This is a genomic window from Pseudomonas sp. EA_105y_Pfl2_R69 (assembly GCF_963970915.1).
Lineage (GTDB): Bacteria > Pseudomonadota > Gammaproteobacteria > Pseudomonadales > Pseudomonadaceae > Aquipseudomonas.
Genome location: NZ_CAXAOO010000006.1, coordinates 1 through 55,881, shown reverse-complemented (window position 1 = coordinate 55,881; position 55,881 = coordinate 1). Strand labels below are relative to the sequence as shown.

The window sequence follows — 55,881 nt, the reverse complement described above, 5'->3', positions numbered from 1 at the left end:
GAGCGTCAGTCCGATCAGCAGCATCAGGCCCCAGGGCATAGGCGTTACTCCATGCCGACCTGGCGCAGATAGGCCGCAGGCTCTGCGCCCAGGTTGTTCAGCACGCGCTCGCTGTACCAGTCGATAAAGTTGACCACGCCGAACTCGTAGGTCTTCGAGTAGGGGCCGGGTTGATAGGCGGTGGAGTTGATGCCGCGCTGGTTCTCTTCGGCCAGGCGACGGTCCTGGTCATTGGTGGCGTCCCATACCTGACGCAGGCGCGCTACGTCGTAGTCGACGCCTTCCACGGCGTCCTTGTGCACTATCCACTTGGTGGTGACCATGGTTTCCTGGGCGCTGATCGGCCACACGGTGAAGACGATCAGGTGATCGCCCATGCAGTGGTTCCACGAATGCGGCAGATGGAGGATGCGCATGGAGCCGAGGTCGGGGTTCTGGATGCGGCCCATGAGTTTCTTGCTGCCTTGCTTGCCATCCATGGTCATGGACACTGTGCCCTTGAGCAGCGGCATGCGCACGATGCGGTTGCGCAGGCCGAAGCTGGCGTGGGCGTAAGGGATCTTCTCGGCGTCCCACTTGGCGGCGGACACGGCGACGTGATCCTTGAACGCCTGGCTGGCGCGCGGGTCGGTGACGTCGTCCCACTCCAGCAGGGTGTTGAGCAGTTCCGGGTGCGCGCCATTGCAGTGGTAGCACTCGCGGTTGTTCTCGAGCACCAGCTTCCAGTTGGCCTTTTCCACCAGGGTGGACTGCACCGCCACCTTGGTGTTTTCCATGTCGTAGGGCTCCATATAGTGAGCCAGGGTGCTGAGGAAATCGTCGATGGCCGGCGGGTTTTCCGCCAGGGAGATAAAGATATAGCCGCCGGCGACCTTGCAGTTGACTGGCTTGAGGCTGTAGTCCTTGAGGTCGAAATCCGCACCCATTTCGGTGCCGGCGAACAGCAGGCGTCCATCCAGTTCGTAGGTCCACTGGTGGTAGGGGCAAACCAGCTTGGCCACCTTGCCCTTGTCGCTGGTGCACAGGCGCGAGCCGCGATGGCGGCAGACGTTATGGAAGGCATGCACCACGCCATCGGCACCGCGGATCACCATGATCGGGTTGTCGCCGAGCTGCAGGGTGAGGAAGTTGCCCTTGGCCGGGATCTCGCAGGTCATGCCGGCGATCAGCCATTCCTTGTGGAAGATCTCCTGCATATCGATCTGGAACAGCCGCTCGTCATTGTAGAACGGCTGCGGCAGGGAGAAGGTGCGCTCGCGGTTCTGCAGCATCTCGGCGGTGGCCTTGCGTGCGGGGTCCAGCGGGTCGCCCAGGCTCAGGGTAGAAGTAGCGTCCATCGGTGACTCCTCAATGGCGACTCGCGGTGCGAGTGGCCGCAAAAAGTGGCTAATCGGTTATCTGGTCTGACGACGCATTGCGACTCTCATCGCTGCGCCAGCAGCCCCTCACGCAAGGTGGCGTCATTGCCTCGTTCGGCACCTGCCGCTGGTGCGTCGGGTGAACGGAGAATACGCTCATGACCTTTCTTGTTCGGCTGATGGCGAGTGTGGCGCTGGGCGTGGGGAAAACCTTGCCCATGGGCGACATGCTTACATCCGTTTCCGACGCGGCAAACCACCGGTTGCGCGGCCGGTCGCGATAAGCATGTAAATGTCGCTGGCAGATAAATGAGCGCCTGCGCCAGTACGCACAATCGCTCCATACAAGGCCGATGTCCGGCCGCGCGGAGAGACGTCCATGACGACGAACGACTTCCTCAACCCGGTTACCACCCAGACCTGGAGCAACGGTCGGCATATGGTGCGTTGCGTCAAAGTCATCCAGGAGACCTGGGACGTACGCAGCTTCTGCTTTATGGCCGATCAGCCGGTGTTGTATTTCTTCAAGCCAGGGCAGTTCGTGACCCTGGAGCTGGAGATCGACGGCCAGCCGGTGATGCGTTCCTACACCATTTCCAGTTCGCCATCGGTACCTTATAGCTTTTCCATCACCATCAAGCGGGTGCCGGGCGGCAAGGTTTCCAACTGGCTGCACGACAACCTGCAGGAAGGGCAGGAGCTGCCGGCGCACGGCCCGGTCGGGCTGTTCAACGCCATCGACTTTCCCGCCGAGAAGGTGCTCTACCTCAGCGGAGGGGTCGGCATTACCCCGGTGATGTCGATGGCGCGCTGGTTCTACGACACCAACGCCAATGTCGACATGGTCTTCGTGCACAGCGCGCGCTCGCCCAAGGACATCATCTACCACCGCGAGCTGGAACATATGGCCGCGCGGATCAACAACTTCAGCCTCCATGTGATCTGCGAGAAGCACGGGCTGGGTGAGGCCTGGGCCGGCTATCGCGGCTACCTCAACCAGAAGATGTTGGAGTTGATTGCTCCTGATTTCCTGGAGCGGGAAATCTTCTGCTGCGGCCCGACGCCTTATATGAACGCGATCAAACGCCTGCTCGAAAGCAATGGCTTTGATATGCAGCACTATCACGAGGAGTCCTTCGGGGCGACGCCGCCGGAGGTCCGTGCCGAGGTCAAGGAGCTGGCTGCCGAAGCCGCTGATGCCGATCCAGTGCCTGTGGCCGATCAGCATCAGGTGGCATTCACCAGTACCGGCAAGAGCATTCGCGTCGATCCGGGCGAGACCGTGCATTCGGCCGCCGCCAAGCTTGGCCTGCATATCCCCAAGGCCTGCGGCATGGGCATCTGTGGCACCTGCAAGGTGATGAAGACCGAGGGCGAGGTGGACATGGTGCACAACGGCGGGATCACCGACGAGGATGTCGCCGAGGGCTATATCCTGTCCTGCTGCAGCGTGCCCAGAGGCGATGTGGCGATCGAGTACTAACAGTCGCCCAATCAAGGGTTGACGCTCTGTCGCGACCACTGGCCGTCACTGCTTTTGCTGTAGCGCACCCGCTCACGCATGCGCTGCCAGCCTGACGGCCAGAACTCGATGCGTTCTGGCTGGATGCGGAAGGCATGCCACAGCGCGTTGCGAAGCCCAGGGTCTGTTCGAGTTGGCGCGCCTGCTGGTGCAACGCATCCTTCTTGGTCGGTGCTGGCGAACCCTGGCGGGACACCCAGGCACTCAGCTGCGCCTCCCGCGCCCGGCGTTGCCAGTAACTGTCCGAGGTGGCAGCGGACTGCAACAGCACCGTGCCCTCGACTATCACCTGCTCCTGAAGCTCCGGCCAGAAGAAGCACAGCCCTGCGCGTGGATTCTCCAGCAGTTGCTGGCCTTTGCCGCTCTGCAGGCTGGCGAAGAACAGCAGCCCGTCTTCCTCCACCGCGACGATATGCACGGTGCGCACCGATGGCCGAGCCCGGGTATCCGCGGTGGCCAGCGCCGCCGCATGCGGCTCCGCCATGCCACGCTCGGCGGCTGCGTCGATCAAGTGCTGCAACTGCAGCAGTGCCTCTTGGTAAAGCGCCTGGTTGTTTGGCATCGTCTGCGGCCCTCTGTTGGCGGCAAGTGCGTCAGCTGCCGAGCCCTTCGACTCCATCTTCGGTATCTGGCTCGAGACCCTATTGATCTGGGTCAGGCTTTTCGCCTGTTTGTCATGCCATTGGGGCATTGCCAGGGAGTCCCGCGCACGCCTCGTATCACCGGGTCGGCAAGAATGCAGGCCTGCGCCAGCGAGGCGAGGGGTGGCGAGCGCTATCGGCGCAAGCGGCTAGCGGCTAGTGACCGACGAGGTAGTCGAGGAGGCGTTGACGCGGGCCCGCTAAACCGGCCTGCTTGATACAGGGCTAGATCTCCGTGCCGGGTGCCCAGGGTTTGGGCCCGGCGCGGCGATCCTCGGTCTTTCTTCGATCCGCCTCGAAGCGGATCTCCTTGCGTCTGTCGCTATGGGTGCGGCGTTCGCTCTTGCCGCGGGTATCGATCTTGAATTGGGCCTGGGTCTTGCTCGGTGCCGGCTGTTCGCTGGCTTCCTCAAGGGGGGCGAGGCTCAGCTCTTCGAGGCTGAGGTCGGCCAGGCTGAATTCAAGTTTGTCTTTAGTGTCCATCGGCGTGCTCCCATTGCTCGATTGCGCCAAGGTTGTGCGGCTCTACCCAACAGCGTAGCCGCAGTCACCTGGTCTGGGCGCGCGGCCGGACGAGCAGCAGGGCAGGGCGACTGCCTGCGACCTCAGCCCGCCTGCATCGCCGTGCGGATATCCGCGGCCAGCTGGCGCACCCGCGCCTCGTCGGTATCCCAGGAGCACATAAAGCGTGCGCCGCCGGCCCCGATAAAGGTGTAGAAGCGCCAGCCCTGGCCGCGCAGGGTTTCCAGGGCCGTTTCTGACATCTGCAGGAACACGCCGTTGGCCTGCACCGGGAACATCAGGCTGACCCCGGGGATATCCTCGACCAGCTCGGCCAACAGGCGCGCGCAGCGGTTGGCGTGGTGGGCATACTTCAGCCAGGCGTCGCCCTGCAGGATGCCGACCCAGGGCGCGGACAGGTAGCGCATCTTCGAGGCCAGCTGACCGGCCTGTTTGCAACGGTAGTCGAAGTCCTCGGCCAGGGCCTTGTTGAAGAACAGGATGGCTTCGCCCACCGCCATGCCGTTCTTGGTGCCGCCGAAACACAGCACGTCGACCCCGGCCTTCCAGGTCAGTTCGGCCGGGCTGCAGCCGAGAAAGGCGCAGGCGTTGGAGAAGCGTGCACCATCCATATGCAGGTTGAGCCCCAGCTCGCGGCAGGTCGCGCTGATGGCGCGGACTTCCTCGGGGCGGTAGACGGTGCCGACCTCGGTGGCCTGGGTCAGGGTCACCACCCGCGGCTTGGGGTAGTGGATGTCCTGGCGCTTTAGGGCGACTTCGCGGATCGCCGCGGGGGTCAGCTTGCCGTGCTCGGTCTCGGCCAGCAGCAGCTTGGAACCGTTGGAAAAGAACTCCGGCGCGCCGCATTCGTCGGTTTCGACGTGGGCGGTGTCCGAGCAGATCACGCTGTGGTAGCTCTGGCACAGGGCGGCCAGGGCCAGGGAGTTGGCCGCGGTGCCGTTGAAGGCGAAGAACACTTCGCAGTCGGTCTCGAACAGGCGGCGGAAGTGATCGGCGGCGCGTGCCGTCCACTGATCGTCGCCGTAGGCGCGATCGTGGCCCTGGTTGGCCTCGGCCATGGCGGCCCAGGCTTCCGGGCAGATGCCGGAGTAGTTGTCGCTGGCAAACTGTTGGGCGGTATCGGGCATTGCTAGTTCCTTCTATATCGGCGCGGGGAGGGCGCGTATGGCCATACTCTAGTCGCGAGTGCAGGGGGCTTGCCGCCGCTGCTGCGACATCTTGTTAAGCCCAGGCGCTATTGGACCTGGAGACTGGACGGCGAACTCCGCCGCGTGGGCACAGTCCGCCAAATAAACGGAACTGATCGGCATGCCCGGCCTCACAGTTAGTGCTCGGCCCGTACGGGCCGATGCCATAGACCCGAACAGGAGTTCCCCATGAATTATCGTTACCTCGTTGCAGTGTTCGCCCCCCTGGCCTTCGCCTTGCCGGCCACCGCCGCAGAAGAGTGGCCCGCGGGTGCCAAGGCCGAGTTCGCCCGGGAATGCGTCGCCAGCGCCCAGACGGACCACAGCAAGGCGCAGCTGCAAGCCTATTGCGAATGCGCGGCCGACAAGGTCAGCAGCCAGTTCAGCGAGGCCGAACTGCAGGCCATGGGGCGTCAGTCGCCGCCTGATCCGGCCATGCAGCAGCGTTTGCTGCAGGCCTCCAGTAGCTGTAGCGGCAAGCTGCAGGAGTGATGGATAACGGCATGAGGGCTCCTTGAGTTAAGGTCGAACTCCTTCGGAGCCAGAACTGCCGTCATGCCGAATACCTTGGCCACTCCAGGCCGTCCGCCCCGCGATGCCGCGCTGGACCTGCTCAAGTGGCTGGCGCTGCTGAGCATGCTGATCGACCACCTGCGCCATGTCTGGCCGCAGCTGTACGTCGTCTATATTCCCGGGCGGCTGGCCTTTCCGCTGTTCTGTCTGGCCATCGCCGCCAACCTGGCGCGTCCCGTGCCCGGCGAGCGCCGGCCCATAGCGCTGCGCTATCTTGGCCTGCTGCTGGGTTTTGCCCTGCTGTCGGAGTGGCCCTATCGCCTGCTGGTGCAAACGCCGCAGTCGCTCAATGTGTTGCCGACCCTGGCCCTGGGCCTGCTGATTGCCAGTGCTGCGCAGCATCCCCATGGCCAGCGCCGCTGGTTGGGTCTGGGCGCGCTGTTGCTGGCGCTGTTCGCTCATCCCTGGCTGATGTTCGGTTTGCCCGGCGCGCTGCTGCCGGCGGCGTTTCTCTATGCCCTGCAACGTCCCAACCCCGGCTGGGTGTGGCCGCCCCTGCTGTGCCTGCTGGGCAATTACTGGCCGCCGTTCTATATCGATGCGGCCCGTGGCGACCCCTTCGCCTGGACGGTGATCGCCAGTTGCGCCCTGGCTCCGCTGTTCGGACTTTGGTTGTTGCGTCAGCCACTGGCGCTGCCTGTGCCGCCTGTACGGCGCTGGGCCTACCTGTTCTATCCGGGGCACTTCCTGGTGCTGGTGGCCATCCGCGAGTGGCTGCGTTAGCTGCCGTTGCATCGCCTCGTCGCCTGAATACGCATTGGCGCAATCCGCGAGCGTGGGAGCGTCTGCGCCAATTTCCCCCGGATTTCATCCGGCTACCGATCCGTGCCGGCTTAGGGCGGGTTGTCGCCTGTCCGCATGGCGCAAACATGCATGTCGCAAACGCAATCTCCCGTGGCGTGTATAGGCATCTGACCGATCAGGGCGAGTCATACCATCGATTGCAACTGGGGCCCGTCCCCATGACCGCCATACAGACACCGCACACGGGTGCCGCAGGAGATCCGCGATGTTCAGCAAAGACGACCAGATTAAAGGCTACGACGACGAACTGCTTAGCGCCATAAACGCCGAGGAGAGCCGTCAGGAACATCATATCGAGCTGATCGCCTCGGAAAACTACACCAGCAAGCGCGTGATGGAAGCCCAGGGCAGCGGCCTGACCAACAAGTACGCCGAAGGCTATCCGGGCAAGCGCTACTACGGTGGCTGCGAGCACGTCGACGTGGTCGAGCAGCTGGCCATCGACCGCGCCAAGCAACTGTTCGGCGCTGACTTCGCCAACGTTCAGCCGCACTCCGGTTCCTCGGCCAACAGCGCCGTCTACCTGGCGCTGATCAATGCCGGCGACACCATTCTGGGCATGAGCCTGGCCCACGGCGGCCACCTGACCCACGGTTCCAAGGTCAGCTCCTCGGGCAAACTGTACAACGCCGTGCAGTACGGTATCGACACCACCACCGGCCTGATCGACTACGACGAAGTCGAGCGTCTGGCTGTCGAGTGCCAGCCGAAGATGATCGTCGCCGGCTTCTCTGCTTATTCGAAAACCCTGGATTTCCCGCGCTTCCGCGCCATCGCCGACAAGGTCGGTGCGCTGCTGTTCGTCGACATGGCTCACGTCGCTGGCCTGGTCGCCGCCGGTCTGTACCCGAACCCGCTGCCTTACGCTGACGTGGTCACCACCACCACCCACAAGACCCTGCGCGGTCCGCGTGGCGGCCTGATCCTGGCCAAGGCCAACCCTGAAATCGAGAAGAAACTCAATGCCGCGGTGTTCCCCGGTGCCCAGGGCGGCCCGCTGATGCACGTGATCGCCGCCAAGGCCGTGTGCTTCAAGGAAGCGCTGGAGCCAGGCTTCAAGGAATACCAGGCCCAGGTAATCAAGAATGCCCAGGCCATGGCCAAGGTGTTTATCGATCGCGGTTTTGACGTGGTCTCCGGCGGCACCGATAACCACCTGTTCCTGGTCAGCCTGATCCGTCAGGGCCTGACCGGTAAAGACGCCGACGCCGCTCTCGGTCGCGCCGGTATCACCGTGAACAAGAACTCGGTACCTAACGACCCGCAGTCGCCGTTCGTCACCTCGGGCCTGCGCATCGGCACCCCGGCGATTACCTCCCGCGGCTTCCTGGAGCAGCAGAGCATCGAGCTGGCCGGCTGGATCTGCGACATCCTCGATCACCTCGGCGATGCCGACGTCGAGGCGCAGGTCGCCACCTTGGCCGCCGGTCTGTGCGCCGATTATCCGGTCTATCGTTAAGTTTCGCAGTACCCGTACGGTGGGTTCGCCGCAGGCGTAATCCACCAGAGCCAAGGCGCGTGGGGTCTCATAGCAGCGGTGGGTTACGCCGCTTCGCGGCTAACCCACCCTACGCTCTGACTCGTTTTGATCGGTGGCCAAGCAGTACCCAGATTTAGGAGCATCCCATGCAACGTTATTCCGGCTTCGGCCTGTTCAAGCACTCCTTCAGCCACCATGAGAACTGGCAGCGCATGTGGCGCAATCCCACGCCCAAGCCGGTATACGACGTGATCATCGTCGGCGGTGGCGGCCACGGCCTGGCGACCGCCTATTACCTGGCCAAGGAGTTCGGCGTGAAGAACGTCGCGGTGATCGAGAAAGGCTGGCTGGGCGGCGGTAACACCGCGCGCAACACCACCATCGTGCGTTCCAACTACCTGTGGGATGAGTCGGCGCAGCTCTACGAGCACGCCATGAAGTTGTGGGAAGGCCTGTCCCAGGACATCAACTACAACGTCATGTTCTCCCAGCGCGGCGTGTTTAACCTCGGCCACACCCTGCAGGACATGCGCGACATCGAGCGCCGGGTCAGCGCCAACCGCCTCAACGGCGTCGACGGCGAAGTACTCAACACCCAGCAGGTGGCGGATATGATTCCCTACCTGGATTGCTCGAAGAATACCCGTTATCCGATCCTCGGTGCCTCCCTGCAGCGTCGCGGCGGCGTTGCCCGTCACGATGCGGTGGCCTGGGGTTATGCCCGCGCCGCCGACGCCCTGGGCGTCGACCTGATCCAGCAGACCGAAGTGATCGGCTTCCGCAAGGAAAACGGTGTGTGCATCGGCGTGGAAACCAATAAGGGCTTTATCGGTGGCAAGCGCGTCGGTGTGGTCACCGCCGGTAACTCCGGGCACATGGCCAAGCAGGCCGGCTTCCGCTTGCCGCTCGAATCCCACCCGCTGCAGGCGCTGGTGTCCGAGCCGATCAAGCCGATCATCGACACCGTGATCATGTCCAACGCCGTGCATGGCTATATCAGCCAGTCGGACAAGGGCGACCTGGTTATCGGTGCCGGCATCGACGGCTACAACGGCTACGGCCAGCGCGGTTCCTACCCGACCATCGAGCACACCCTGCAGGCCATCGTCGAGATGTTCCCGGTGCTCTCGCGGGTCCGCATGAACCGTCAGTGGGGCGGCATCGTCGACACCTGCCCAGATGCCTGCCCGATCATCAGCAAGACCCCGGTGAAGAACCTGTTCTTCAACTGTGGTTGGGGTACCGGCGGCTTCAAGGCGACTCCGGGCTCAGGCCACGTGTTCGCTGCGAGCCTGGCCAAGGGTGAGATGCACCCGCTGGCCAAGCCGTTCTCCATGGACCGTTTCTACAACGGTGCACTGATCGACGAACACGGCGCGGCTGGGGTCGCACACTGATTTTGGCCCCCTCCGCCGACGGCGGAGGGAGGAAGGTTTTCTGGAGGTACCGATCATGTTGCATATCTTCTGCCCTCACTGCGGCGAGCTGCGCTCCGAAGAGGAATATCACGCCGGCGGCCAGGCGCACATCGCGCGCCCCCTCGATCCGAACGCCTGCACCGACGAGGAATGGGGCGATTACCTGTTCTTCCGCGACAATCCACGCGGCGTCCACCACGAGCTGTGGATCCACGCGGCGGGCTGCCGTCAGTACTTCAACGTCACCCGTCACACGGTGAGCTACGAAATCCTCGAAACCTACAAGATCGGCGAGCGGCCCAGCGTGACTGAGGCTTCGCTCGCTGCGAAGAAGGCTGTCGACCAAGGAGTAACGGCATGAGCCAGGTCAATCGTCTTTCCCAGGGTGGCCGCATCGACCGCAGCCAGCCTCTGAGCTTCAGCTTCAATGGCGAGACCTATCAGGGCTTCGCCGGCGACACCCTGGCCGCCGCATTGCTGGCCAACGGCGTCGAGGTGGTCGGCCGTAGCTTCAAGTACTCGCGTCCACGTGGCATCGTCGCCGCCGGTGCCGAAGAGCCGAACGCCGTACTGCAGATCGGTTCCACTGAAGCCGCGCAGATCCCCAACGTACGCGCCACTCAACAAGCGCTGTACGCCGGTCTGACCGCCAACAGCGTGAACGGCTGGCCGAACGTCAACACCGACCTGATGGGCATTCTCGGCAAGGTTGGCGGCGGCATGATGCCGCCCGGCTTCTACTACAAGACCTTTATGTACCCGCAGAACCTCTGGCTGACCTACGAGAAGTACATTCGTAAGGCCGCAGGTCTCGGCCGTGCGCCCAAGGAAAACGATCCGGACAGCTACGACTACCTCAACCAGCACTGCGACGTGCTGGTGGTCGGTGCCGGCCCCGCCGGCCTGGCCGCGGCCCTGGCCGCCGGCCGTAGCGGTGCGCGGGTGATCCTCGCCGACGAACAGGAAGAGTTCGGCGGCAGCCTGCTCGGTACCCGCGAGACCCTCGACGGCAAGCCAGCGTCGGATTGGGCCGCCAAGGCCATCGCCGAGCTGGAAAAAATGCCGGAAGTGACTCTGTTGCCGCGCGCCACCGTGAACGGCTACCACGACCACAACTTCCTGACCATCCACCAGCGCCTGACCGATCACCTCGGTGAAGTCGCGCCCATGGGCATGGTCCGTCAACGCATGCACCGCGTGCGTGCCAAGCGTGTAGTGCTGGCCACCGGCGCCCACGAGCGGCCGCTGGTGTACGCCAACAACGACGTGCCGGGCAATATGCTCGCCGATGCGGTGTCCACCTACGTACGCCGTTACGGCGTGGCACCGGGCAAGCAACTGGTGCTGTCGACCAACAACGATTATTCCTACCGCGTGGTGCTCGACTGGCTCGACGCCGGCCTGCCGGTGGTCGCCGTAGCCGATGCACGCACTAATCCACGCGGCAGCTGGGTCGAGGAAGCGCGCCGGCGCGGCGTACGCGTCCTCACCGGCAGTGCGGTGGTCGAAGCGCGTGGCAGCAAGCGCGTAACTGGCGCGCGGATCTGCGCCATCGATATCACCAGCCATAAAGTCACCAGCCCCGGCGAAGTGCTCGACTGCGACCTGATCGTCAGCTCCGGCGGCTACAGCCCGGTGGTGCACCTGGCGTCGCACCTCGGCGGCCGTCCGACCTGGCGCGAAGACATCCTCGCCTTCGTTCCCGGTGAAGGTTTCCAGAAGCGCCTGTGCGCTGGTGCGGTGAATGGCGTGTTCAACCTCGGCGACGCCCTCGCCGATGGCTTCGAGTCCGGCACCATGGCTGCCGCCGAGGCCGGCTTCAAGACCGTCACTGGCAGCCTGCCGAAGGTCGAGAAACGCGTCGAGGAACCGTCCATCGCGTTGTTCCAGATCCCCCACGACAAGCCCACGGCGCGTGCGCCCAAGCAGTTCGTCGACCTGCAGAACGACGTCACCGCGGCCGGTATCGAACTGGCCACCCGCGAGGGCTTCGAGTCGGTCGAGCACGTCAAGCGCTACACCGCGCTGGGCTTCGGCACCGACCAGGGCAAGCTGGGCAATATCAACGGTCTGGCCATCGCCGCCCGTTCGATGAACATCAGCATCGCGCAGATGGGCACCACCATGTTCCGCCCGAACTACACCCCGGTGACCTTCGGCGCACTCGCCGGCCGTCATTGCGGCGAGTTGTTCGAGGCCAAGCGCTACACCGCGATGCAAAAGTGGCACCTGCAGAACGGTGCCGAGTTCGAGGACGTCGGCCAGTGGAAGCGTCCCTGGTACTTCCCCAAGCAGGGCGAAGACCTGCACGCCGCGGTGGCCCGTGAGTGCCTGGCCGTGCGCAACGCGGTGGGCATCCTCGATGCCTCGACCCTGGGCAAGATCGACATCCAGGGCCCGGATGCGCGCGAGTTCCTCAACCGCGTGTACACCAACGCCTGGACCAAGCTGGACGTGGGCAAGGCCCGCTACGGCCTGATGTGCAAGGAAGATGGCATGGTCTTCGACGACGGTGTAACCGCCTGTCTGGCCGACAACCACTTCCTCATGACCACCACCACCGGCGGTGCCGCACGGGTGATGGAGTGGCTGGAGATCTACCACCAGACCGAATGGCCGGAGCTCAAGGTGTACTTCACCTCGGTCACCGACCACTGGGCGACCATGACCCTGTCCGGCCCCAACAGCCGCAAGCTGCTGAGCGAAGTCACCGACATCGACCTGGACAAGGACGCTTTCCCGTTCATGACCTGGCAGGAAGGCAAGGTCGGCGGCGTACCGGCGCGGGTGTTCCGCATCTCCTTCACCGGCGAGCTGAGCTATGAGGTCAACATCCAGGCCGATTACGCCCTGGCCGTGTGGGAAAAGATCATCGAGGCAGGCAAGAAACACGGCCTGACCCCCTATGGCACCGAGACCATGCACGTGTTGCGGGCCGAGAAGGGTTTCATCATCGTCGGCCAGGACACCGATGGCTCGGTCACCCCGGACGACCTGGGCATGGGCTGGTGCGTCGGTCGCACCAAGCCATTCTCCTGGATCGGCTGGCGCGGCATGAACCGCGAGGACTGCGTGCGCGAGAACCGCAAGCAGCTTGTGGGCCTTAAACCGGTCGATCCGGACAAGGTGCTGCCCGAAGGCGCGCAACTGGTATTCGATCCCAAGCAGTCCATCCCGATGACCATGGTCGGCCACGTCACCTCCAGCTACATGAGCGCGGCGATGAACTATTCCTTCGCCATGGCCCTGGTCAAGGGCGGTCTCAAGCGTATCGGCGAGCGCGTGTTCGCGCCGCTGGTGGATGGCAGCGTGATCGAAGCCGAAATCGTCAGCCCCGTGTTCTTTGACCCGAAAGGGGATCGCCAGAATGTCTAACGTCAATGTCTACAAGCAACGCCCCGACACTGGCCGCGCCGAGTCGCCGCTGTTCCACGCGGGCCTCGACGAGATGGCCCGCAAGGGCAAGAGCAGCGCCGGGGTGACCCTGCGCGAGAAGAAGCTGCAGGGTCACCTGACCCTGCGCGGCGACGCCGACGACGCCGATTTTGCCGGCGGCGTGCACAAGGCCCTCGGCCTGGAGCTGCCGGTGGCCCTGACCCTGGTGGCCAAGGGCGAGACCTCGCTGCAGTGGATGGGCCCGGACGAGTGGCTGCTGATCGTGCCGAGTGGCGAGGAGTTCGCCACCGAGCAGAAGCTGCGCGAAGCCCTGGCTGGCCAGCACATCTCGGTGGTCAACGTCAGCGGTGGTCAGACCATTCTTGAACTGAGCGGTGCCAAGGTGCGCGAAGTGCTGATGAAGTCGACCCCCTACGACGTGCATCCGAGCAACTTCCCGGTGGGCAAGGCGGTCGGTACCGCGTTCGCCAAGTCGCAACTGGTGATCCGCCATACCGGCGAGGAAACCTGGGAGCTGCTGGTGCGCCGCAGCTTCTCCGACTACATCTGGCTGTGGCTGCAGGATGCTTGCGCCGAGTTTGGGTTGGCGATCAAGGCCTGACGACAAACACCCTGTGGAAGGGGCTTTAGCCGCGAACTACTGTCGCGACTAAAGCCCGTCCCACGAGCGCCACAAGGCGCAGACTACCGAGGCCATGACCATGAGCCACACCCCCGATACCTGGATTCTCACCGCCCATTGCCCGAGCGTGCTCGGCACCGTGGATGCGGTGACGCGCTTTCTCTTCGAGCAGCGCTGCTACGTCACCGAACACCATTCGTTCGATGATCGTCTGTCCGCGCGCTTCTTTATCCGCGTGGAGTTCCGCCAGCCGGATGGTTTCGACGAGGCCGAGTTCCGTGCAGGTGTACAGGAGCGTCTGGCACCCTTCGACATGCAGGTCGAGCTGACCCCACCGGGCTACCGGGCCAAGGTGGTGCTGATGGTGTCGAAGGCCGACCACTGTCTTAACGACCTGCTGTATCGCCAGCGTATTGGCCAGTTGCCGATGGACGTGGTCGCGGTGATTTCCAATCACCCGGACCTGGAACCGCTGGCGCGTTGGCACGAGATTCCCTACTACCACTTTGCCCTCGACCCCAACGACAAGCCGGCGCAGGAGCGCAAGGTGTTGCAGGTGATCGAAGAAACCGGTGCGGAACTGGTGGTGCTTGCCCGCTATATGCAGGTGCTCTCACCCGAGCTGTGCCGCAAGCTCGATGGCTGGGCGATCAATATCCACCACTCGCTGCTGCCCGGATTCAAGGGGGCCAAGCCCTACCACCAGGCCTATCAGAAGGGCGTCAAGCTGGTCGGTGCCACCGCCCACTACATCAACAACGACCTCGACGAAGGCCCGATCATCGCCCAGGGCGTGGAGTCGGTGGATCACGCTCACTACCCCGAGGACCTGATCGCCAAGGGCCGCGACATCGAATGCCAGACCCTGGCCAAAGCTATCGCTTACCACCTCGAACGGCGGGTGTTCCTCAACGCCAACCGTACCGTGGTGCTGCACGCATAACCCGTAGGGTGCGCGGGGCCGCCTAGGCCGTGCGCACCAATGGTGAAACGCACTTCTGGTGCGCCCAGCGCATGTAATCCGGATGCAGGTTCGGTGCGAACAGCGACCACTATCTGGCCGCAGCGTCATTCGCACCAAGGGTCGGCCGTTAGGATAAGGCGGGCGCAGGTTCACATTTTGCTACACGAATTTTCCCCGGATTGCATCCGGGCTACGGGTGGATCACCGACTGCCAATCTCTCGGCCCCACCAGCAACAGACACATAACGCTCCACTGCAAGGCCGCGTGGCCGTTGGCCGCGCCTTTGTATCCACAACAACAACGGAGAACATCCAATGTCCGGTAATCGTGGCGTCGTCTATCTCGGCGCAGGCAAGGTCGAAGTACAGAAAATCGACTATCCGAAAATGCAGGACCCGCGCGGTCGCAAGATCGAACACGGGGTGATTCTGCGCGTGGTATCCACCAATATCTGCGGCTCCGACCAGCACATGGTGCGTGGCCGGACCACGGCGCAAACCGGCCTGGTGCTGGGTCACGAGATCACCGGTGAGGTGATCGAGAAGGGCAGCGACGTCGAGAATCTGCAGATCGGCGATCTGGTTTCGGTGCCGTTCAACGTCGCCTGCGGTCGCTGCCGCAGCTGCAAGGAACAACACACCGGCGTCTGCCTGTCTGTCAACCCGGCCCGCCCCGGCGGTGCCTACGGTTACGTCGACATGGGCGACTGGACCGGCGGCCAGGCCGAATACGCCATGGTGCCGTACGCCGACTTCAACCTGCTGAAACTGCCGGACCGCGACAGGGCGATGGAGAAGATCCGCGACCTGACCTGCCTCTCCGACATCCTGCCGACCGGCTACCACGGTGCGGTCACCGCCGGCGTCGGCCCGGGCAGCACCGTGTATATCGCCGGTGCCGGCCCAGTCGGTCTGGCCGCTGCCGCCTCCGCGCGTCTGCTCGGCGCGGCGGTGGTGATCGTCGGCGACGTCAACCCGGTGCGTCTGGTGCATGCCAAGGCTCAGGGCTTCGAAATCGCCGATCTGTCCCTGGATATTCCGCTGCACGAACAGATCGCCGCCCTGCTTGGTGAGCCGGAAGTCGATTGCGCCATCGACGCGGTGGGCTTCGAAGCCCGCGGTCATGGCCATGCCGGGGTGCAGCATGAGGCTCCGGCCACCGTGCTCAACTCGCTGATGGGCGTGGTCCGGGTCGCCGGCAAGATCGGTATCCCCGGTCTGTACGTTACCGATGATCCAGGTGCGGTCGATGCCGCGGCGAAGAAGGGTGCGCTGAGCATCCGCTTCGGCCTGGGCTGGGCCAAGTCGCACAGCTTCCACACCGGCCAGACTCCGGTGATGAAGTACAACCGTGCGCTGATGCAGGCGATCATGTGGGACCGCATCAACATCGCCGAAGTGGTGGGCGTGCAGGTCATCAGCCTGGACGATGCGCCGCGCGGTTACGGCGAGTTCGATGCCGGCGTGCCGAAGAAATTCGTTATCGACCCGCACAAGATGTTCAGCGCAGCCTGATCGGCGGCGGTTAAACCATCGCGGCTAAAGCCCCTCCCGCAGGACCCACTGTCCATGTGGGAGGGGCTGGGCGGCATTCAGCTTTAGCCGCGAGCTATTTCAGCCTTCCGCACGAATCTGCGCGATCCGCGCATCCTTCTCTTCCCACAAGCGCGTGACCCAGTTCTGCACGCACTGGCGAAACGCCGCGTCGTTCTGATAATCGCCCTGCCACAGCGCCGGGTCGAGTTCGCGAGTCTGGATATCCACTATGACCTTGTCCACCTGGCCGCTGATCAGCTGCCAGAAGCCCGGGATGCGGCCGTGCGGGTAAACCAGGGTGACATCCAGCACCTTGTCCAGTTCTTCGCCCAGGGTGGCGAGGACAAAGGCCACGCCGCCGGCCTTGGGCTTGAGCAGGTGGCGGTAGGGCGAGCCTTGGGCGGAGTGCTTGGCCGGGGTGAAACGGGTGCCTTCCAGGTAGTTGACCACGGTTACCGGCAGGTCCTTGAACTTGGCACAGGCACGCTTGGTGATCTCCAGGTCCTGGCCCTTGAGTTCGGGATGTCTGGCCAGAAAAGCCTTGGAATAGCGGCGCATAAAGGGGTAATCCAGGGCCCAGAAGGCAAGGCCGAGCAGGGGTACCCAGAGCAGCTGCTGCTTGAGGAAGAACTTGAAATAGGGCGTCTTGCGGTTGAACGCCTGGATCAGGGCGGGAATGTCCACCCAGCTCTGGTGGTTGCTGATCACCAGATAGGAGGTGCTCTGGCGCAGCTCGGCGTTGCCGCGGATATCCCAGCGGGTCGGCAGCAGCGTGGCGAAGATCAGCTTGTTCAGCTCGGCCCAGCTTTCCGCCACCCACATCACCCCGCGCGAGCTGGCGGTCTTCAGCGCCTTGCCGGGCAGCACGAACTTGCCCAGGGCGATCAGCAGCAAGGGGCCGATCAGCAGCAGGGTATTGAGCAGCAACAGCAGGGTAACGCTGGCGGCGGTCAGCAGGCGGCGCATGGCAATTCCTTGTGGGGCGCAGAGGGGGCGATGATAAGCAGTCGCGCCATGGCTTCCAAGCCGCCCCTGCGGCTGATGTCTTATTGCCACTAATCGCCCGCTGCATGTCAATGGCCCAGCTTGATCGTCTACGCTGTCTTGGCGCGTTGGTGTTTCCTTCTTCGGGGGCGATCCATGTTGAAGTGCATCGCTGTGGCCGACCTCTGCGTTGGTATGTATATCCATGAGTTCTGTGGCGCATGGATGGATCATCCCTTCTGGAAATCCAGGTTTCTCCTCAAATCGGAAAAAGACCTGCAGCGGATCCGCGCCAGCAGCATTGGCGAGCTGTGGATCGATGTCAGCAAGGGGCTCGACGTCGCCGAGGGTACCCCCAGTGTCAGCCCCGAAGATGTCGCGGCTGCAGCCGAAGCCAGTCTGCTGGCGGCGGTGCAGAGCCGGCCCGTTAGCCAGGGCGTGGCGATGGAGGATGAGCTGCAGCGCGCGGTCAAGCTGTGCGCCAATGCCAAGGCGGCGGTGGTCAGCATGTTTGGCGATGCGCGCATGGGCCAGGCGCTGCAGTTCGAGCAGGCGGGTGAGCTGGTCGAGGAGATCTCCGATTCGGTGCTGCGCCATCCCAATGCCTTGATCAGCCTGGCGCGGCTGAAAAATGCCGATGAGTACACCTACATGCATTCGGTGGCCGTCTGCGCGCTGATGATTGCCCTGGCGCGCCAACTGGGCCTCAACGAAGCCCTGGTGCGCGAGGCCGGGCTGGCCGGTTTGCTGCATGACATCGGCAAGATGGTCATACCCGATGCCGTGCTGAACAAGCCGGGCAAGCTGACCGACAGCGAATTCGCCACGGTGCGTGATCACCCCGTGGCGGGCTCGCAGATGCTGCTGGAGAGCAAACAGCTCAGTGCGCTGGTGCTGGATGTCTGTCTGCATCACCACGAGAAGATGGATGGCAGCGGCTACCCGCATCGCCTGGCCGGCGAGCAGATCAGCCTGTATGCGCGTATGGGGACGGTGTGCGACGTGTATGACGCGATCACCTCCAACCGGCCCTACAAGGCCGGCTGGGACCCGGCCGAATCGATCCGCAAGATGGCCGAGTGGAAAGGCCATTTCGATCCCGAGGTGTTCCAGGCCTTTGTCAAAACCGTGGGCATTTACCCGGTGGGTTCGCTGGTGCGCCTGGCAAGCGGGCGCATTGGCGTGGTCATGGAGCAGCAGGCCAGGTCCTTGCTCGCGCCCAAGGTCAAGGTGTTTTTCTCGGCCAAGTCGAAGATCCCGATTCCTCAGGAAACCCTCGATCTGGCCAGGCTGGTCGGACGCGACAGGATCGTCGCGCGCGAATCCGCCGCCGACTGGGGCTTTCAGCATATCAACGAGCTCTGGAGCGGGTTGTAGGCGGGGGCGCGCAAGGCTGGGTGGCGACGCTAAGGCCAACGCCAATGGCCCGGGCGCAACCACGCCGACCTGCGCCTTGTTGGGCTGCGCGCCGCTCAGTCAGGTTACGCCCCCCGAACGCAGGGCAACTATGCTCAAGGCAACTGCCTGTTAGTTGACGTTTGCTGCGGGCGCGTTTCTTGCTTGATCTGCTGCTTTAGCGCACCCGCCTAGAAGGTGCGTTACACAGGCTGAGGTAGTTATGACTGGAGTACTCAAACCGGGGGTGCGGCTGCTGGAGCGGTTCAGCTTCGCGCGCAAGTTTCAGCTGGTGTTCGTTCTGTTTGCCCTGCCGTTGGGGTTCTCGCTGTGGGTGATCAGCAGCAATTATCTGGAGCGCCTGCGCGCCATCGACCACGAGCGGCAGGGCATGCAGGCATTGCAGGCCATGGCGGACGTGCAGCGGGCACTGATCGAACAGCGCACCTTGCTGGCACGCTGGAAGGGTACCGATAGCCAGGCTCAGGCGCTGATGCAGCAGCGCGCCGGCAGCCTCGACCAGGCGTTGCAGGCGCTGGCCGCGCCGCTGCAGGACGAGTTGGTCAGCGAGCAGGCCAGGCAGCATTTTCAGGGACTGGAAGCCGGGCGGGGCGCATTGAGCGTCGACGCCCTGGGCAAACTGGCCCTGCCCGATGCCCTGGAACGTTACCAAAAGACCCTGCTGGGTCTGCTGGCGTTGCGCGAGCAGGTGGCCACCGACAGCGGCCTGATTCTCGATCCACAGCTCGACACCTACCTGATGATGGAGCAGCTGACCTATACCTTGCCGCGTCTGCTCGAACAACTGGGCAGCTTTGCCAGTCAGGGCCATGGCGCGGTGGTGTCGCAGCATTTCACCCTGCAGAGCCGGGTGCTGATTCGTGATCTGCGGCGCAATCTCGACGAGTCGCGCAGCCAGCTGCTCAAGGCCCAGGCCACCCTGAGCCTGGAAGCCCCCGAGGCCATGCGCCAGTTGCAGGAGCCCTACAGCGAGGCCCTGCAAGGCTATGAAAGCTTTCTTGCCGGGATCGACCGCGACATGTTCGAGGCCAGCCCCATGGCCCTGACCCCGGAGCAGTTCGTGCAACGCATCGAGTTGCTGCAGGGCCAGCTCAACGCCCTGCAGCAGGCGTTGTATCGGCAGTTCGACGCGAGCCTGGGGGATTACCGCGGCATGGCGCTGACCCTGATGGCCGAGGCGATCGGTGTTTTCAGCCTGCTGACCCTGCTGGCGCTCTATGTGCTGTTCTGTCTCAATGCCTCGATCCGCCGCAGCACCGCCGGCATCATCCTGGCCGCCGAAGGCCTGCGTGACGGCGACTTGCGGGTGCGCATGCAGGTGCACGGTGCGGATGATCTGGCCAGTATCGCCCAGGCCCTGAATGCCGCCGTCAGCCAGTTGCGCGACTCCATGCAGGGGGTCAACCAGCAGAGCCAGCAACTCGGCAATACGGTTGGCATGCTCAATGGCGAGGCGCAGAACGCCCTGCAGTCGGTCGAGCAGCAGCAGGCGCAGATGAGTCAGATCGCCGCCGCCGCCACGCAAATGGCGGCCACCGCGCAAAGCGTCGCGCAAAGCTGCGAGCAGGCCGCGGTGGAAGCCGGGCAAACCCGCGAAATCGCCAACCAGAGCAACCAGCGCAGCGCCCGTACCAGTGACAGCATGCGTCAGCTCAGTCGCCGCCTGGGCGACAGCGCTGCCACCCTGCAGCAACTGCGCGAGCAGACCGAGCAGATCACCCGGGTGGTGGATGTGATCAAGGGGATTGCCGAGCAGACCAACCTGCTGGCACTCAACGCCGCCATCGAGGCGGCTCGTGCCGGCGAGCAGGGGCGTGGTTTTGCCGTGGTCGCCGACGAGGTGCGCAGCCTGTCCCAGCGCACGCAGAACTCCACGGCGGAAATCGCCGAGACGGTGGCCAACCTGCACCGGGTGGTCGGCCAGTCCGTGACCCTGATGGAGGAGGCGGTACAGCAGGCCGAGGGCGATGTCGGCAGCGTGCTGGCCATGGGCGAAGATTTGGGGGCCATAGTCGAATCGGTGCAACTGGTCAGCGACCGCCTGGCGCAGATCGCCACCGCCGCCGAGCAGCAGGCGGCCACCGCCGATGAAGTCAGCGGCAATATCCAGCAGGTCGATCAGGCCGCCAGCGCCCTGCTCGACGGGGCCCAGGCGGTCAGTGCCGCCGCCGAACAGTTGCGCCTGGGCAGCCAGGCCCTGGAGCAGAATACCGCGCGCTTCAAGCTGGATTAGCCGTCCCGTTGCTATCTGTAGGGTGGGTTAGGCGCATGTCTGGATTCTGCAAGATTGCGCGGATATGGATGCGCCGTAACCCACCGGGCGGTCGGCAGGGCTAGCGGGGTGGTGGGTTACGCGGCGCTCGGCCTGCGTGGATGTTCTCGGGTTCAATGCTTAGCGCCGCTAACCCAGCCTACGGATCTGCGCCCAGCCTTGACGCTGGCCGCGGCCTGCCGCAGGCTCCTCGCCGAGTTGCCCACGAGCAGGACGCCCATGCCGCATATTCTGATTGTCGAAGACGAAGCCGCCATCGCCGACACCCTGATCTTCGCCCTGCACAGCGAAGGCTTTACCAGCACCTGGCTGACCCTCGGGCAGGAGGCCCTGGCCCTGCAGGCGCACAGCCCGGCCGATCTGCTGATTCTTGACGTCGGCCTGCCGGATATCAGCGGTTTCGAGCTGTGCAAGCGCTTGCGGCGCGTCTCCGAGGTGCCGGTGATCTTCCTCACCGCCCGCAGCGAGGAAATCGACCGCGTGGTGGGCCTGGAAATCGGTGCCGACGATTATGTGGTCAAACCCTTCAGTCCGCGCGAGGTGGCGGCGCGGGTCAAGGCCATCCTCAAGCGCATGGCCCCGCGTGAGCCGCTGGTCGCAAACCCGGTCGGCGGGCCGTTCCGGCTCGATAGCGAACGGGTGCAGATCCACTACCACGACCAGTTGCTGGGCCTGACCCGGCATGAGTTCCGTCTGCTGCAACAGCTGCTGGCCCAGCCCGAGCGGGTGTTTTCCCGCGAGCAGTTGCTCGACGGCCTGGGCGTGGCCGCCGATGTCGGCTACGAGCGCACCATCGACAGCCATATCAAGAGCCTGCGCGCCAAGCTGCGTCAGGTGGCGGCCAGCGCCGAGCCGATCCAGACGCATCGCGGCCTGGGTTACAGCTACTCGCCGAGGCACGCCTGATGCCCTTGGGGATGCGCATCTTTCTGGTGTATTTCCTGTTTGTCGGTCTGGCCGGCTGGTTCGTGCTGAGCACGGTGATGGACGAGATCCGTCCCGGGGTGCGCCAGAGCACCGAGGAAACCCTGGTCGACACCGCCAACCTGCTGGCGGAGATTCTGCGCGATGAGGTCAGGAGCGCTCGTCTGCAACAGGGCCGCCTGCCTGAACTGCTCAAGGCCTATGGTCAGCGTCAGCCGCGGGCGCAGATCTGGGGCCTGGAGAAAAACCGGGTCAACCACCGTATCTACGTCACCGACGCCCAGGGTATCGTCCTGCTCGACTCCACGGGGGCGGCGGTGGGCCAGGACTACTCGCGCTGGAACGACGTGTACCTGACCCTGCGCGGCGAATACGGCGCGCGCTCGACCAAGGAAGACCCGAACGATGAGAACTCTTCGGTGATGTACGTGGCCGCGCCGATCATGGACGGCGCGCGGATTATCGGCGTGGTCTCGGTGGCCAAGCCCAACAGCAGCCTGCAGCCCTATATCGAGCGTTCCGAGCAGCGCCTGGCCTGGCTCGGCGGCGGCCTGATCGTGCTCGGTCTGCTGATCGGTGCGCTGCTGTCCTGGTGGCTCAGCGCCGCCCTGCGCAAGCTGACCCGTTATGCCCAGGCGGTCAGCGCCGGGGCGCGCGCCGAGCTGCCGAGCTTGCGCGGCGGCGAGCTGGGGCAACTGGCCGAGGCGGTCGAACGCATGCGCACCGAGCTGGAAGGCAAGGCCTACGTCGAGCGCTATGTGCACACCCTGACCCACGAGCTGAAAAGCCCGCTGGCGGCGATTCGCGGCGCGGCGGAACTGCTCGACGGCGAGATGCCCGGCGCACAGCGTCAGCGCTTCGTGGCCAATATCGAGCAGGAAAGCGCGCGCATGCAGCAGCTGATCGAGCGCCTGCTGCACCTGGCCCAGGTCGAGCAGCGCCAGGGGCTGGAAGAGCAGGTGGCGGTGCCGCTGCAGGCGCTGGTCGATTCCCTGCTGCAGGCGCAGATGGCGCGTATCGAGGCGGCGGGCCTGCAGATTGAAAACCACATTGGCCCTGAGTTGAGCGCGCGCGGCGAGGCCTTTCTGCTGCGTCAGGCCCTGGCCAACCTGCTCGATAACGCTCTGGATTTCACCCCGCTCGGCGGGCTGATCCGCTTTAGTGGCGAAGCCCGCGACGGGCAGATCGAACTGCTGCTGTTCAACCAGGCCGAGCCGATTCCCGACTACGCCCTGGCGCGCCTGTGCGAGCGCTTCTACTCCCTGCCGCGGCCCGGCAGCGGGCGTAAAAGCACCGGTCTTGGCTTGAACTTCGTCGCGGAAGTGATGCAGTTGCACGGCGGCGCATTGCAGGTTGCCAACACTGCCGGCGGCGTGCAGGTGCGCCTGGTGCTGCCCCAGGCCTAAAGCGGGGCGGCGGCGCTAAAGGGCAGGCGGCCTGGCAATAAACGCCTGCTTTTCAAATCGATCAAAACCGGCGGCCTGATAGAACTGCCAGGTGGCCGGGTCTTTGCTGCTGGTACTCAACATCACCTTGTAGCAACCCTGGGACCAGGCGAAGGCCAGGGTATGGGCCAGCAGTGCCTGGCCATAGCCGCGTTGGCGGTGTTCAGCATGGGTGACCACATTTTCAATCAGGCCATAGGGTCGGCAGCCATGGGTAAGGTTTGCCACCAGGCTGATGCAGCAGCTGGCGCGCAGCGCCGCGTCCTGATACAGGCCAAAGTAGCGATAGCCCGGATTGTCCATGATCGACTGCCATACGGCTTCAACCTGGCTGCGGGGCGGCAGTGCTTCATCCGTTGGGTGCAGGTGTCGATAAAGGTTCAGCAATGCATCCAGCTCGTCTGGCGCGATACAGCGTATTTCCATGGTGGACGTCCTTGTATGGGGAGACCAGGTGCTACGGCCTCACCGACTGGGGGCGCAAACGGCTGAACCGAGAGGCGTTGCGGCGATATATACAGCAGCGTGCCGACCCGGTCGAGTAGGGGAGACGGGGCAGGAGCGCGGGCAACTATGCGCGGGCAGGGCGCAATAGAGGTTATACGCGCCGGGTCATTCCCAGGGGCGGCGACCACACGGAGTCCATCTGGGGTTTGACGCTGCCATGTCTAGCTATGCTTAACGGAACAGGGATGCTTATACGTCAAGGCGGCCTGGACGCACGACTATCTGCCCCCGCCCCGGGTGCGGGCTATAGTCGCCAGTGTGCCTGGCCTGTTTACCGCTCTGGCGGTTTGTTCAACGCCGGGTTCTCAGCCGGATGAGTCTCGAATGAGAGTGCGCCGTCCGCTCAAGGTGCTTTTCTACTGCAATGTGCTGATTGTCGGCCTGTTGCTGGGTTACAAGGCCTATCTGAATCTGATGCTGTCGGACTTCGTGGCGGAGCACACCACTCAGGTCGAGGCGATTCAGGCGCGGCTGGAGGGGCGGGACAGTTTCAGCTTTGCGGTGGTGGGCAATATCAATAACTCCGTCGGCATTTTCGAGCGGCGGATCATTCCCCTGCTGAATGCCTCGGGGGTCGACTTTATGGTTTCCGCGGGCAATGCGGTCAGTGGCGGCGGCGAGGACAAGTACCGGGCGCTGCACGGTAGCCTGGGCCACCTGCAGATGCCCTACCTGCTGACCTTTGCCGCCCATGAGTATGAAGAGTTCGGCAGCTACCGTTTCTACGAGCATTTCGGCCCGCATTTCTTCAGTTTCCGTGCCGGCGCACGCCGCTTTATCTTTCTCGACAGCACCGGCAAGACGCCCTGGCGCTGGCAGATTCTCTGGCTCAAGGAGCTGTTGGGGCAGGGCGATGCGCAGCAGGTGTTTCTCTTCACCGGCAAGCCGCTACTGCCTGGCGAGCCGATTGCCCGCTCTGCCGAGGCGCAGGATTATCTGCAGCCGGCGGCGTTTCGCGAGGCGCTGCTGGAGCTGATCGATCGACACGCGGTTGCGGCGGTGTTTGCCGCCGAGGTGCCGCTGTTTTCCGAACAGCACCGCGGCCGCACCCGCTTTATCGCCACTGGCGGGGCGGGTGGCCTGTTGCTGAATGAGCCCGCCAGTTTTCCCCATTATGTGCAGGTGTCCGTGACCGCCCAGGGCATCGACACCCGCCTGCAGCGTCTGGAGGAGGGGCAGCATCCGCTGTTCAAACGGATCGAGAACCTGTGGCTGTTTATCTATTCGCTGTTCTATGTGAGCTACCTGAACTTCATTCTGCTGGTCAGCGCCCTGATCATCGCCGCGATCAAGCTCTATGCCCTGGCCTTCGCCGAGCGCGACTATTACCCGAACTTCGATCTGGACCCTTCGCCCTGGGTCGACAGGCCGCTGCGGGTGGCCATGTTCAGCAACAACTACCTGCCGTTTATCGGCGGCGTGCCGGTTTCGATCGAGCGCTTGCGGCGTGGGCTGGAAGCCCTGGGAAACGCCGTGCTGCTGGTCGTGCCGGGTTATCGCGAGCAGCCGCGCGAGGAGGCTTGTGTGCTCAGGGTGCCGTCGCTGCTGGCCATGGGCGAGAGGCGCGAATTTCGCCTGGCCAATATTTTCCTGGGCCGCATCGGCCAGGCCGTCAGGGCCTTTCGCCCCGACCTGATACACCTGCACCATCCGTTCTGGCTCGGTTCGCTGGGCCTGTTGCTGGCCCATCGTCTGCGCGTGCCTGCGGTTTTTACCTACCACACCCGGCTGGAGCACTATGCCCACTTCGTGCCGCTGCCGGGCATGCTGTTTCGCAACCTGATCTCCCATGCGCTGATCAAGCGCTTCGCCAACAAGTGCGAGGCAGTGATAGTGCCGACTTACTCGGCCGAAGAGTATCTGCGCATGATCGGTGTGAAACAGCCGATCTTCGTTCAGCCCACGGGCATCGATTTCCAGCGCTTCCAGGCGGTGACGACGGCGCAGGTCGAGCAGCTCAGGCAGACGCTGGGCATTGGCGAGGAGCAGGTTCTGCTCAGTGTTTCTCGCCTGTCCAATGAAAAGAACATCGACTTTATGATCGATGCGCTCGCCAGTCTGCGCGAGCAGAGCGCGCGCCCCTGGGTCTTGCTGATGATCGGCGACGGGCCGCAGCGCGAGCGGCTGCAGGCACGTATCGACGCGCTGCACCTTGGCCGCCACGTCCGTCTGCTCGGTGCGGTAGCGCCCGAACAGATGGCCCTGTATTACCGCCTGGGCGAGCTGTTTATCTTCGCCTCCAAGTCGGAGACCCAGGGCATGGTGATCCTCGAGGCCATGGCCGCGGGGTTGCCGGTGGTGGCGGTGCGCTCCAGTGGTATCGATGATGTGATCAGGCAGGGCTACAACGGCTTCAAGACCGCGGAAAAGCAGGCCCCGTGGTGCGCGCGAGTGATCCAGCTGCTGGACGATGAGCGACTGCGCGGCGAGATGTCCGAGCACGCCCTGCTGGTGGCGGCGGAGCATTCCATCGACAAGTTCGCCGAAGGGGTCAAGGAGGTTTACGGCACGGTCATGGCCGCCTCGCGGGAGCAGGGCGATCGCTGGCGCTGATGGATGGCTGCGTTACTCGGCGCAGGTCTACAGCCGGCCTTCGCGACGCAGGCGGCGCAGCACCCAGTGGCGGTAACCCCAGGACAGCATGGGCTTGAGGCCGGGCAGGCCGACTAGCCAGGCCAGCGGACGCAGGAGTGGGATGCGCGCCATCAGCAGGATATAGGCGTCCAGCTCACGGTGGATGCGGCCCTGGGCGTCTTCGACGTGGAGTTCGGTGAGCGCCAGGTAAGGGTCGATACCGGCGGCACGCAGCTGTTCTTCCTTACCGCTGATATCTAGCCACTCCACGCTGTCGTCGCCCCGGGCGCGGAGCTTTTCGTAACGCCTGCGGTCGACCACGCAGCGCGGGCAGGCACCGTCGTAATAGACCTTGAGTCGGGCCATGGGGCTGGCCTGGTGGTGGGCTTATCAGCAGTTTAGAACAGCAGCGCGTGCCCCTCGTCAGGACGAGGAGGGGCGCGGCGGTTTAGATCAGGTCGGCCCACAGGTCGTATTCGTCGGCATCGACGATGCGCACGCGGACCTTGTCGCCAGGCTTGACCGCTGTACTGGCGATAAACACGCTGCCGTCGATCTCCGGAGCATCGGCGTAGCAGCGGGCGACTGCGCCCTGGTCGTCGACTTCATCGATCAGCACGTCCATTTCCTTGCCGACTTTCAGCTGCAGGCGGGCGGTACTGATGGCCTGCTGGTGCGCCATAAAGCGGTCCCAGCGGTCCTGTTTGACGTCGTCCGGTACCACGTCCAGGTCCAGGTCGTTGGCCGGTGCGCCTTCCACCGGGCTGTACTGGAAGCAGCCGACGCGGTCGAGTTGGGCTTCGCTCAGCCAGTCGAGCAGGTACTGGAAGTCTTCCTCGGTTTCTCCGGGGAAGCCGACGATAAAGGTCGAGCGGATGGTCAGTTCCGGACAGATCTCGCGCCAGTTCTTGATCCGCGCCAGGGTCTTGTCTTCGAAGGCCGGGCGCTTCATGGCCTTGAGCACTTTCGGGCTGGCGTGCTGGAAGGGGATATCCAGATACGGCAGGATCTTGCCGGCGGCCATCAGCGGGATCAGTTCGTCGACGTGGGGGTAGGGGTAGACGTAGTGCAGACGCACCCAGATGCCCATGCTCGACAGCGCTTCGCAGAGTTCGGTCATGCGGGTTTTCACCGGCTGGCCGTTCCAGAAGTCGGTCTTGTACTTCATATCGACGCCGTAGGCGCTGGTATCCTGGCTGATCACCAGCAGCTCCTTGACCCCAGCCTTGACCAGGCGCTCGGCTTCGCTGAGCACTTCGCCGACCGGGCGGCTGACCAGCTTGCCGCGCATCGAGGGGATGATGCAGAAGCTGCAGCTGTGGTTGCAGCCTTCGGAAATCTTCAGGTAGGCGTAGTGGCGCGGGGTCAGCTTGATGCCCTGTGGCGGCACCAGGTCGATCAGCGGATTGTGCTCCTTGCTCGGCGGCACCACTTCATGCACGGCGTTGAGCACCTGCTCGTACTGCTGCGGGCCGGTCACCGACAGCACGCTGGGGTGCACCTTGCGGATCGCACCTTCTTCCACACCCATGCAGCCGGTGACGATGACCTTGCCGTTCTCGGCCAGGGCTTCACCTATCACTTCCAGGGATTCGGCCTTGGCGCTGTCGATAAAGCCACAGGTATTGACCACCACCACATCGGCGTCCTGATAGGTCGGCACCACTTCGTAACCTTCCATGCGCAACTGGGTCAGGATACGTTCGGAATCGACCAGGGCCTTGGGGCATCCGAGACTTACAAACCCCACTTTGGGTGTGGTAGTTGACATTGGGCTTACCTCATCGGGTGCTCTGTGTGGCACCGCTGATCAAAAAGTGCGCAATTCTAGCGGCGCTTGGTGAGATTATCCAGTGTCGTGGATAGCGTGATGTGCCCAGCGTGACAGTAAACTTTCTCGGATGGATCAATCTGCGCCGCCAATACTGTGAAAGATGGTGCACCCCCGGTGTTGGGCTATCGCTCAACGGGTGATTTGGGCTGATATTGGCCGGCCACGATCAGCAGTCGACCGGAGCAGCCGTCCGATGAGGGTGCCTTTCGACCCGAAAGGGATGCTTGGCTCCGTCTACGAAACTGGCGTCGATTCACTGCGATACTTCTTGTCATTCACCCAGCGGTAGCGGTTCGGATCTTTTGCCAGTAAGGACGCTCTCATGGTTTCGCGCCTGGCCTTGTCCGCCCGAAGGAAGATGCCTCGTAGTTCGGTGTCGATGCTCTGTTTGCTGGCACCGCGCTCCTCAGCCTTGGCGTACCAGTCATGCCCCTCCACACAGTTGCCTAGCTCCATGCACACTGCGCCTAGCAAAGTGCATGGACGGAAGTTCCGCGGCTGTAACTCATGCCCCTGCTTGCCGAGCTGAAGAGCTTCGTTACGCCGGCCCAGGTCGCGCATGACCCCGCCGCGGGTGGTGCACATCGCTGAGTGGATCTTGGGGTGTTTAAAGCGATTGGTCGGTACGCTGGCGAGTAGTTCGAGTGCAGATTCTGGCTGATCGCACTTTCTATAGTGACCACTGGCGTTGATTGCGTTCCACGGGTCCTGAGTTCGGCGGTACTGATTGCCACAGAATTCGGCCTCGCGCAGGTGGTAGGCCTTCCGCAGTTCCTTAGTGAAATGGTCTTGGACCTCAGTGTTGAGCCAAACAAAGTCGTCATCGGCCAGTCGGTTGCCGGAGTCGATGCTCTGGAGGATGTCCATCATCCGTGGCAACAAAGACTGATCAATGACGAAAATCCCGTATTTCCTGCACAGGATGTATGCGGGATCGCTTTCGCGAGCAATGCGGGCGACCTCGGCAGCCTCACGCCGGAGTCTTTGTGCCTCGGCCTGCTCAAGGCGAGCTGCTTCGGCAGCGGCCCGTGCGACCTCAACTGCATCGATGTCCGAAATATAGGACTCGTAGGTGACTTGGCCAATGGCCAGTTCATACAATCTAAGAAACCCTTTGACCTTGAGATAGTTGAGATAGGCTGCTGCAAGCGGACGCCCTTGATAGAGAGCGTCCAGGATATTGCTAAACGGAGAGATGACCGCTTTAGGGTGGTCCACACGGAAGTGACGGGCAATGTCTCGGGGCGTCGGGGCTATGTAATCGGGGTCGCGCATACGAGTTTTGTACGCTGCTTCAGCCGCTTCACGATTAAGGTTGCATTGCATTGCCCACGTAGCTTCATAGGCGATGCGAGCTTCATCAGCGGCCTTGCGCTCATGATCGGACTGGGCCTTCTGCGCTGCAGCGCGTCTAATACGAGCAGCCTTTTCGGCTTCGATCTTACGCTGGCCCTCAATATGCCACGCACGCTCCTGGGCTAAACGATCTGCCTTCTTAGCTTGGTGTTCTGCTTTGGCAGCCTGCTCACGAGCTACTAAAGCCGGATCCAAAGCTGCGATGAAGCCCTCGTAGGTAATCTGGCCAGTCGCCAGTTGATAAAGCTCATTGAGGTTCTGTTGCTGCAGATAGTTCAGCGACAGTGAGGTGAGGTGCTGCCCACGAAATATGCTTTCGAGAATATTGCTCAGGCGAGTAGCGGGAATTGTTGCGCCAGTAATGTGGCTGACGCAGAAGTGGCATGCGATATCGTGGAGAGTTGGGCGATTCAATTCCATAAAAGGGAGAGTCCGTTCCAGCTTGGGTAACCTGACTCGGATTCTCTCACAAGCTTTAGAGGTCCGCTTATGGCCGAGGCTGTGTAAAAACGTTTCTGGACGGGCTTTGCGGCCAAACCAGAACGAAAAGCGCGCTTCCATGCAAAATTTGGGTCTGCTGACTAACCAAGTTTTTGCAGATTTTACGTAGCAACGCAGACCTCAGAACAGCGACTGCGTTTTTACACAGCCTGGGCCGATTGTTCCCGCTTACGCGAGTTAATAACTCGTCAGGTGTTATGCCACTAAAAAGGCCCGATACCGCAGGTGTTGCCTGCGCTATCGGGCCTTTTTAGTGTCTACAGATTTTTGTATAGATCAACTAACGCTAGGGCAACCGAGGCTGACGAAACCGACTTTCGGCGTGGCGGGGGTGGACATGGGGGTAACCTCGGGCGTGTACGGATGGATGCCGGGCGCTGGCTGCGCCTCTGATCAAAAAGTGCGCAATTCTAGCGGTGGCGCAGGCAATTGACCAGCACTTGCGGGTCTGTAGAAAGATGCTCGCCTATGGGTACCCTTCGCGCCGCTCAAGTGACCTCGAGTAATCGACTCATAGGGTGTCACTCGACGAAGGCGGTGCACCGTGGTTTATCGGTGCGGTAAAAAGCTGGCGGGCTGTCGCAGCGCTCCGAGGGGCACCTCCCGGTGCTCCCCTCCGAGCGTTTGTATGAAGGCGGCGATCAGTCCCTGTGCGGCAGAATGCGCAGCAAGGTGTTGTCGTGGCTTATAAAGTGATGGAACAGGCCGGCGACTGCGTGCAGGCCGATCAACCAGTAGCCGGCGACTCCGACCCATTCGTGCCATTCCTTTATGGTGCCGGCGAGCTTGGGCGTTTTTTCGACCAGCGCCGGCAGTTCGAGGCCAAAGAAGGGGATGGGCTTGCCGGCCGCGCTGAGGATCAGCCATCCGGCCAGTGGCGCGCCGATCATCAGGGCGTAGAGCGCCAGGTGCATGATCTGCGCGGGCAGGTTTTGCCAGGCGGGCAGGGCGGGTTTGATCTTCGGTGTCGGGGCAGCGAAGCGCGTCAGTAGACGCAGCCAGACCAGCGCAAATACCGCCATGCCGAGCATAAAGTGCCACTGTTTAAGCAGCTCGCGGGTATCGCTGCCTTTGGGGAAGCTGCCTTTGAGTTCGATACAGGCATACAGGCCTGCGATCAGCACCAGCATCAGCCAGTGCAGGGTGATCGATAGACTGCCATAACGCGTGTCGGTGTTTTTCCAGGACATGGTGATGCGGCTCCGCTGCTGTTGGGTTTGAACAGCGCAAGCATAGGCATCTGAAACTTAAGCTTTGCTGAGCGGAAGCGATGTTCGCGCCTGGAAACCAGAATGGCGGAAAACAAAAAGGCCACTCGATTGAGTGGCCTTTCTGGATATCTGGTTGCGGGAGCCGGATTTGAACCGACGACCTTCGGGTTATGAGCCCGACGAGCTACCAGACTGCTCCATCCCGCGCCGGCCATTCTATATAGAATTCGACATCTGTCAATAAAATAGTTCTGTTTAATCAATCGCTTAAGTTTTGCGGAGGGCTAAAGCAAAAAAGGCCACTCGATTGAGTGGCCTTTTTTGAGTATCTGGTTGCGGGAGCCGGATTTGAACCGACGACCTTCGGGTTATGAGCCCGACGAGCTACCAGACTGCTCCATCCCGCGCCGGCCATTCTATACAGAAATGCTCTTCTGTCAATGGATTGTTGCTTTTTAATCAATAACTTAAATGATGAGGGCGCAGAAACAGAAAAGGCCACTCGATTGAGTGGCCTTTCTGGGTATCTGGTTGCGGGAGCCGGATTTGAACCGACGACCTTCGGGTTATGAGCCCGACGAGCTACCAGACTGCTCCATCCCGCGGTCGCCATTGTAGCGGCATAAACCATCCTGTCAACCTGCCGGGTGAGCAAAGTGTTTTTTATTCAGATGCTTAGCCATGCAGACGAGGCGGCCGGCGCTTATCGCCTGGTGTCGCTCGCCCGGCCGGGCTGGCGACTTTAAACTGTCCATAGCCCGTATTCGGCATAGCTCCTGGATGCATTGTTGGGCTAGAGTTCCGAGCCATTTTATGGAGCAAGCCCATGAGTCGTGAATGCAAAGCCTGTGGCGCACAGGTAACCGATCAGGCGACGACCTGCCCGAGTTGCGGCACTGCCCTGGCCGCGAAGATGAAGTTACTGCCATTGGCGGCCTTTATGCTGATCGTCATCCTGGTTATCCAGTCCTATATAAATAAGGACGAGGATGGCTCGGTCGCCGTAGAACCTGCCGCACCGACCAGCTCGGCCGAGCAGTAGGGCGCGCCTGCGGACCATGGCGAGCCGGAAGATCATCCACGTCGATTGCGACTGTTTCTATGCCGCCATCGAGATGCGCGACGATCCCGCCCTGGCGGGCAAGCCGCTGGCGGTGGGCGGCTCGGCGGACAGGCGTGGGGTGATTGCCACCTGCAACTATGAGGCGCGCGCCTATGGCGTGCGTTCGGCCATGGCGTCCGGGCAGGCCTTGAAGCTGTGCCCGGATCTGTTGATCGTCAAACCGCGGATGGATGCCTACAAGGCGGTATCGCGGGAGATCCAGGCGATCTTTCGCGAGTACACCGAGCTGATCGAGCCGTTGTCGCTGGATGAGGCCTATCTGGATGTGACGGACTGCCCGCATTTTTCCGGCAGCGCCACGCGTATCGCCCAGGATATCCGTCGGCGGGTGTCCCAGGACCTGCATATCACCGTCTCGGCCGGGGTGGCTCCGAACAAGTTCCTGGCGAAGATCGCCAGCGACTGGAAAAAACCCAACGGCCTGTTTGTGATCACCCCGGAGCAGGTCGAGGATTTCGTCGCCGCCTTGCCCGTCAATAAGCTGCATGGCGTCGGCAAGGTCACCGGGGACAAGCTCGGTCGCCTGGGGATTCGCACCTGCAGCGACCTGCGCGAGTGGAACAAGCTGGCCTTGGTCAGGGAATTCGGCAGTTTTGGCGAGCGCTTGTGGGGCTTGGCCCGGGGGATCGACGAGCGTGCGGTGCAAACCGACAGTCGCCGGCAGAGCCTCAGCGTGGAACATACCTACGACAAGGATCTGGCGGATCTGCCCGCGTGCCTCGAGCAGTTGCCACAGCTGCTCGCCGAGCTGGACCGACGCATGGCACGGCTGGACCCGAGTTACCGGCCGGACAAACCCTTCGTCAAAATCAAGTTCCACGATTTCAGCCAGACCACCCTGGAGCAGGCCGGGGCCCGGCGCGATCTACACAGTTATCAACTGCTGATGAGTGCGGCCTTTGCCCGTGGCAACAAGCCGGTGCGGCTGCTCGGGGTGGGGGTGCGCCTGCATGATTTGCGCGGTCACCATGAGCAGCTGGAGCTGTTTGCACCCTAGGGTGGAGATGCCGCAGGCTTGTCCACCTTGAGGCTGATGTGGCGCTTCTTCTTCTGTGGCGCGCGCGGCGCACCCTACGCATCGGTTGGGCTCAGCTGCCTTCAGGCCAGAGCCGGATCGGCTTGCCTGCGGCCGGCCACAGCTGCAGCTGACCGATATCGTTGAAGTCCCAGCGCTGGACCTGGCCCAGGCTCTCGAGAAAGCGCGCTTCCTGTTCCATCAATGCCTCTGCGCACATCTTACGGGTGCTGCCGGCGGCGCTGAAGCCGAGCTTATCGCCATCCAGCTGGTAGCCGGCGAACCAGTGGTTGCAGCCGGCGTTGCCATAGGCGCGGCCGTCGTCGCCGAAGGTGATGGTCAGGTGGCTGCGGTCGATCAGCGGGCGTTCGCCGATCCATTCCACCTGATAACTGTGTTCGGTTTGCAGCTGCGGCGCTGTAGCGGCGCAGCCGAGCAGGCTGGCGGCCAGCAGGCCGCTGGCGAGTACGGGTTTCATGCAACCTCCTTGTCGATGCACTTCGGGCACAGGTGCCGGTTGTTCTGTTTGCGCCAGCCGAGTTCATTGATGCGTGCTTCGGCGGCCGGAGCCTGGGCTTTCTTGCCGAGGGCCGCATCCACGGCGAATTCGAAATCCAGTTGCGCCTGGCAGCTGTCGCAATTGACCTGCCAGTTGAAGATTGCCAGCTCGCCGAAGACCGGGCCGGTGGCCACCGCCACCCATTGACCGCGGGGGTTTATCAGGTGGCGGACCTTCTCGGCGTGCAGGCGCATGGACAGCTCGCGGCTGCCCTTGAGGGTCACCAGCAGGTCGTCGCCACTCTGGATCGAGCCGCCGTTGCCGGTGACCTGGTAGCGGCCGGGTGCCAGTGCGCGGCATTCAATCAGGGTGTGTTCGGGGTTGAGCAGGTTGTAGCGAAAGTCGTGTTCGGCCATGAGTCCTCCAGAGGGGCGCAAATGCTATCACGTGGTGGCGTGCACCAGATTGATCGGCGTGCCGGCCAGCCAGGCGGCGATATTGTCGCGGGTGGTGGCGGCAATCGCGGCCAGGGCTTCGTGGGTGAGGAAAGCCTGGTGCGCGGTGATCAGTACATTGGGGAAACTCAGCAACCGCGCCAGCACATCGTCCTGCAGCGGTTGGTCGGAATGGTCTTCATAGAACAGCTCGGCTTCCTCTTCATAGACATCCAGACCCAGATAGCCCAGCTGGCCGCTTTTCAGCGCGCCGATCAGCGCCGGGGTGTCGATCAGTGCGCCGCGCCCGGTGTTGATCAGCATCACCCCGGCTTTCATCTGCTGCAGGCGCGGGGCATTGATCAGGTGGTGAGTAGCGGCGTTGAGCGGGCAGTGCAGGCTGATGATGTCGCTGCACTCGATCAGCTCGTCGAGTTCGACCTGGCGCGCGCCGAGGTCTGCCAGGTTGGCGACGGAGCGGGGGTCGTTGATCAGCAACTGGCAGCCGAAGCCGGCCATGATCCGGGCGAAGGTCAGGCCGATCTGGCCGGCACCGACGATGCCGACGCTTTTGCCGTGCAGGTCGAAACCGGTCAGGCCGTGCAGCGAGAAGTCGCCCTCGCGGGTGCGGTTGAAGGCGCGGTGGGTGCGGCGGTTGAGGGTCAGGATCAGGGCCAGGGCATGTTCGGCCACGGCGTGGGGCGAATAGGCCGGCACCCTGACGACGCAGAGGCCAAGCTGCTCGGCGACGGACAGGTCGATATGGTTGTAGCCGGCCGAGCGCAGGGCGATCAGCCGTGTGCCGCCGGCGGCCAGACGCCTGAGCACTGGTGCGCTGAGTTCGTCATTGATAAAGGCGCAGACGACCTCGCAGCCTGCGGCCAGGTCGGCGCTGTCCTGACGCAGGTGCGCTTCCTGGAAGTTCACTTGCCAGTCGTCGGGCAGGTTGGCGGCCAGAAAGCTCTGCTGGTCGTAGGCTTTGCTGCTGAACAGGATCATGCGCATGGCGATTTTCCGGGGTGGCGATGGGTCAGACGCTGACGCTGGCTTCGCTGGCCAGGCGCTCGATGGCGGCGTCGAGTTCGTCGAGGGCCTGATTGGCCGCTGGATCGTTCTGTTTCAGCAGGGTTTCGCTGCGCTGGCAGGCGGCGCGCAATTGCGGCACGCCACAGTAGCGGGTGGCCCCATGCAGGCGATGCACGCGTTCGATCAGCGCGCTGCGTTCGCCGGCCTGGCGCGCCTGGCGGATGGCCTGGCGGTCTGTCGGCAGGCCGGCCAGCAGCATGTTCAGCATATCGGCGGCCAGGTCGGGTTTGCCGGCGGCCAGGCGCAGGCCCTCGGCGGCATCGAGGACGCTGAGGTCGCAGCGTGGGCCGCTTTCGCTCGGCTGTTCGACGGCCTGATTGCGCAATGCCAGGCCGGTCCACTTGAGCACCACCTGGGCCAGCTGACGTTCGCTGATGGGCTTGGTCAGGTAGTCGTCCAGGCCGCTTTGCAGCAGGGCGCGCTTCTCGTTGGCCAGGGCGTGGGCGGTGAGGGCGACGATGGGCACCGGGCTCTGGCCGCGCTCGCTTTCCACCTGACGGATCGCTTCGGTGGCCTGGCGACCGTCCATGCCCGGCATCTGTACATCCATAAAGATCAGGTCGAAGACCTGCAGCTTGGCTTTGTCCAGGGCCTCGTAACCGCTGCTGGCGGTGCTGACGGTTGCCCCCATGTCTTCCAGCAGGGTGTGCACCAGCAGCAGGTTGGCCGGGTTGTCGTCGACGCAGAGGATCAGTGGCGGGCGGCTGGGGGGGCTGTTCTGCGGTTCGGCGCGGGCATGCCGGGGGCTGATCAGCTCCGCCAGGGCGCGCTGCAGCTTGCGGGTGCAGGCCGGCTTGGCCTGCAGCTGGCTGTAGGCGTTGGGCAGCAGGCTGTGGTACAGCGTCTGCTCGGTGGTGGGGCAGAGCACCAGGGCCTTGCAGTTGACGCGGTCCAGGTCCCAGATGTACTGGCCGAGCCGCTCCGGTGGCAAGGCCTGGGTGCTGACGCCGAGCACCGCCAGTTCGATCGGCTGCTCGGTGTGGCACGCGGCGCTGACGGCGGCGAACAAGCTGTCGAGGCTGTCGAAGGCGCTGACCTGCAGACCGCAATCCTCCAGCTGGTGCTGCAGGGCCTGGCGGGCCAGTTCGTGGCTTTCCAACAGTGCGGCGCGGCGGCCCAGCAGCGGCGCGCGCGGCAGGTCTTCGGCATCGTCGCGGGCCTTGGGCAGGCTCAGGCTGATCCAGAACTCCGAGCCTTCGTCGGGGGTGCTGTCGACGCCGATCTCGCCGCCCATCTGCTCGATCAGGCGCTTGGAAATCACCAGGCCCAGACCAGTGCCGCCGGCCTGGCGCGACAGCGAATTGTCGGCCTGGCTGAAGGCCTGGAACAGTTCGCCCAGGTCCTCGTCGGACAGGCCGATGCCGGTGTCCTGCACGCTGATGCGCAGTTGCGCGCGGTCGGGGGTTTCGTCCTCGAGCATGGCGCGCAGGACGATGCTGCCTTCGCGGGTGAACTTGATGGCGTTGCTGACCAGGTTGGTCAGTACCTGCTTGAGTCGCAGCGGATCGCCAATCAGTGACAGCGGGGTGTCGCGGTAGACCAGGCTGAGCAGTTCCAGCTGCTTTTCGTGGGCGGCGGGGGCGAGGATGGTCAGGGTGTCCTGGAGCAGGTCGCGCAGGTTGAAGGGGATATTTTCCAGTACCAGCTTGCCGGCTTCGATCTTGGAGAAGTCGAGGATCTCGTTGATGATCGCCAGCAGGTTGTCGGCGGATTTCTCGATGGTGCCCAGGTAATCCTGCTGGCGCGGGCTCAGCTCGCCTTTCTGCAGCAGGTTGGTGAAGCCGAGGATGCCGTTGAGCGGGGTGCGGATCTCATGGCTCATATTGGCCAGGAACTCGGACTTGATCCGGCTGGCCTCCAGGGCTTCCTTGCGCGCCAGGTCCAGCTCGATGTTCTGGATTTCGATGGTTTCCAGGTTATGCCGCACATCCTCGGTGGCCTGGTCGACGCTCTGCTGCAACTCGTCCTGGGCGTTCTGCAGGGACTCGGCCATGCGGTTGATGCCCGAGGCCAGCTCGTCCAGTTCATGGCTGCCGAGGGGCGGCAGGCGGGTTTGCAGGTTGCCATCCTTGAGCTGGGCAACGCCATGTTTGATCTGCCGCAGCGGGTCGTTGATGGTGCGGCTCATGCGCACCGCCAGCAGGGCGGTGACCGCCAGGCCGGTGGCAATCAGCAGCAGGCTGGCCAGCAGGCTACGGTAGCCGCTGAGCAGGGTGCTGTGGTGCGACAGCTCGAGCTCGACCCAGCCCAGCAGGTTGTTGCCATTATCGCCGACGGCTTCGCCGGTCAGGCTCAGGTGCTGCTCGAATACCGGCAGGAGGAAACGCGTGGCGTCCTGGCTGCTGTGTTGCGCGGCGAGCAAGCTGCCGCCGTTGGGTACGCCGTTGAGCATGCGCGGGCCGGCGTGGGCCAGGGTCGTGCGTTCGCTGGCGAGAAAGCTCACGGCGCGCACGTCCGGTTGCTCCAGCGCCTGGGTGGCGATGCGCTGCAGCAGGATGCCGTCGCCGCGCTGCAAGGCGGGGGCGGCCAGGGGCGCGAGCTGTTCGGTGATCATCTGTCCGCGTTGCAGCAGCTGGGCCTGCAGGGCGGACAGCTGCACCCAGGTGAAATAGCCGCCCAGCACCAGTGCCAGCAGGCTGGTGGGCAGCAGGGTGAGCATGAGTACGCGGCCTTTGATGCCTAAATCCTTTAACACACGCTGCCTCCTTGGATGATGTCTCGGCAGTGTAGCGATTCGGCCGGCGAGAATCTGTAGGTGAGTGCGGCGCAGTTAGTAGGTAGAATTATTCTCATTAGCCTCGGTGATTTTCTCGTGCTCAGGTGTAACCGTCCCGCCGCGCGGACTCTTGCGGTTGAAGATGATCCTCTGCGGGCCAGCCATGTGCAGCAGCACCTGCTGGGCAGCGGTTACTGCGTCACCCTCTGCGGCGTTTGCGTGAGCGTGAAGCGAGCGCTGCGCTGCTGCTGGACGCTGAGTTGCAGCCGCTTGGCAGCCAGGCGTTGACCCTGAGGCAGCGTGAGCGCCTGACCTTTATGCGCCAACTGGACTGGCCGATGAGCCGCCGCTCGAGCGAGCTGCCTTATATAGACATTCCCTTTGCCAACGTTGGTGGGCATCTGGTTATTCAGCTGCCCGAACGTTTTCGCCCCTGGGAATATCGCCAAGCCCTGTTATGGCTGACCCGCAGGGATGTTGGCGTTACTGTTCTGCATGGGTCTTTACCGGGTATTGATTGCCCCGCTGGTGCGTTTGCGCGATCGTTCCCATGAGCTGCGCACCCCGCTCAGCTGTCTGCGGGTCGCCGCCGAGGGTGGGCTGCAAGGCCAAAGCCTTACGCAGCGGGTGATGCATGAGGTGCAGCTGATGCAGCGGCTGGTCGACGATACGCTGGAGCTGGCCTGGCTGGATACCGAGCGCCCGCGGTTGGCCGCCGAGCCGGTGGATCTGGAGGCGCTCTGGGACATGTTGTGCGAACGCGCCTGTTTTGAAAGTGACTGGGAGCCCGAGCGCCTGGTGTATGCCGTCGCGCCGGGCTGTCATCTATCCTGCAACCTTAACGCCCTGGCCCTGGCGTTGGAGAACATCCTGCGCAATGCCATCCGCTATTCGCCCGAGGCCGGGCTGATCCGCCTCTGCGGGCAGGCGCAGGCGGATGAATGGCACCTGTGGCTGGAAGACCAGGGGCCAGGTGTACCGCAGCAGTTGGCGCAGATATTTCTACCCGTCACCCGCCTCAACGGAGCCCGGCCGGGTGACGGTGGCTTTGGCCTGGGACTGAGCATCGCGCGCAGCGCCATCGACGGGCAGGGCGGACGTATGTACGCCGAAAACGCCCATCCGGGTTTACGCATCTACCTGCATTTACCCGCGGCCTGAGGCTGTGGGTGCGACTGCCGTTATGGCTGCCGCCGGTTTGCCGTTATCATGGGTGCCTTCTTTGCCTATGGATCGCCACGTTCGCCATGAGCCTGCAATACCCCACTATCGCCGATTGCATCGGCAACACCCCGCTGGTGCGCTTGCAGCGCCTGCCGGGTAACACCAGCAATACCCTGTTGCTGAAGCTGGAAGGCAATAATCCGGCGGGTTCGGTAAAGGACCGCCCGGCGCTGTCGATGATCAATCGCGCCGAGTTGCGCGGCGATATCCACCCCGGCGACGTGTTGATCGAGGCCACATCCGGCAACACCGGTATCGCCCTGGCCATGGCGGCGGCGATCAAGGGCTACCGGATGATCCTGATCATGCCGGACAACTCCACCGCCGAACGCAAGGCGGCGATGAGCGCCTATGGTGCCGAGTTGATCCTGGTGGGCGGCATGGAGGAGGCCCGCGACCTGGCCCTGCAGATGCAGGCCGATGGTAAAGGCAAGGTGCTCGACCAGTTCGCCAATGGCGACAACCCCGAGGCCCATTACCGCGGCACCGGCCCGGAAATCTGGCAGCAGACAGGCGGCGAAATCACCCACTTCATCAGCTCCATGGGCACCACCGGCACCATCATGGGTGTGTCGCGTTTCTTGAAGGAACAGAATCCCGAGGTGCAGATCGTCGGTCTGCAGCCGATGGAAGGCGCTGCGATTCCCGGTATCCGCCGTTGGCCCCAGGAATACCTGCCGAAAATCTATCAGGCCGAGCGGGTCGATCACATCATCGATATGGGCCAGCAGGAAGCCGAAGAGGTGATGCGCCGTCTGGCGCGCGAGGAAGGCATCTTCTGTGGAGTGTCCTCCGGCGGTTCGGTGGCGGCCATGCTGCGTTTGTCCCGGGAAGTCGAGAACGCGGTGATGGTGGCGATCATCTGCGACCGTGGCGACCGTTACCTGTCCAGTGGCGTTTACGACGCGCCGAGCACTGATGGCCAGAGCAACTGATGGCCAAGAAAGACGGCGGTCTGCGCTTTCAACCCAGCGGTGGTTCCCGTGCAACCCAGGTGCCGGTGGGCAAGAAGCAGAAACTGGCGATCGAACGCCTGGCGGGCGATGGTCGGGGCATCGGTTTCAGCGAAGGGCGTACCTGGTTCGTCAGCGGCGCGCTGGCCGGCGAGCAGATCGAGGCGCGGGTACTCGGTGCACATGGCAAGGTGGTCGAGGCGCGGGTCGAGCGGATTCTCACCGCCAGCGCCGAACGCCGCAGTGAGGCCTGCGCTCATGCCAAGGTCTGTGGTGGCTGCAGCCTGCAGCATATGCCCCATGCCGATCAGCTTGCCCTGAAACAGCGCATGCTCGGCGAGCAGTTGAGCCGTCTGGCCAACCTTGAGCCGCGCGAATGGGCAGAGCCTTTGGTTGGCCCGGAGCTGGGCTATCGCCGCCGCGCACGTATCGCCGTGCGCTGGGACAACAAGGCCAAGCGCCTGGCTGTCGGCTTCCGCGCCGTCGCCAGCCAGGACATCATCGCCATCGACGATTGCCCGGTTCTGGTACAGCCCTTGCAGCCGATCCTGCGTGCGCTGCCCCAGGTTTTGCGTGAGCTGGATAAACCCCAGTCCATTGGTCATGTCGAGTTGTTCAGCGGCAGCAGCAGTGCTGTGCTGATACGGCATACTGCTGCATTGAGCGAGGCGGATCTGGCCCGTTTGCAGGCGTTCTGCACTGAGCAGGATGCGCAGCTGTGGTTGCACGGCAGTGCCGAGCCGCAGCCGTTTGATCCGGCGCAGCAGCTGAGCTATCGCCTGGATGCGTTTGATCTCGACCTGGCTTACCGGCCCGGCGATTTTGTTCAGGTCAACCAGCCGGTCAACGATGCCATGGTTGCGCAGGCCCTGGAGTGGCTCGCGCCGCAGGCCGATGAGCGGGTGCTGGATCTGTTCTGTGGCCTGGGCAATTTCGCCCTGCCGCTGGCCCAGCGGGTGCAGGAGCTGGTGGCGGTGGAGGGGGTGCAGGCCATGGTCGAGCGCGCCGCTGAGAATGCCGCACACAACGGTCTGGGCAATGCGCACTTTTTTCAGGCCGATCTGTCCAACCCGCTGGCCGGGGCTGACTGGGCGCAGGGCGGCTTTGCCGCGGTGCTGCTCGACCCGCCGCGCGATGGTGCGTTGGCGGTGGTCCGTCAGGTGGCCGAGCTGGGCGTCAAGCGGGTGCTCTATGTTTCGTGCAACCCGACGACCCTGGCCCGCGACAGCGCCGAGTTGCAGGCGTTGGGTTATCGGCTGGAACGGGCCGGTATCCTCGACATGTTTCCGCAAACCGCGCACGTCGAAGCGATGGCGCTGTTTGTAAGGCAGTAGATGAACGCACATGGGTGAGCTGGAAAAGTGCTTGGTTTTACCGCTTAGGCCCTATCCATGTGCAGCAGGGGCGTACAGGACGTACACCTTAAAGTGGTCAAACTGACCAGCCCGTAGACGGCTGGTGACTGTTCGGCGTGTGTAGTGCATGCCGTAGGGAAGGTAACCAAGATGGTTCAGGTCAGAGCGCATCAGCCGATCAACGATGACGGCAGCATCAACCTTGAAGCCTGGCTCGCGCATGTACTGAGTGTCGATCCAGCGCTGGATCACGAGGCCCTGCGTGAAGCCTGCGAGTTCGCCCGTGAGGCCGAGCAGCAAGCCAATGCCGCGCAGAACCTGTGGACCGAGGGCGCGTCGAGTTTTCGCGCAGGGCTTGAAATCGCCGAGATCCTCGCAGACCTCAAGCTCGATCAGGACTCCCTGGTGGCGGCGGTGATCTACCGCTGCGTGCGCGAAGGCAAGGTGCCGCTGGCAGCCGTGCATCAGCGCTTCGGTCCGGTGGTGGCCAAGCTGGTCGACGGCGTGCTGCGCATGGCGGCGATCAGCGCTTCGCTGAACCCGCGCGACTCCCTGGTGCTCGGCTCCCAGGCGCAGGTGGAGAACCTGCGCAAGATGCTGGTGGCCATGGTCGACGATGTGCGCGTGGCGCTGATCAAGCTGGCCGAGCGCACCTGCGCCATCCGTGCGGTGAAGGAAGCCGACGATGAGAAGCGTCAGCGGGTGGCCCGCGAGGTGTTCGATATCTATGCGCCGCTGGCCCACCGCTTGGGTATCGGCCATATCAAATGGGAGCTGGAGGACCTGTCCTTCCGTTACCTGGAGCCCGAGCAGTACAAGCAGATCGCCAAGTTGCTGCACGAGCGCCGGCTCGATCGTGAGCACTACATCAATGAAGTGATGGGGCAGTTGCGCGGCGAGTTGGAGGCCACCGGGGTCAAGGCCGACATCAGCGGCCGGGCCAAACATATCTATTCGATCTGGCGCAAGATGCAGCGCAAGGGTCTGCAGTTCAGCCAGATATACGACGTGCGCGCGGTGCGTGTGTTGGTGCCGGAGGTGCGCGATTGTTACACCGCCCTAGGTATCGTGCACACCCTGTGGCGGCATATCCCCAAGGAGTTCGACGACTATATCGCCAACCCCAAGGAAAACGGCTACCGCTCGCTGCATACCGCCGTGCTCGGCCCGGAAGGCAAGGTGCTGGAAGTGCAGATCCGCACCCAGGCCATGCACGAAGAGGCCGAGCTGGGCGTATGCGCGCACTGGCGCTACAAGGGCACCGACGTCAAAGCCAGCTCCAACCATTACGAAGAGAAGATTTCCTGGCTGCGTCAGGTCCTCGAATGGCATGAGGAACTGGGCGATATCGGCGGCCTGGCCGAACAGCTGCGCGTGGATATCGAGCCGGACCGGGTCTATGTCTTCACCCCGGACGGTCACGCCATCGACCTGCCCAAGGGCGCGACGCCGCTGGATTTTGCCTACCGCGTGCACACCGAGATCGGCCACAACTGCCGTGGCGCGAAAATCAACGGGCGTATCGTGCCGCTCAACTACAGCCTGCAGACCGGCGAGCAGGTGGAGATCATCACCAGCAAGCACGGCACGCCGAGTCGCGACTGGTTGAACTCCAACCTCGGTTACGTCACCACCTCGCGGGCGCGGGCGAAGATCGTCCACTGGTTCAAGCTGCAGGATCGCGACCAGAACGTTGCGGCCGGCAAGGCCCAGTTGGAGCGCGAACTGCAGCGCCTGGCACTGCCGCATGTGGACTTCGGCAAGCTGGCTGAGAAGGCCAATATGAAGACCAGCGAGGACCTGTTCGCCTCCCTCGGCGCGGGTGATTTGCGCCTGGCGCAACTGGTCAACCTGGCGCAGCAGCTGGTCGAGCCGGATCGGGTCAACGAGCAGCTCGAGCTGATCCCGCGCAAGGCGCTGGGCTTCAAGCCAGGCAAGCGCGGCGATATCCAGATTCAGGGCGTCGGCAACCTGCTGACGCAGATGGCCGGCTGCTGCCAGCCGCTGCCGGGCGATCCGATCGTTGGCTATATCACCCTGGGCCGCGGGGTCAGCATCCATCGCCAGGATTGCGCCTCGGTGCTGCAACTCGGCAGTCGCGAGCCGGAGCGGATTATCCAGGTCAGCTGGGGGCCGGTGCCGGTGCAGACTTACCCGGTGGACATCATCATCAAGGCCTACGACCGCTCCGGCCTGCTGCGCGATGTGACCCAGATGCTGCTCAACGAGAAGCTCAATGTACTGGCGGTCAACACCCGCTCGAACAAGGACGACAACACCGCGTCGATGTCGATCACCGTGGAGATTCCCGGTCTGGATGCCCTGGGGCGGCTGCTGGGGCGTATTTCCCAGCTGCCCAATATTATCGAAGCGCGCCGCCACCGGGTTTCCTGAGCTGCTGCGGGCTGCGCGCGTGATACTGCGTTGAAGGGGAAGTGAAAAATTCTCATTGGCATAAGCCAACTCCGCTTTTTCGCTTCCCCTTCGCCTTGTCTGACCTTCGCTCGCGACGCTCAGGGCTACGTATGTAAAGGAATCTTATGTACCAACTCGACGACCTGTTGCATCTGATGGCCCGTTTGCGTGACCCGCAGCACGGCTGCCCGTGGGACCTCAAGCAGAACTACGCCACCATCGTGCCCTACACCATCGAGGAGGCTTACGAGGTGGCTGATGCCATCGAGCGCGGCGACTTCGAACATCTGCCCGGCGAGCTGGGCGATCTGCTGTTCCAAGTGGTGTATTACAGCCAGCTGGCCCGCGAGGAAGGGCGCTTCGAGTTTGCCCAGGTGGTCGATGGTATTACCCGCAAGCTGGTTCGGCGTCACCCGCATGTGTTCCCCGATGGCGATCTGTATGGCGCGGTGGACGTGGCCAGGCTGGCAGAGGCCGCCGTCAAGCAGCGCTGGGAAGAACTCAAGGCCGAAGAGCGCGCCGAGAAGGCCGCCGTCCCCGAGCAGCTGTCCTTGCTTGATGATGTGCCGGTGGCTCTGCCATCGCTGAGCCGGGCGATCAAGCTGCAGAAGCGTGCCGCCCAGGTCGGTTTCGATTGGCCGGACGCCTTGCCGGTGCTGGACAAGGTGCGCGAAGAGCTGGATGAAGTGCTGGAGGCCATGAGCGAGAACGACCCCGAGGCTATTAGCGACGAGATCGGCGATCTCTTGTTTGTGGTCGGCAACCTGGCGCGGCACCTCAAGGTCGACCCCGAAACCGCTCTGCGCGCCGCCAATGGCAAGTTCGAGCGGCGCTTTCGTTTTATCGAGCAGGCATTGCGCGAAGCGGGGCGCAACATGGAAGATTGCGCCCTGGATGAACTGGACGCGCTCTGGGGCGAGGCCAAGAAGCTGGAAAAGCAGCAAGCCCCGGATTGCTGAACAGCTGGGCGGGATAACGCCCGCTGCGGATACCGCGTAACGATTCTGGTGGGCACGCCCACCCAATATTGATTGTTGGAAAGGTAGGTTATGGCTCTCTCACTACGCGATCAGTTGCTTAAAGCCGGGCTGGTCAACGAAAAGCAGGCCAAACAGGCCGGCAAGGAAAAACAGAAAAAACAGCGCCTGGAGCAGAAGGGCCATATCGAGAAGGATGAGTCGCAGAAGCTCGCCGCCCAGCAGGCCATGGCCGAGAAGGCCGCCCGCGATCAGGAACTCAATCGCCAGCAGCAGGAGAAGATCGAGCAGAAGGCCCGTGCCGCCCAGATCAAGCAGCTGATCGAGGTGTCGCGCCTACCCAAGCTGACCAGCGAGGATTACTACAACTTCGTCGACGACAAGAAGGTCAAGCGCCTGTCGGTGAACAAGCTGATGCGCGACAAGCTCAGCAGCGGCTCGCTGGCCATCGTCCGCCACGGCGGCGGCTACGAAGTGATCCCGCGCGAGGCGGCGCTGAAAATTCAGGAGCGCGACGCCCAGCGCGTGGTGCTGCTCAATACCCCGACCGAAGCGCCGGATGCCGACGATCCGTACGCGGCCTACCAGGTGCCGGATGATTTGATGTGGTGATGGCGAATGCCTTACATCTAGGACTTGGCTAAAGGCTCGTGGGCCAGCCCGCTCCTGCAACAGCGTCTATCTCACGCAGCACTATGGGTTTATCGGCATAAAAAAACCGAGCCACTGGCTCGGTTTTTTTATGCCTGGCGCATACTCAGTCGCGGCGACCTTCGACCGGCTTGCCGTCGACCGTGCCGTCTTTGAGCATGATCTGGTATTCCTTGCCGTCGGTTTCCACCTGGTGCAGGCGTACCAGCAGGTAGTTCCAGTCCTTGGCGAACCAGAGTACGGTCTTGCGGCTGGTCTGAGTCGGGTCGCGTACGCGCTCGACCTTGACCGCGTCGATCAGGCCGGCCTTGGTGCGCACGCTTTCCTCGCCCAGCACGCGGAAGTCGTAGGTTTCCACTTCGTCGCCGTCGACCACCTGGTAACTCATGCTCTGCTTGCCGGCGGCCACGTCATACTGCAGGGCCAGTTGGTAGGACGACTTGTCCAGCAGGCCGCGATTGAGCGGCAGGCGCACGGGCTTGCCGCGATCCGAGCCGACGACCTGTTTGGCTTGCCAGTCGAAGGTGTGCTCGATCTTCTTGCCCTTGCCCAGGCCGCTGCGTTCATACAGGTAGGACTGGGGCAGCAGGGCTGTGTTTTCGAAGCGCAGGGTGCTTTGTTCGGTAAGGCTGGCGACCAGCATCGAGGCTTCGAAGCTGAGCTTCCATTGGTCGTTGCCTATAGCCTCCAGGCTGCGTGAGGCCGTGCCGCTGACGGGCAGTTGCTTCCAGTCGGCGGTGTAGCTGGCGGAGAAGGGTTTCAGCGCGCCGGCGGCGAGGGCTGGCAGGCTGAGCAGTGCAAGTGCGAACAGTAAGGCGCGACGCATGTTCTCTCCTAGGTTCGAATTATCTGGCCGGTACTCGGCAATGCATGCCCGTCGAGCATTGCGCCTTGAGCTGCAAGGTGCAGGCGACCCTCGGCAAACCAGGTCACGGCCAGCGGATAGATCAGGTGTTCCTGGGCATGAACCCGCTGCGCCAGGCTGGTTGGCGAGTCATCCGACTGTACCGGTATTACTGCCTGTACGACCAGAGGGCCACCGTCGAGTTCCTCGGTGACGAAGTGCACGCTGCAGCCATGCTCGCGATCACCGGCTTCCAGAGCCCGTTGATGGGTATGCAGGCCTTTGTACTTAGGCAGCAGGGATGGGTGGATATTCAGCAGGCGGCCGGCGTAGTGGCGAACGAAGCCGGGGGTGAGAATGCGCATAAAACCGGCCAGCACCACCAGTTGCGGGTTGTAGGCGTCGATGGCTTCGATCAGGGCGGCGTCGAAGGCTTCGCGGCCGTCGAACTGCTTGTGGTCGAGTACCCGGGTGGCGATGCCGGCATCTTGCGCACGCTGCAGCCCATAGGCATCGGCGCGGTTGGAAATCACCGCGCGGATGCGGGCCGGGCCGCTCTTGGAGGCGTCAGCAGCGGCCAGGGTGCTGTCGATCAGCGCCTGCAGGTTGCTGCCGGAACCGGAGATCAGCACCACTACATTGCAGTCTGCCGCCATTAGTGGCTTTTCAGATTGTTCAGTACGACCTGGGCGGCACCTTCGGCGGCTGCGCCGATCTGGCCGATGACCCAGGGCTGTTCGCCAGCGGCGGTCAGGGTTTGCAGGGTCAGCTCGACCTGGTCCTGGGCCACGCAGATCACCATGCCGACGCCGCAGTTGAGTACGCGGTGCATCTCGTGCTCGTCGACGTTGCCTTTTTCCTGCAGCCAGTCGAATACCGCCGGGCGGGTCCAGCTGGCCACGTCGACCACGGCCTGGGCACCTTTGGGCAGCACGCGGGGGATATTGTCGAGCAGACCGCCGCCGGTGATGTGGGCCATGGCCTTGACCGCGCCAGTGTCCTTGATCAGCTTGAGCAGCGGCTTGACGTAGATGCGGGTAGGGGCCATCAGCAGGTCGGTCAGCGGCTTGCCATCGACCTGGGTGGTTTCGATTTCAGCACCCGATACCTCGATGATCTTGCGGATCAGCGAGTAGCCGTTGGAGTGCGGGCCGGAAGACGGCAGGGCGATCAGCGCGTCACCGGTGGCGACTTTGGAGCCGTTGATGATTTCGGCCTTTTCCACCACACCGACGCAGAAACCGGCCAGGTCGTAGTCTTCACCCTCATACATGCCCGGCATCTCGGCGGTTTCGCCGCCGACCAGGGAGCAACCGGCCAGCTCGCAGCCCGCGCCGATGCCGGTGACCACGGTGGCGGCCACATCGACATTGAGCTTGCCGGTGGCGTAGTAATCGAGGAAGAACAGCGGCTCGGCACCACAGACCACCAGGTCGTTGACGCACATGGCGACCAGGTCCTGGCCGATGCTGTCGTGCTTGTTCAGGTTCAGCGCCAGGCGCAGCTTGGTACCGACGCCGTCGGTACCGGAGACCAGTACGGGCTGCTTGTAGCCGGCCGGGATCTCGCACAGCGCGCCGAAGCCGCCCAGCCCACCCATGACTTCCGGACGTGCGGTGCGCTTGGCCACGCTTTTGATGCGTTCGACCAGGGCTTCGCCAGCGTCGATATCCACGCCTGCGTCCTTGTAGCTGATGGAGGGTTGCTTGCTCATAGATCCAGGCCTTTAAGGAGGGAATTCGGGTAGGCAACGGCGCTGCTGTGCAGCCCGTCTACGAAGGCGCGCGATTTTATCAGGCTTGCCGGGCAGCGGCCACCCGGGCGGTGCGATGGTTGCGGGCGTTGGGGCGGCTGTTTAAGGTATAGGCCTTCGCACGCGGCCTGCCAGACCGTCGTGTGCCACTTTCCGTCCGTCGAGAATCCCCCATGCGCCTGTCTGCTCGCCTGCTCCTCGTGTGTTTGCCGCTGTTCAGCCTGCCGGGCCTGGCTGCGCCGGTGGCCGATCTGTATCAGGTCCGCGAGCCGGTCGCCAGCCAGCAGCCGGAAGAGCGCGATGCGGCGCTGGGGAGGGCCCTGGAAACCTTGATCCAGCGTTTGACCGGTAAGGCCGATGCGGCGCAAAGCCCGGCACTGGCGCAGTTGCGCAAGGAGCCGCAGCAGGTTGTGAGCAAATATGGCTATGAGGGCGATGCCTTGCTGGTCGAGTTCGACTCGATTAGCACCGAGCGCGCGCTGCGCCAGGCGGATTTTGCCCTGTGGGGTGCCAACCGCCCGGCGATTCTGGCCTGGTGGTTGAATGATGGCAGCGAGGGCAGCAGCCTGGTCGGTGACGGTCAGAGCGCTGCCCAGGTGTTGCGCCAGGCGGCGCAATACCGCGGTTTACCGCTGCGCTTGCCCTTGGCCGATCTCAGCGAACAGCTGCTGGCAACCCCGGAAAACCTCCTGGCCGGCGAGCCGGACGCCCTGCGCTCGGCCTCGGAACGCTACGCCGCGGATGCGCAACTGGCCGTGCTGGCCCGTGAATCCGACGGCCAATGGCAGGCCGAGTGGCGCCTGTGGCTCGGCGACGAGCGCGAGCAGGGCAAGGCCCAGGGTGCCAATCAGGCGGCGCTGGCCGATGCGCTGCTGCTGGCTGTCAGCCAGCGCCTGGCCCCGCGCTTTGTTGTCACCCCGGGTGCCGCCACCAGCCTGACTCTCGAGATACAAGGGGTTGACCTCAAGCGGTATGCCGAACTGCAGCGGCTTCTCGAACCCTTTGCCGCGCAGCTGAGCAAGGTCCAGGGCGAGACCCTGACTTTTCAGGTAAATGCCAGCGTCGAACAGCTTCGCGCCCAGCTGGCATTGGCGCAGCTGCATGAAGTCACCGAGCAGGCCCCGGCCACTGAATCCGACGCGGAGGCTGCCACCGACGGCGAACCCGGGCCACGCATTCTGCCGCGCACGGATGTGCTGCGCTTTCGCTGGTAGACTGCTGGCCCCGGGTAGGGCCTGTTAGGTTAAGCCCGGCCAGCGGCAGAGCAGCTCTGTCGTTGCGCCCCGGCCGCCCGTGCTCGGGCAATCCCCCCGATTGGACTGTTTGGCTAATGGAGAGCGCAGCATGATTGATTCTCAGCGGTGGTTATGGATAGCAGGGGTGTTGCTGCTGGGCTGGTTGCTGTATCTGTTGCAGCCGATCCTGTCGCCCTTTCTGATCGGCGTGCTGTTGGCCTATATGGGCGACCCGCTGGTGGATCGCTTCGAGCGCTGGAAGCTTTCGCGCACCTGGGGTGTGGTGGTGGTGTTTGCGCTGATCGGCCTGGTGATGGCCATTTTGCTGCTGGTGCTGGTGCCCATGCTGGGCAAACAGTTGATGCGCCTCTACGAAATGGCCCCCGAAATTCTCGACTGGCTGCAAAACCAGGCGCTGCCCTGGGTGCAGCTCAAGCTCGGCCTGGCCGATGGCTTCTGGCGTTTCGACAAGCTCAAGGAGGCCTTTTCCGGACAGGTGGACAAGACCACCGATATTCTCGGCATGTTGCTGTCCAAGGCCACCGCTTCGGGGCTGGCGCTACTGGCCTGGCTGGCCAACCTGATGCTGATCCCGGTGGTGAGCTTCTACCTGATGCGCGACTGGGACCTGATGGTCGCCAAGCTGCGCAGCCTGCTGCCGCGCGGCCGGGAAGGGCTGGTGGTGCAGCTGTTCAGCGAGTGCCATGAGGTGCTGGGGGCATTCCTGCGCGGCCAGTTGCTGGTGATGCTGGCGCTGGGCGTGATGTATGCCACCGGCCTGATGCTGATCGGCCTGGAACTGGGGCTGCTGATCGGTGTGCTGGCCGGCCTGGCCAGTATCGTGCCGTACCTGGGGGTGGTGGTCGGCATCGGCGCGGCCCTGACCGCCGGGCTGTTCCAGTTCGGCGTGGATTTCTACCCGCTGCTGGGCATTGCCGCGGTGTTTGTGGTCGGGCAGATGCTTGAAGGCATGCTGCTGACCCCCCTGCTGGTGGGGGATCGCATCGGCTTGCACCCGGTGGCGGTGATCTTCGCAATTATGGCGGGCGGCCAGCTGTTCGGCTTTACCGGCATCCTCCTGGCCTTGCCGGTGGCGGCGGTGATCATGGTGCTGGCGCGTCATCTGCATGACTTCTACAAACAGTCCGATACCTATGGCGCGCCAGTGGAAGAGGTGGCTGAGCGAGCCTCGGATTGAACAGCAGAGGCTGACGCCGCGGTCAGGCGCGCCGAGCGCATGACGTGGGGCGTCACCTGGAAGCCTTGGTTAGTCGCCACGGTCTTTCCTACTCCATTTTCCCGACCACCCCTGTACGCACCTCACCGCTGCGCGCGTAGCGGGCGAGCAGTACACCGCTAGGTGTGCTGCTCGAATGCATCAGGGTAAAGGCCGAGGGTTGTGCGTTGTCGCCGAATAAGTGCTTGCCGCGCCCGAGCATGACGGGGTAGATCATCAGGCGAAGTTCGTCCACCAACCCGGCGGCAAGCAGTTGGCGCACCATCTCGCCGCTACCCCAGGTCAATAGGTTGACGCCGTCTCGCTGTTTAAGCGTGCGTATCGCAGCGGCAAGGTCGCCCTTCAGCGCATGACTGTTCTGCCAGCCAAGCGTATCGGAACGGTGCGTGGCCACGTGCTTAGGCACGCTGTTGAACAGGGCCGCGATGCTGTGATGAGCTGAGTCGGCCAGTACGTGCGGCCAATACGCCGCGAATATTTCGTAGGTCCGACGCCCCAGTAACAACTCGAAGGGTTGCGAGAGCAGGGCCTGCAAATCCTGGCCGAGGGCTTCGTCGTTATAGGGCGCTATCCAGCCGCCGAGGTGGAATTCACCGCTGGGGTCTTCTTCAGGCCCGCCGGGGGATTGAATAACGCCATCTAGGCTGATGTGTTCAGCAACGATCAGCGTGCGCATAGCTTTCTCCACGTGCGTCCTGGCGAAAGTTCTGGTACAGGGAATGCCCCTGCAATCACTGCAACCAATCGGCGGCATTCCCTAACGGATAGTCGAACGAGACTCTGCGAAATCGACAGGGCGGTGTCTGGCGGGCTGCCTAACGATTAAGCAGGCCGATCCATATGATCGCTTGATCGCTTGGCCTCCGGCACAGGCCGGAGATACGTGTGCAACTGCGCTGACGACAGGGTTGGAAAAGCTATTTCTCACTGCCAGGGGAAGGGGCCCTATATGAATTGCTAGGCTGCATCAGCCGCGCTCACCCTGCGCGACGTTTCGTGCCACCGAATAGGGCCTCTTTGACCTTGTCCGGGCCGACAGCCTTTACCAGTTCACTGGTAAGCGCGTAGAGAAACAGCCCCCCGAAAATCCAGAGTGCCAAGACTGTGAATAGCGCCCAGGAGGTCTCTCCATACATGGCCCTTATGGCGGATGCCAGGTCACCATGCTTTGACACGAGGGGAATGAGTTCTTCTACGAGCCGGAAAAGTAGCGTCATCACGCCATACAGCAATGTCTTCCAGAGTATTTGAAATATCCGCCTGCTCGAAAAAAGATGTGCGATCGGCAGTGCCTCTACGATGAGAATCGCTTTGGCTACGATCAGGGCACCCACAGTCGCGCCTGTGGCGCGGAGCGCAGTGAAACTGTATTCGTCCAGCATTACGGCCTTGGTAAGGCCGATCAGGTGAAACAAGAACAGAAAGAACAGCGTCGCCGGCAAGGCTTCTCGAAGTTCTTTTGCAACTATCGTCCAGATCCTGCTCATCTCTCTTACCTTTCATTTTCCGTGGTTGCACGAGCGTCCTGCGTACCGTGAGAGCGACTGCCCCAAAAGGACGCCATAGGGCTCGAGGTGTGAGCAAAGCATGCATCTGTGGCCGCCCGGGGCCTAAGAATAGGTGAGGGGGCGGGCTTTAGCCTAGCCCGGTGAGCGTGGCGAGCGATTTGAACCAACGGCTATGCATTATTGACCTCGATAAACCACTTGGGCTGCATGGCTTCGAAGTCCTGGCGGATATTGGACGGCAGGTAGCTGGCCGAATCCAGCACGAAAGGTTGGCCGTCCAGGCGCTTGAAGACAACCCAATGCCAGAAGTCTTTACCTTCTTCCTGATGATGCTTGATGGACAATAGCGCCAGATCGGGCAATGCCTGCCAGGACTCAAAGGGAACTTCGTCCTTCGAGGTTTGAATGCCTGCGCTGGACAACATGCGCCGAACATATTGGGTATCGGACCACAGTGATTTATCTGACGCATAAATACCCATGGCATTGGCTATGGCCTTCATCTCTGGATAGGTTTTTCCCAGAATGTTAGCAATCGATGCAATTCCACACCCCGTGATTTCTTCTTGTACTACCGGTTTGCGCACTGGTAAGCCCTTAATGCATAACGCCTGAACTAATTAGATTGTGCGGTGGGTGCTTAGGCCGCTCTTGCCTACTCATGTTGCAGGATATTGATGAGTTTGCCGAGCGGGTCACGAACATGGAACCGGCGCACTCCCCAAGGCTCGCTCGTGGGGCCGTACTCAATGGGGATTGCGGCATCCTTGACTCTTCGTAGTGCTTCATCGAGGTCGTCAACCTCTATCGACAGTGCCGGAACGGGTGTAGCCGAGCCGCCTTCGCTTGCGAAGCTGACCTGGACGGTCATCTGCTCTTTGGAGGCATAAGTGCGTATCCAGCCGTGGTCCATGACGAGGTCGAGGCCGAGCACACCGGAGTAAAATGCATGAACCTCCTGCGCATCGGATGTCTCGATATCGGCTACTACTCTTAGAACTTTCACTCCCGGCACCTCAGGTTTGCGTTGTACGGCCTAACAATTAAGCTAAGTGCCTGCTAGGGTCTGTTGCCGTTTCGTTCGCGGCAACGCGGCCCGTGACGAAGCGGCAACAGACCCTAGACGTATTCAACGCTATGTCCCATTTAAGAGTTTGCTGCCTCGGGCGCACGGAAGGCCTTGCTGTAGTAGCCAGATTGGTCGAAACAACACACCTGCTTCTTGCCGGACGCAAGCATATCGCAGGCATCACCAATCCGTTTTGCGCGCGTCTTAAGTTGTTTGGCTGAAGTAATCCAGTGTATCCAGTCCAATCGTGCGAGGGTCGTCGTCTCGTTCCAAACCTTACGAGCCTCAGGAGCGGCTGTCAGTGCCTCCTGAAAGTCTGCTGGAAGGTCAGGCTCGGGCTCCTTTTCCACGGGGGTTAGCTCTAGCGTGACGCTATCCCCAACGGCCGCGCCTGCGGCTTCGTGCAACGTACGACTTATCTGTAGCCAGTGGCTCAGTTGACCATCCGGCTCAAGAGTAGCCTGGAAATGCTGCCCATTGATTGTGCCCTTAACGGTCGTCCGTCCCCGTCTCGGAAGCTTTTCACTCGCCTCTCTTGGCAGGACTACGAACGCCCACGACGTATCACTACCAGGCTTTGCCGGGCGCAGAAGCTTTGCTTCGAATCGGGATATTACATCGACTTTGGCCATTGCAGTTCCTCCCACTGATACGCCTAACGTTTGGTTAAGGGGCGGGTTTTAGCCCGTCCCAGCGAGCGATTTGAGCCAATTGCTATGCTGCCGAACGCCGAGCTCTTACAGCTATCAAGAAAATTACGGTGCACATGATAACGGCTAAATCCATGGCGACCGCTGGAGTGGCCTGACTCAGAAAAGTCTGACCATAGATCATGACCAGCGACACAAAAATTGCCTTACTCAGCGCCGCTATGGAAGCAGAAAATACTCGGTGTCTTTCGTTTAGTGCGCCATAAATCAGAATGACGCCTATAAGGCCAACTAGGGCCGACCAGCTGCGAATAATCATGAATTCTAGCTGGCCGTCAAATGAGGTGCCGAACATCGATTCCAGTGCCGCCTGAGGCGCAATAAGGCCATAGAACATTGTCGCTGTTAATGCGCCAGACAGCAGCATGATCCATTTGAAGTTACTTATTATAAAATCCATAGTTCCCTCATGTGCTATCAGTGGGGGGCTATATAAATCTACCTTGCGTCATCACGTTTGCTTAGGGGCCGGCTTTAGCCGGTCCCGGGTGGGCGAGGCGAACGACTTGAAGCCTTGGTTAGACTTTTGTCTGGTGAGACTTCCAGCGAGCCATTTCTTCTTCTATAAAGTGATTTACCAGGTCAGTGTAGAGTTTTTCGACTGCGTCAGGGTTTAGACCTTCACTTGCAGCCCACTCGCGACGCTTGGCCAGCATCGCGGTGAAGCGCTCAGGGGCACGCACGGAGGTTTCCGAGGTTTTAAATTTTGTCGCAGCCAAAACGTATTTGAAACGAGCCCCCAGGATTTTAATTACAGCCCTGTCAAGAAGATCTATTTCGCCGCGAATACTCTCCATGTCGGTGCATTCGTTGGGTTTCAAACTATTTACTACTTCCATGTATAGGCCTCTGCTTTAGGCTGGGGGGTTAACGTTTGGTTAAGGGGCGGGCTTTAGCCCGTCCCAGTGAGCAACTTGTGAACTGCTTTTAAATCCAGATATCATTTTGAGCGGTACGGTCACCTTCTTCGTGACCAGTATTCAACACGCCGCGTGGCTCAATGAGCAAAATTTTCACTTCATTCTCTGCGAAAGGTTTGTGCTCCTTGCCCTTTGGGACTACGTACATTTCACCTTTCGATAAGCTTACATGGCCATCGCGGAAATCAATTCGTAGATTTCCGTCCAGTACAATAAAAGTTTCATCTGTGTTCTTATGGTCATGCCAGACAAAATCACCTTTTATCTTAACTACTTTAAACTGGTAGTCATTCATCTCTGCGATGACTTTTGGTGCCCATTGCTCGTCAAAGAGGGCAAGCTTGTTTTCGAAGTTCAGTGCCTCATATTCCATTGAGTACCTCCTGCAGCTAACGTTTGGTTAAGGGGCGGGCTTTAGCCCGTCCCAGTGAGCGAAGCGAGCGGTTTGAAGGCTGTAATGGACTCTCCCCACACCAGGGTTCTATACCAAGGCGTTGAGGGTTGAAAAGTGGGAGAGCCGTTATGAAGCGAATCGCAGTTGATCTGGCCAAGTCCGTTTACCAAGTTGCCGAGAGTGTCCGTTCTGGCCAGGTGGTGCAGCGCAAGCGGCTGAACCGAGAGGCGTTTAGGCGATATATACAGGAGCAAAGCGAGCCGGTCGAGTGGGTGATGGAAGCCTGTGGCACGGCGCATTACTGGGGCCGAACGATGCAGGCGCACGGGCATACCGTGATGTTGATCCATCCGCGCTATGTGCGGCCTTGCTGGCGGCCTAGTGCTGCCAGGCGCGCACGCCGGAGAAACTGACCGAGTTACAGCGCTGGGCCGTCGAGACCGCCGCACGCATAGGCCACAACAAGGCGGCTGTGGCGCTGGCCAATAAACTGGTACGGATCTGCTGGGCGGTGTGGTGTCACGAGCGACGTTTTAGCGGTAACTGGCAAAGTGCAAAGCCCGCCTGACGGCGGGGTAATCAGTAAGGCGTGATGGTTTTCTTGTGGTTGTGGTGAGCAGCAGCACTGTCGGAACAGGCGAGTCCTGCAGCGGAATAAGGCCGATAACAATGATGATCTGTGTGATCGATTGAACGCTTGGCCCCCGCTGCGCGAA

At 62.5% G+C, this 55,881-nt stretch carries 52 protein-coding genes, 3 tRNA genes and 2 pseudogenes; 27 read left to right on the top strand and 30 right to left on the bottom strand.

Translation table 11 applies throughout. From position 1 onward, the window contains the following. Positions 1 to 44 precede the first annotated feature (44 nt). Entirely contained in the window at positions 45 to 1,337 is a 1,293-nt protein-coding gene (gene gbcA / locus AACY13_RS16885; RefSeq protein WP_339462744.1) for a glycine-betaine demethylase subunit GbcA, read from the bottom strand. Between the two features lie 400 nt (positions 1,338 to 1,737). Between gbcA and gbcB the strand changes: the two genes are divergently transcribed. Next, a complete protein-coding gene (gene gbcB, locus AACY13_RS16880; RefSeq protein WP_339462743.1) occupies positions 1,738 to 2,841 on the top strand; it encodes a glycine-betaine demethylase subunit GbcB in 1,104 nt (367 codons plus the stop codon). Between the two features lie 11 nt (positions 2,842 to 2,852). On the opposite strand, the gene AACY13_RS22730 is transcribed toward gbcB, so the two are convergent. From AACY13_RS22730 to AACY13_RS16865, 4 genes and pseudogenes are all read right to left on the bottom strand, one after another. Continuing rightward, on the bottom strand, positions 2,853 to 2,921 hold the full coding sequence (locus AACY13_RS22730; protein WP_445262590.1) for a hypothetical protein: 69 nt from the start codon (positions 2,919 to 2,921) through the stop codon (positions 2,853 to 2,855). A 95-nt stretch (positions 2,922 to 3,016) separates the two neighbouring features. Further along, positions 3,017 to 3,442: pseudogene (locus AACY13_RS22725) on the bottom strand (pyridoxine/pyridoxamine 5'-phosphate oxidase); the annotation flags it as partial. Positions 3,443 to 3,746: 304 nt separating this feature from the next. Then, complete coding sequence (locus tag AACY13_RS16870) at positions 3,747 to 4,004, bottom strand: hypothetical protein (RefSeq protein WP_339462741.1); 258 nt, start codon at positions 4,002 to 4,004, stop codon at positions 3,747 to 3,749. 122 nt (positions 4,005 to 4,126) lie between these two features. After that, positions 4,127 to 5,170: a threonine aldolase family protein gene (locus AACY13_RS16865; RefSeq protein WP_339462740.1), complete on the bottom strand. Its 1,044-nt coding sequence runs from the start codon at positions 5,168 to 5,170 to the stop codon at positions 4,127 to 4,129. Positions 5,171 to 5,419: 249 nt separating this feature from the next. Between AACY13_RS16865 and AACY13_RS16860 the strand changes: the two genes are divergently transcribed. From AACY13_RS16860 to fdhA, 9 genes are all read left to right on the top strand, one after another. Continuing rightward, a complete protein-coding gene (locus AACY13_RS16860; RefSeq protein WP_339462739.1) occupies positions 5,420 to 5,722 on the top strand; it encodes a hypothetical protein in 303 nt (100 codons plus the stop codon). A 63-nt stretch (positions 5,723 to 5,785) separates the two neighbouring features. After that, the gene (locus tag AACY13_RS16855; protein ID WP_339462738.1) at positions 5,786 to 6,526 is read left to right on the top strand and encodes a TraX family protein; all 741 of its coding nucleotides are present in this window, start codon (positions 5,786 to 5,788) and stop codon (positions 6,524 to 6,526) included. 286 nt (positions 6,527 to 6,812) lie between these two features. Next, a complete protein-coding gene (gene glyA / locus AACY13_RS16850) occupies positions 6,813 to 8,066 on the top strand; it encodes a serine hydroxymethyltransferase (protein ID WP_339462737.1) in 1,254 nt (417 codons plus the stop codon). Between the two features lie 167 nt (positions 8,067 to 8,233). Further along, a complete protein-coding gene (locus AACY13_RS16845) occupies positions 8,234 to 9,484 on the top strand; it encodes a sarcosine oxidase subunit beta family protein (RefSeq protein WP_339462736.1) in 1,251 nt (416 codons plus the stop codon). Between the two features lie 55 nt (positions 9,485 to 9,539). Further along, positions 9,540 to 9,866 (top strand): sarcosine oxidase subunit delta, encoded by a 327-nt coding sequence (locus AACY13_RS16840; protein ID WP_339462735.1) that lies wholly within the window; start codon positions 9,540 to 9,542, stop codon positions 9,864 to 9,866. Further along, positions 9,863 to 12,880 carry a sarcosine oxidase subunit alpha gene (locus AACY13_RS16835; protein WP_339462734.1) on the top strand — a complete coding sequence of 1,006 codons (3,018 nt, stop codon included), beginning with the start codon at positions 9,863 to 9,865 and terminating at the stop codon, positions 12,878 to 12,880. Before AACY13_RS16840 ends, AACY13_RS16835 begins: the two co-directional genes overlap by 4 nt. Beyond that, the gene (locus AACY13_RS16830; protein WP_339462733.1) at positions 12,873 to 13,502 is read left to right on the top strand and encodes a sarcosine oxidase subunit gamma; all 630 of its coding nucleotides are present in this window, start codon (positions 12,873 to 12,875) and stop codon (positions 13,500 to 13,502) included. The genes AACY13_RS16835 and AACY13_RS16830 overlap by 8 nt, the downstream gene beginning before the upstream one ends. 100 nt (positions 13,503 to 13,602) lie before the next feature. After that, the gene (gene purU / locus AACY13_RS16825) at positions 13,603 to 14,466 is read left to right on the top strand and encodes a formyltetrahydrofolate deformylase (RefSeq protein WP_339462732.1); all 864 of its coding nucleotides are present in this window, start codon (positions 13,603 to 13,605) and stop codon (positions 14,464 to 14,466) included. A gap of 336 nt (positions 14,467 to 14,802) precedes the next feature. Beyond that, positions 14,803 to 16,002, top strand: a complete 1,200-nt coding sequence (fdhA, locus tag AACY13_RS16820; RefSeq protein WP_339462731.1) for a formaldehyde dehydrogenase, glutathione-independent — start codon at positions 14,803 to 14,805, stop codon at positions 16,000 to 16,002. A gap of 99 nt (positions 16,003 to 16,101) precedes the next feature. Here the strand turns inward: fdhA and AACY13_RS16815 are convergent, their stop codons facing one another. Beyond that, entirely contained in the window at positions 16,102 to 16,989 is an 888-nt protein-coding gene (locus tag AACY13_RS16815) for an acyltransferase (RefSeq protein ID WP_339462730.1), read from the bottom strand. Positions 16,990 to 17,163: 174 nt separating this feature from the next. Between AACY13_RS16815 and AACY13_RS16810 the strand changes: the two genes are divergently transcribed. From AACY13_RS16810 to creC, 4 genes are all read left to right on the top strand, one after another. Continuing rightward, complete coding sequence (locus AACY13_RS16810) at positions 17,164 to 18,384, top strand: HD-GYP domain-containing protein (protein WP_339462729.1); 1,221 nt, start codon at positions 17,164 to 17,166, stop codon at positions 18,382 to 18,384. 241 nt (positions 18,385 to 18,625) lie between these two features. Next, the gene (locus tag AACY13_RS16805) at positions 18,626 to 20,656 is read left to right on the top strand and encodes a methyl-accepting chemotaxis protein (RefSeq protein ID WP_339462728.1); all 2,031 of its coding nucleotides are present in this window, start codon (positions 18,626 to 18,628) and stop codon (positions 20,654 to 20,656) included. Positions 20,657 to 20,914: 258 nt separating this feature from the next. Continuing rightward, on the top strand, positions 20,915 to 21,601 hold the full coding sequence (gene creB / locus AACY13_RS16800; RefSeq protein WP_339462727.1) for a two-component system response regulator CreB: 687 nt from the start codon (positions 20,915 to 20,917) through the stop codon (positions 21,599 to 21,601). Continuing rightward, entirely contained in the window at positions 21,601 to 23,025 is a 1,425-nt protein-coding gene (creC, locus tag AACY13_RS16795; protein WP_339462726.1) for a two-component system sensor histidine kinase CreC, read from the top strand. The genes creB and creC overlap by 1 nt, the downstream gene beginning before the upstream one ends. 15 nt (positions 23,026 to 23,040) lie before the next feature. Here creC and AACY13_RS16790 read toward each other — a convergent pair whose 3' ends face one another. Continuing rightward, positions 23,041 to 23,490, bottom strand: a complete 450-nt coding sequence (locus AACY13_RS16790; RefSeq protein WP_339462725.1) for a GNAT family N-acetyltransferase — start codon at positions 23,488 to 23,490, stop codon at positions 23,041 to 23,043. 405 nt (positions 23,491 to 23,895) lie between these two features. Here AACY13_RS16790 and AACY13_RS16785 point away from each other — a divergent pair, with 405 nt between their 5' ends. Next, positions 23,896 to 26,124, top strand: a complete 2,229-nt coding sequence (locus AACY13_RS16785) for a glycosyltransferase (protein ID WP_339462724.1) — start codon at positions 23,896 to 23,898, stop codon at positions 26,122 to 26,124. A 27-nt stretch (positions 26,125 to 26,151) separates the two neighbouring features. Here the strand turns inward: AACY13_RS16785 and AACY13_RS16780 are convergent, their stop codons facing one another. From AACY13_RS16780 to AACY13_RS16750, 7 genes are all read right to left on the bottom strand, one after another. Then, complete coding sequence (locus AACY13_RS16780; protein WP_339462723.1) at positions 26,152 to 26,511, bottom strand: thiol-disulfide oxidoreductase DCC family protein; 360 nt, start codon at positions 26,509 to 26,511, stop codon at positions 26,152 to 26,154. A gap of 82 nt (positions 26,512 to 26,593) precedes the next feature. Then, positions 26,594 to 27,916: a 30S ribosomal protein S12 methylthiotransferase RimO gene (gene rimO, locus AACY13_RS16775; RefSeq protein WP_339462722.1), complete on the bottom strand. Its 1,323-nt coding sequence runs from the start codon at positions 27,914 to 27,916 to the stop codon at positions 26,594 to 26,596. Positions 27,917 to 28,213: 297 nt separating this feature from the next. After that, complete coding sequence (locus tag AACY13_RS16770) at positions 28,214 to 29,755, bottom strand: hypothetical protein (RefSeq protein WP_339462721.1); 1,542 nt, start codon at positions 29,753 to 29,755, stop codon at positions 28,214 to 28,216. Between the two features lie 722 nt (positions 29,756 to 30,477). Beyond that, positions 30,478 to 31,026: a cytochrome b gene (locus AACY13_RS16765; protein WP_339462720.1), complete on the bottom strand. Its 549-nt coding sequence runs from the start codon at positions 31,024 to 31,026 to the stop codon at positions 30,478 to 30,480. A gap of 151 nt (positions 31,027 to 31,177) precedes the next feature. After that, positions 31,178 to 31,254, bottom strand: a tRNA-Met gene (locus AACY13_RS16760). Between the two features lie 123 nt (positions 31,255 to 31,377). Beyond that, positions 31,378 to 31,454, bottom strand: a tRNA-Met gene (locus tag AACY13_RS16755). Positions 31,455 to 31,575: 121 nt separating this feature from the next. Next, positions 31,576 to 31,652 (bottom strand) — tRNA-Met (locus tag AACY13_RS16750). Between the two features lie 221 nt (positions 31,653 to 31,873). Here AACY13_RS16750 and AACY13_RS16745 point away from each other — a divergent pair. Next, complete coding sequence (locus AACY13_RS16745) at positions 31,874 to 32,089, top strand: zinc ribbon domain-containing protein (RefSeq protein WP_339462719.1); 216 nt, start codon at positions 31,874 to 31,876, stop codon at positions 32,087 to 32,089. Between the two features lie 16 nt (positions 32,090 to 32,105). Beyond that, on the top strand, positions 32,106 to 33,167 hold the full coding sequence (gene dinB / locus AACY13_RS16740) for a DNA polymerase IV (RefSeq protein ID WP_339462718.1): 1,062 nt from the start codon (positions 32,106 to 32,108) through the stop codon (positions 33,165 to 33,167). Between the two features lie 91 nt (positions 33,168 to 33,258). Here the strand turns inward: dinB and AACY13_RS16735 are convergent, their stop codons facing one another. The 4 genes from AACY13_RS16735 to AACY13_RS16720 are packed head-to-tail and all read right to left on the bottom strand — an operon-like array spanning position 33,259 to position 37,899. Further along, positions 33,259 to 33,663 (bottom strand): META domain-containing protein, encoded by a 405-nt coding sequence (locus tag AACY13_RS16735; RefSeq protein ID WP_339462717.1) that lies wholly within the window; start codon positions 33,661 to 33,663, stop codon positions 33,259 to 33,261. Then, positions 33,660 to 34,100, bottom strand: a complete 441-nt coding sequence (locus AACY13_RS16730) for a hypothetical protein (RefSeq protein WP_339462716.1) — start codon at positions 34,098 to 34,100, stop codon at positions 33,660 to 33,662. The genes AACY13_RS16735 and AACY13_RS16730 overlap by 4 nt, the downstream gene beginning before the upstream one ends. A 27-nt stretch (positions 34,101 to 34,127) precedes the next feature. Further along, a complete protein-coding gene (locus AACY13_RS16725; protein ID WP_339462715.1) occupies positions 34,128 to 35,123 on the bottom strand; it encodes a 2-hydroxyacid dehydrogenase in 996 nt (331 codons plus the stop codon). Between the two features lie 25 nt (positions 35,124 to 35,148). Next, positions 35,149 to 37,899 (bottom strand): response regulator, encoded by a 2,751-nt coding sequence (locus AACY13_RS16720; RefSeq protein WP_339462714.1) that lies wholly within the window; start codon positions 37,897 to 37,899, stop codon positions 35,149 to 35,151. A gap of 236 nt (positions 37,900 to 38,135) precedes the next feature. Between AACY13_RS16720 and AACY13_RS16715 the strand changes: the two genes are divergently transcribed. The 7 genes from AACY13_RS16715 to AACY13_RS16685 all read left to right on the top strand — a co-directional run bounded on the left by AACY13_RS16715 (position 38,136) and on the right by AACY13_RS16685 (position 45,456). Beyond that, complete coding sequence (locus AACY13_RS16715; RefSeq protein ID WP_339462713.1) at positions 38,136 to 38,474, top strand: histidine kinase sensor domain-containing protein; 339 nt, start codon at positions 38,136 to 38,138, stop codon at positions 38,472 to 38,474. Further along, positions 38,395 to 39,081: a sensor histidine kinase gene (locus tag AACY13_RS16710; RefSeq protein WP_339462712.1), complete on the top strand. Its 687-nt coding sequence runs from the start codon at positions 38,395 to 38,397 to the stop codon at positions 39,079 to 39,081. The genes AACY13_RS16715 and AACY13_RS16710 overlap by 80 nt, the downstream gene beginning before the upstream one ends. 86 nt (positions 39,082 to 39,167) lie before the next feature. Next, positions 39,168 to 40,079: a cysteine synthase CysM gene (cysM, locus tag AACY13_RS16705; protein WP_339462711.1), complete on the top strand. Its 912-nt coding sequence runs from the start codon at positions 39,168 to 39,170 to the stop codon at positions 40,077 to 40,079. After that, positions 40,079 to 41,431, top strand: coding sequence for a 23S rRNA (uracil(1939)-C(5))-methyltransferase RlmD (rlmD, locus tag AACY13_RS16700; protein ID WP_339462710.1), 1,353 nt, complete (start codon positions 40,079 to 40,081; stop codon positions 41,429 to 41,431). Before cysM ends, rlmD begins: the two co-directional genes overlap by 1 nt. 171 nt (positions 41,432 to 41,602) lie before the next feature. Then, positions 41,603 to 43,846: a GTP diphosphokinase gene (gene relA, locus AACY13_RS16695; protein ID WP_339462709.1), complete on the top strand. Its 2,244-nt coding sequence runs from the start codon at positions 41,603 to 41,605 to the stop codon at positions 43,844 to 43,846. 146 nt (positions 43,847 to 43,992) lie between these two features. Continuing rightward, positions 43,993 to 44,826, top strand: coding sequence for a nucleoside triphosphate pyrophosphohydrolase (mazG, locus tag AACY13_RS16690; protein WP_339462708.1), 834 nt, complete (start codon positions 43,993 to 43,995; stop codon positions 44,824 to 44,826). A gap of 90 nt (positions 44,827 to 44,916) precedes the next feature. Then, positions 44,917 to 45,456, top strand: a complete 540-nt coding sequence (locus AACY13_RS16685) for a DUF2058 domain-containing protein (RefSeq protein ID WP_339462707.1) — start codon at positions 44,917 to 44,919, stop codon at positions 45,454 to 45,456. A 145-nt stretch (positions 45,457 to 45,601) separates the two neighbouring features. On the opposite strand, the gene AACY13_RS16680 is transcribed toward AACY13_RS16685, so the two are convergent. The 3 genes from AACY13_RS16680 to purM are packed head-to-tail and all read right to left on the bottom strand — an operon-like array spanning position 45,602 to position 48,053. Then, entirely contained in the window at positions 45,602 to 46,321 is a 720-nt protein-coding gene (locus AACY13_RS16680) for a DUF3108 domain-containing protein (RefSeq protein WP_339462706.1), read from the bottom strand. An 8-nt stretch (positions 46,322 to 46,329) separates the two neighbouring features. Then, complete coding sequence (purN, locus tag AACY13_RS16675; protein ID WP_339462705.1) at positions 46,330 to 46,995, bottom strand: phosphoribosylglycinamide formyltransferase; 666 nt, start codon at positions 46,993 to 46,995, stop codon at positions 46,330 to 46,332. Then, the gene (purM, locus tag AACY13_RS16670; protein WP_339462704.1) at positions 46,995 to 48,053 is read right to left on the bottom strand and encodes a phosphoribosylformylglycinamidine cyclo-ligase; all 1,059 of its coding nucleotides are present in this window, start codon (positions 48,051 to 48,053) and stop codon (positions 46,995 to 46,997) included. Before purM ends, purN begins: the two co-directional genes overlap by 1 nt. 212 nt (positions 48,054 to 48,265) lie before the next feature. Here purM and AACY13_RS16665 point away from each other — a divergent pair, with 212 nt between their 5' ends. Together AACY13_RS16665 and AACY13_RS16660 are read left to right on the top strand one after the other, a co-directional pair. Beyond that, positions 48,266 to 49,306, top strand: a complete 1,041-nt coding sequence (locus AACY13_RS16665) for a DUF2066 domain-containing protein (protein WP_339462703.1) — start codon at positions 48,266 to 48,268, stop codon at positions 49,304 to 49,306. Between the two features lie 130 nt (positions 49,307 to 49,436). Beyond that, a complete protein-coding gene (locus tag AACY13_RS16660; protein WP_339462702.1) occupies positions 49,437 to 50,525 on the top strand; it encodes an AI-2E family transporter in 1,089 nt (362 codons plus the stop codon). A gap of 88 nt (positions 50,526 to 50,613) precedes the next feature. Here AACY13_RS16660 and AACY13_RS16655 read toward each other — a convergent pair whose 3' ends face one another. The 8 genes from AACY13_RS16655 to AACY13_RS16620 all read right to left on the bottom strand — a co-directional run bounded on the left by AACY13_RS16655 (position 50,614) and on the right by AACY13_RS16620 (position 55,144). Then, the gene (locus AACY13_RS16655; protein ID WP_339462701.1) at positions 50,614 to 51,240 is read right to left on the bottom strand and encodes a dihydrofolate reductase family protein; all 627 of its coding nucleotides are present in this window, start codon (positions 51,238 to 51,240) and stop codon (positions 50,614 to 50,616) included. Between the two features lie 301 nt (positions 51,241 to 51,541). Next, positions 51,542 to 52,051: a hypothetical protein gene (locus AACY13_RS16650; RefSeq protein WP_339462700.1), complete on the bottom strand. Its 510-nt coding sequence runs from the start codon at positions 52,049 to 52,051 to the stop codon at positions 51,542 to 51,544. 191 nt (positions 52,052 to 52,242) lie between these two features. Then, on the bottom strand, positions 52,243 to 52,659 hold the full coding sequence (locus tag AACY13_RS16645; protein ID WP_339462699.1) for a hypothetical protein: 417 nt from the start codon (positions 52,657 to 52,659) through the stop codon (positions 52,243 to 52,245). Positions 52,660 to 52,727: 68 nt separating this feature from the next. Next, positions 52,728 to 53,078 carry a VOC family protein gene (locus AACY13_RS16640; RefSeq protein ID WP_339462698.1) on the bottom strand — a complete coding sequence of 117 codons (351 nt, stop codon included), beginning with the start codon at positions 53,076 to 53,078 and terminating at the stop codon, positions 52,728 to 52,730. Between the two features lie 140 nt (positions 53,079 to 53,218). Beyond that, positions 53,219 to 53,773, bottom strand: a complete 555-nt coding sequence (locus AACY13_RS16635; RefSeq protein WP_339462697.1) for a YdeI/OmpD-associated family protein — start codon at positions 53,771 to 53,773, stop codon at positions 53,219 to 53,221. A gap of 82 nt (positions 53,774 to 53,855) precedes the next feature. After that, positions 53,856 to 54,251, bottom strand: coding sequence for a hypothetical protein (locus AACY13_RS16630; protein WP_339462696.1), 396 nt, complete (start codon positions 54,249 to 54,251; stop codon positions 53,856 to 53,858). Between the two features lie 118 nt (positions 54,252 to 54,369). After that, a complete protein-coding gene (locus AACY13_RS16625; RefSeq protein ID WP_339462695.1) occupies positions 54,370 to 54,690 on the bottom strand; it encodes an isochorismate lyase in 321 nt (106 codons plus the stop codon). Positions 54,691 to 54,778: 88 nt separating this feature from the next. Next, the gene (locus tag AACY13_RS16620) at positions 54,779 to 55,144 is read right to left on the bottom strand and encodes a cupin domain-containing protein (RefSeq protein WP_339462694.1); all 366 of its coding nucleotides are present in this window, start codon (positions 55,142 to 55,144) and stop codon (positions 54,779 to 54,781) included. Between the two features lie 149 nt (positions 55,145 to 55,293). Here AACY13_RS16620 and AACY13_RS16615 point away from each other — a divergent pair. Continuing rightward, positions 55,294 to 55,733 (top strand): annotated as a pseudogene (locus AACY13_RS16615) (hypothetical protein). Here AACY13_RS16615 and AACY13_RS16610 read toward each other — a convergent pair. Further along, a partial coding sequence (locus tag AACY13_RS16610) for a hypothetical protein (RefSeq protein ID WP_339462993.1) occupies positions 55,699 to 55,881 on the bottom strand: 183 nt, incomplete at its 5' end. The pseudogene AACY13_RS16615 and the gene AACY13_RS16610 overlap by 35 nt on opposite strands.

Excerpts from the sequence above, each read along its gene's own strand:
- AACY13_RS16790 (WP_339462725.1), bottom strand. The coding sequence starts at position 23,490 with ATGGAAATACGCTGTATCGCGCCAGACGAGCTGGATGCATTGCTGAAC.
- AACY13_RS16735 (WP_339462717.1), bottom strand. The coding sequence starts at position 33,663 with ATGAAACCCGTACTCGCCAGCGGCCTGCTGGCCGCCAGCCTGCTCGGC.
- AACY13_RS16620 (WP_339462694.1), bottom strand. The coding sequence starts at position 55,144 with ATGGAATATGAGGCACTGAACTTCGAAAACAAGCTTGCCCTCTTTGAC.
- AACY13_RS16685 (WP_339462707.1), top strand. The coding sequence starts at position 44,917 with ATGGCTCTCTCACTACGCGATCAGTTGCTTAAAGCCGGGCTGGTCAAC.
- AACY13_RS16725 (WP_339462715.1), bottom strand. The coding sequence starts at position 35,123 with ATGCGCATGATCCTGTTCAGCAGCAAAGCCTACGACCAGCAGAGCTTT.
- AACY13_RS16865 (WP_339462740.1), bottom strand. The coding sequence starts at position 5,170 with ATGCCCGATACCGCCCAACAGTTTGCCAGCGACAACTACTCCGGCATC.
- AACY13_RS16630 (WP_339462696.1), bottom strand. The coding sequence starts at position 54,251 with ATGGATTTTATAATAAGTAACTTCAAATGGATCATGCTGCTGTCTGGC.
- gbcA (WP_339462744.1), bottom strand. The coding sequence starts at position 1,337 with ATGGACGCTACTTCTACCCTGAGCCTGGGCGACCCGCTGGACCCCGCA.
- AACY13_RS16625 (WP_339462695.1), bottom strand. The coding sequence starts at position 54,690 with ATGGAAGTAGTAAATAGTTTGAAACCCAACGAATGCACCGACATGGAG.
- relA (WP_339462709.1), top strand. The coding sequence starts at position 41,603 with ATGGTTCAGGTCAGAGCGCATCAGCCGATCAACGATGACGGCAGCATC.
- purM (WP_339462704.1), bottom strand. The coding sequence starts at position 48,053 with ATGAGCAAGCAACCCTCCATCAGCTACAAGGACGCAGGCGTGGATATC.
- AACY13_RS16855 (WP_339462738.1), top strand. The coding sequence starts at position 5,786 with ATGCCGAATACCTTGGCCACTCCAGGCCGTCCGCCCCGCGATGCCGCG.
- AACY13_RS16840 (WP_339462735.1), top strand. The coding sequence starts at position 9,540 with ATGTTGCATATCTTCTGCCCTCACTGCGGCGAGCTGCGCTCCGAAGAG.
- glyA (WP_339462737.1), top strand. The coding sequence starts at position 6,813 with ATGTTCAGCAAAGACGACCAGATTAAAGGCTACGACGACGAACTGCTT.
- AACY13_RS16730 (WP_339462716.1), bottom strand. The coding sequence starts at position 34,100 with ATGGCCGAACACGACTTTCGCTACAACCTGCTCAACCCCGAACACACC.
- mazG (WP_339462708.1), top strand. The coding sequence starts at position 43,993 with ATGTACCAACTCGACGACCTGTTGCATCTGATGGCCCGTTTGCGTGAC.
- AACY13_RS16870 (WP_339462741.1), bottom strand. The coding sequence starts at position 4,004 with ATGGACACTAAAGACAAACTTGAATTCAGCCTGGCCGACCTCAGCCTC.
- AACY13_RS16635 (WP_339462697.1), bottom strand. The coding sequence starts at position 53,773 with ATGGCCAAAGTCGATGTAATATCCCGATTCGAAGCAAAGCTTCTGCGC.
- AACY13_RS16815 (WP_339462730.1), bottom strand. The coding sequence starts at position 16,989 with ATGCGCCGCCTGCTGACCGCCGCCAGCGTTACCCTGCTGTTGCTGCTC.
- AACY13_RS16765 (WP_339462720.1), bottom strand. The coding sequence starts at position 31,026 with ATGTCCTGGAAAAACACCGACACGCGTTATGGCAGTCTATCGATCACC.
- purN (WP_339462705.1), bottom strand. The coding sequence starts at position 46,995 with ATGGCGGCAGACTGCAATGTAGTGGTGCTGATCTCCGGTTCCGGCAGC.
- AACY13_RS16665 (WP_339462703.1), top strand. The coding sequence starts at position 48,266 with ATGCGCCTGTCTGCTCGCCTGCTCCTCGTGTGTTTGCCGCTGTTCAGC.
- AACY13_RS16780 (WP_339462723.1), bottom strand. The coding sequence starts at position 26,511 with ATGGCCCGACTCAAGGTCTATTACGACGGTGCCTGCCCGCGCTGCGTG.
- creB (WP_339462727.1), top strand. The coding sequence starts at position 20,915 with ATGCCGCATATTCTGATTGTCGAAGACGAAGCCGCCATCGCCGACACC.
- AACY13_RS16810 (WP_339462729.1), top strand. The coding sequence starts at position 17,164 with ATGTTGAAGTGCATCGCTGTGGCCGACCTCTGCGTTGGTATGTATATC.
- AACY13_RS16830 (WP_339462733.1), top strand. The coding sequence starts at position 12,873 with ATGTCTAACGTCAATGTCTACAAGCAACGCCCCGACACTGGCCGCGCC.
- AACY13_RS16860 (WP_339462739.1), top strand. The coding sequence starts at position 5,420 with ATGAATTATCGTTACCTCGTTGCAGTGTTCGCCCCCCTGGCCTTCGCC.
- rlmD (WP_339462710.1), top strand. The coding sequence starts at position 40,079 with ATGGCCAAGAAAGACGGCGGTCTGCGCTTTCAACCCAGCGGTGGTTCC.
- creC (WP_339462726.1), top strand. The coding sequence starts at position 21,601 with ATGCCCTTGGGGATGCGCATCTTTCTGGTGTATTTCCTGTTTGTCGGT.
- gbcB (WP_339462743.1), top strand. The coding sequence starts at position 1,738 with ATGACGACGAACGACTTCCTCAACCCGGTTACCACCCAGACCTGGAGC.
- AACY13_RS16710 (WP_339462712.1), top strand. The coding sequence starts at position 38,395 with ATGTTGGCGTTACTGTTCTGCATGGGTCTTTACCGGGTATTGATTGCC.
- dinB (WP_339462718.1), top strand. The coding sequence starts at position 32,106 with ATGGCGAGCCGGAAGATCATCCACGTCGATTGCGACTGTTTCTATGCC.
- AACY13_RS16835 (WP_339462734.1), top strand. The coding sequence starts at position 9,863 with ATGAGCCAGGTCAATCGTCTTTCCCAGGGTGGCCGCATCGACCGCAGC.
- fdhA (WP_339462731.1), top strand. The coding sequence starts at position 14,803 with ATGTCCGGTAATCGTGGCGTCGTCTATCTCGGCGCAGGCAAGGTCGAA.
- cysM (WP_339462711.1), top strand. The coding sequence starts at position 39,168 with ATGAGCCTGCAATACCCCACTATCGCCGATTGCATCGGCAACACCCCG.
- AACY13_RS16805 (WP_339462728.1), top strand. The coding sequence starts at position 18,626 with ATGACTGGAGTACTCAAACCGGGGGTGCGGCTGCTGGAGCGGTTCAGC.
- AACY13_RS16660 (WP_339462702.1), top strand. The coding sequence starts at position 49,437 with ATGATTGATTCTCAGCGGTGGTTATGGATAGCAGGGGTGTTGCTGCTG.
- AACY13_RS16845 (WP_339462736.1), top strand. The coding sequence starts at position 8,234 with ATGCAACGTTATTCCGGCTTCGGCCTGTTCAAGCACTCCTTCAGCCAC.
- AACY13_RS16650 (WP_339462700.1), bottom strand. The coding sequence starts at position 52,051 with ATGAGCAGGATCTGGACGATAGTTGCAAAAGAACTTCGAGAAGCCTTG.
- AACY13_RS16785 (WP_339462724.1), top strand. The coding sequence starts at position 23,896 with ATGAGAGTGCGCCGTCCGCTCAAGGTGCTTTTCTACTGCAATGTGCTG.
- rimO (WP_339462722.1), bottom strand. The coding sequence starts at position 27,916 with ATGTCAACTACCACACCCAAAGTGGGGTTTGTAAGTCTCGGATGCCCC.
- AACY13_RS16655 (WP_339462701.1), bottom strand. The coding sequence starts at position 51,240 with ATGCGCACGCTGATCGTTGCTGAACACATCAGCCTAGATGGCGTTATT.
- AACY13_RS16745 (WP_339462719.1), top strand. The coding sequence starts at position 31,874 with ATGAGTCGTGAATGCAAAGCCTGTGGCGCACAGGTAACCGATCAGGCG.
- AACY13_RS16680 (WP_339462706.1), bottom strand. The coding sequence starts at position 46,321 with ATGCGTCGCGCCTTACTGTTCGCACTTGCACTGCTCAGCCTGCCAGCC.
- purU (WP_339462732.1), top strand. The coding sequence starts at position 13,603 with ATGAGCCACACCCCCGATACCTGGATTCTCACCGCCCATTGCCCGAGC.
- AACY13_RS16770 (WP_339462721.1), bottom strand. The coding sequence starts at position 29,755 with ATGGAATTGAATCGCCCAACTCTCCACGATATCGCATGCCACTTCTGC.